Annotated in this window: 48 protein-coding genes and 2 pseudogenes; 29 read left to right on the top strand and 21 right to left on the bottom strand. The window is 57.4% G+C overall.

The window, feature by feature from the left end:
• The 25 genes and pseudogenes from HY011_31385 to HY011_31265 form a co-directional block, all read left to right on the top strand.
• Positions 1–105 (top strand): IS110 family transposase (locus tag HY011_31385; GenBank protein ID MBI3427452.1); only part of this gene is annotated, 105 nt, incomplete at its 5' end.
• Positions 106–143: 38 nt separating this feature from the next.
• A complete protein-coding gene (locus HY011_31380; GenBank protein MBI3427451.1) occupies positions 144–1,193 on the top strand; it encodes an MBL fold metallo-hydrolase in 1,050 nt (349 codons plus the stop codon).
• A 16-nt stretch (positions 1,194–1,209) separates the two neighbouring features.
• Positions 1,210–1,809, top strand: a complete 600-nt coding sequence (locus HY011_31375; GenBank protein MBI3427450.1) for a gluconate 2-dehydrogenase subunit 3 family protein — start codon at positions 1,210–1,212, stop codon at positions 1,807–1,809.
• A gap of 109 nt (positions 1,810–1,918) precedes the next feature.
• Positions 1,919–3,490, top strand: coding sequence for a GMC family oxidoreductase (locus tag HY011_31370; protein ID MBI3427449.1), 1,572 nt, complete (start codon positions 1,919–1,921; stop codon positions 3,488–3,490).
• A 254-nt stretch (positions 3,491–3,744) separates the two neighbouring features.
• On the top strand, positions 3,745–4,227 hold the full coding sequence (locus HY011_31365) for a cytochrome c3 family protein (GenBank protein ID MBI3427448.1): 483 nt from the start codon (positions 3,745–3,747) through the stop codon (positions 4,225–4,227).
• A 143-nt stretch (positions 4,228–4,370) separates the two neighbouring features.
• The gene (locus HY011_31360; GenBank protein MBI3427447.1) at positions 4,371–5,243 is read left to right on the top strand and encodes a sugar phosphate isomerase/epimerase; all 873 of its coding nucleotides are present in this window, start codon (positions 4,371–4,373) and stop codon (positions 5,241–5,243) included.
• A gap of 62 nt (positions 5,244–5,305) precedes the next feature.
• Positions 5,306–5,884: a histidine phosphatase family protein gene (locus HY011_31355; protein MBI3427446.1), complete on the top strand. Its 579-nt coding sequence runs from the start codon at positions 5,306–5,308 to the stop codon at positions 5,882–5,884.
• A gap of 153 nt (positions 5,885–6,037) precedes the next feature.
• Positions 6,038–7,240 (top strand): annotated as a pseudogene (locus HY011_31350) (acetylxylan esterase).
• A gap of 14 nt (positions 7,241–7,254) precedes the next feature.
• Complete coding sequence (locus HY011_31345; GenBank protein MBI3427445.1) at positions 7,255–8,760, top strand: TolB family protein; 1,506 nt, start codon at positions 7,255–7,257, stop codon at positions 8,758–8,760.
• Positions 8,757–9,650, top strand: coding sequence for an esterase family protein (locus HY011_31340; protein MBI3427444.1), 894 nt, complete (start codon positions 8,757–8,759; stop codon positions 9,648–9,650). The genes HY011_31345 and HY011_31340 overlap by 4 nt, the downstream gene beginning before the upstream one ends.
• Before the next feature lie 26 nt (positions 9,651–9,676).
• A complete protein-coding gene (locus HY011_31335; GenBank protein MBI3427443.1) occupies positions 9,677–10,063 on the top strand; it encodes a hypothetical protein in 387 nt (128 codons plus the stop codon).
• Positions 10,064–10,097: 34 nt separating this feature from the next.
• Positions 10,098–11,231 (top strand): esterase, encoded by a 1,134-nt coding sequence (locus tag HY011_31330; protein ID MBI3427442.1) that lies wholly within the window; start codon positions 10,098–10,100, stop codon positions 11,229–11,231.
• A 1-nt stretch (position 11,232) separates the two neighbouring features.
• Positions 11,233–11,991, top strand: a complete 759-nt coding sequence (locus tag HY011_31325; GenBank protein ID MBI3427441.1) for a hypothetical protein — start codon at positions 11,233–11,235, stop codon at positions 11,989–11,991.
• 206 nt (positions 11,992–12,197) lie between these two features.
• Entirely contained in the window at positions 12,198–15,719 is a 3,522-nt protein-coding gene (locus HY011_31320) for a DUF1592 domain-containing protein (GenBank protein ID MBI3427440.1), read from the top strand.
• Positions 15,716–17,062 carry a DUF1552 domain-containing protein gene (locus HY011_31315; GenBank protein ID MBI3427439.1) on the top strand — a complete coding sequence of 449 codons (1,347 nt, stop codon included), beginning with the start codon at positions 15,716–15,718 and terminating at the stop codon, positions 17,060–17,062. Before HY011_31320 ends, HY011_31315 begins: the two co-directional genes overlap by 4 nt.
• A gap of 20 nt (positions 17,063–17,082) precedes the next feature.
• Positions 17,083–17,535: a cupin domain-containing protein gene (locus HY011_31310; GenBank protein ID MBI3427438.1), complete on the top strand. Its 453-nt coding sequence runs from the start codon at positions 17,083–17,085 to the stop codon at positions 17,533–17,535.
• Between the two features lie 39 nt (positions 17,536–17,574).
• Positions 17,575–19,581: a prolyl oligopeptidase family serine peptidase gene (locus HY011_31305; GenBank protein ID MBI3427437.1), complete on the top strand. Its 2,007-nt coding sequence runs from the start codon at positions 17,575–17,577 to the stop codon at positions 19,579–19,581.
• 121 nt (positions 19,582–19,702) lie between these two features.
• Positions 19,703–22,114 carry a DUF1592 domain-containing protein gene (locus HY011_31300; GenBank protein MBI3427436.1) on the top strand — a complete coding sequence of 804 codons (2,412 nt, stop codon included), beginning with the start codon at positions 19,703–19,705 and terminating at the stop codon, positions 22,112–22,114.
• A gap of 5 nt (positions 22,115–22,119) precedes the next feature.
• Positions 22,120–23,454 (top strand): DUF1552 domain-containing protein, encoded by a 1,335-nt coding sequence (locus tag HY011_31295; protein MBI3427435.1) that lies wholly within the window; start codon positions 22,120–22,122, stop codon positions 23,452–23,454.
• Positions 23,455–23,589: 135 nt separating this feature from the next.
• Entirely contained in the window at positions 23,590–24,201 is a 612-nt protein-coding gene (locus tag HY011_31290; GenBank protein ID MBI3427434.1) for a PepSY domain-containing protein, read from the top strand.
• Positions 24,202–24,254: 53 nt separating this feature from the next.
• Complete coding sequence (locus HY011_31285) at positions 24,255–25,601, top strand: ankyrin repeat domain-containing protein (protein ID MBI3427433.1); 1,347 nt, start codon at positions 24,255–24,257, stop codon at positions 25,599–25,601.
• Positions 25,602–25,847: 246 nt separating this feature from the next.
• Positions 25,848–26,924, top strand: a complete 1,077-nt coding sequence (locus tag HY011_31280; protein ID MBI3427432.1) for a c-type cytochrome — start codon at positions 25,848–25,850, stop codon at positions 26,922–26,924.
• Positions 26,925–26,932: 8 nt separating this feature from the next.
• Complete coding sequence (locus tag HY011_31275; protein ID MBI3427431.1) at positions 26,933–27,697, top strand: carboxypeptidase regulatory-like domain-containing protein; 765 nt, start codon at positions 26,933–26,935, stop codon at positions 27,695–27,697.
• A gap of 186 nt (positions 27,698–27,883) precedes the next feature.
• Positions 27,884–28,873, top strand: a complete 990-nt coding sequence (locus HY011_31270) for a beta-propeller fold lactonase family protein (protein ID MBI3427430.1) — start codon at positions 27,884–27,886, stop codon at positions 28,871–28,873.
• A gap of 100 nt (positions 28,874–28,973) precedes the next feature.
• Positions 28,974–30,170: a DUF5009 domain-containing protein gene (locus HY011_31265; GenBank protein MBI3427429.1), complete on the top strand. Its 1,197-nt coding sequence runs from the start codon at positions 28,974–28,976 to the stop codon at positions 30,168–30,170.
• A gap of 33 nt (positions 30,171–30,203) precedes the next feature.
• On the opposite strand, the pseudogene HY011_31260 reads toward HY011_31265, so the two are convergent.
• From HY011_31260 to HY011_31175, 18 genes and pseudogenes are all read right to left on the bottom strand, one after another.
• Positions 30,204–30,296, bottom strand: a pseudogene (locus HY011_31260) (SEC-C domain-containing protein).
• A gap of 886 nt (positions 30,297–31,182) precedes the next feature.
• A complete protein-coding gene (locus HY011_31255; GenBank protein MBI3427428.1) occupies positions 31,183–32,070 on the bottom strand; it encodes a hydroxymethylglutaryl-CoA lyase in 888 nt (295 codons plus the stop codon).
• A 38-nt stretch (positions 32,071–32,108) separates the two neighbouring features.
• Positions 32,109–32,834, bottom strand: a complete 726-nt coding sequence (locus HY011_31250; protein ID MBI3427427.1) for a hypothetical protein — start codon at positions 32,832–32,834, stop codon at positions 32,109–32,111.
• Entirely contained in the window at positions 32,827–34,005 is a 1,179-nt protein-coding gene (locus tag HY011_31245; GenBank protein MBI3427426.1) for an ATP-binding protein, read from the bottom strand. Before HY011_31245 ends, HY011_31250 begins: the two co-directional genes overlap by 8 nt.
• Before the next feature lie 39 nt (positions 34,006–34,044).
• Positions 34,045–35,472, bottom strand: a complete 1,428-nt coding sequence (locus HY011_31240; GenBank protein ID MBI3427425.1) for an ACT domain-containing protein — start codon at positions 35,470–35,472, stop codon at positions 34,045–34,047.
• A gap of 10 nt (positions 35,473–35,482) precedes the next feature.
• Positions 35,483–35,815, bottom strand: a complete 333-nt coding sequence (locus HY011_31235; protein ID MBI3427424.1) for a DUF5615 family PIN-like protein — start codon at positions 35,813–35,815, stop codon at positions 35,483–35,485.
• Positions 35,816–35,830: 15 nt separating this feature from the next.
• On the bottom strand, positions 35,831–36,052 hold the full coding sequence (locus tag HY011_31230; GenBank protein MBI3427423.1) for a DUF433 domain-containing protein: 222 nt from the start codon (positions 36,050–36,052) through the stop codon (positions 35,831–35,833).
• Positions 36,053–36,070: 18 nt separating this feature from the next.
• Positions 36,071–37,282 (bottom strand): CoA transferase, encoded by a 1,212-nt coding sequence (locus HY011_31225; protein ID MBI3427422.1) that lies wholly within the window; start codon positions 37,280–37,282, stop codon positions 36,071–36,073.
• A gap of 13 nt (positions 37,283–37,295) precedes the next feature.
• Positions 37,296–37,805: a GNAT family N-acetyltransferase gene (locus tag HY011_31220; GenBank protein ID MBI3427421.1), complete on the bottom strand. Its 510-nt coding sequence runs from the start codon at positions 37,803–37,805 to the stop codon at positions 37,296–37,298.
• A complete protein-coding gene (locus HY011_31215; GenBank protein ID MBI3427420.1) occupies positions 37,802–38,431 on the bottom strand; it encodes an isochorismatase family protein in 630 nt (209 codons plus the stop codon). The genes HY011_31220 and HY011_31215 overlap by 4 nt, the downstream gene beginning before the upstream one ends.
• Before the next feature lies 1 nt (position 38,432).
• Positions 38,433–39,419 carry a cytosolic protein gene (locus HY011_31210; protein MBI3427419.1) on the bottom strand — a complete coding sequence of 329 codons (987 nt, stop codon included), beginning with the start codon at positions 39,417–39,419 and terminating at the stop codon, positions 38,433–38,435.
• A 77-nt stretch (positions 39,420–39,496) separates the two neighbouring features.
• The gene (locus HY011_31205) at positions 39,497–41,413 is read right to left on the bottom strand and encodes a hydantoinase B/oxoprolinase family protein (protein ID MBI3427418.1); all 1,917 of its coding nucleotides are present in this window, start codon (positions 41,411–41,413) and stop codon (positions 39,497–39,499) included.
• A gap of 223 nt (positions 41,414–41,636) precedes the next feature.
• Complete coding sequence (locus tag HY011_31200; GenBank protein MBI3427417.1) at positions 41,637–42,659, bottom strand: class I SAM-dependent methyltransferase; 1,023 nt, start codon at positions 42,657–42,659, stop codon at positions 41,637–41,639.
• Positions 42,660–42,722: 63 nt separating this feature from the next.
• Positions 42,723–43,109, bottom strand: coding sequence for a 4-amino-4-deoxy-L-arabinose transferase (locus HY011_31195; protein MBI3427416.1), 387 nt, complete (start codon positions 43,107–43,109; stop codon positions 42,723–42,725).
• A 43-nt stretch (positions 43,110–43,152) separates the two neighbouring features.
• Positions 43,153–44,373, bottom strand: a complete 1,221-nt coding sequence (locus HY011_31190) for a glycosyltransferase family 4 protein (protein ID MBI3427415.1) — start codon at positions 44,371–44,373, stop codon at positions 43,153–43,155.
• A 9-nt stretch (positions 44,374–44,382) separates the two neighbouring features.
• Entirely contained in the window at positions 44,383–44,808 is a 426-nt protein-coding gene (locus HY011_31185) for a DUF2304 domain-containing protein (GenBank protein ID MBI3427414.1), read from the bottom strand.
• A gap of 32 nt (positions 44,809–44,840) precedes the next feature.
• Positions 44,841–45,563, bottom strand: a complete 723-nt coding sequence (locus HY011_31180; protein ID MBI3427413.1) for a glycosyltransferase family 2 protein — start codon at positions 45,561–45,563, stop codon at positions 44,841–44,843.
• A gap of 35 nt (positions 45,564–45,598) precedes the next feature.
• Positions 45,599–47,302: a hypothetical protein gene (locus HY011_31175; GenBank protein ID MBI3427412.1), complete on the bottom strand. Its 1,704-nt coding sequence runs from the start codon at positions 47,300–47,302 to the stop codon at positions 45,599–45,601.
• Here HY011_31175 and HY011_31170 point away from each other — a divergent pair.
• The gene (locus HY011_31170) at positions 47,288–47,740 is read left to right on the top strand and encodes a hypothetical protein (protein MBI3427411.1); all 453 of its coding nucleotides are present in this window, start codon (positions 47,288–47,290) and stop codon (positions 47,738–47,740) included. The two genes, HY011_31175 and HY011_31170, sit on opposite strands and share 15 nt — an antisense overlap.
• 71 nt (positions 47,741–47,811) lie before the next feature.
• On the opposite strand, the gene HY011_31165 is transcribed toward HY011_31170, so the two are convergent.
• Genes HY011_31165 through HY011_31155 form a run of 3 tightly spaced genes read right to left on the bottom strand, consistent with a single transcriptional unit; the run spans position 47,812 to position 51,988 of the window.
• The gene (locus HY011_31165) at positions 47,812–48,786 is read right to left on the bottom strand and encodes a WxcM-like domain-containing protein (GenBank protein MBI3427410.1); all 975 of its coding nucleotides are present in this window, start codon (positions 48,784–48,786) and stop codon (positions 47,812–47,814) included.
• Positions 48,787–48,811: 25 nt separating this feature from the next.
• Entirely contained in the window at positions 48,812–49,780 is a 969-nt protein-coding gene (locus tag HY011_31160; protein MBI3427409.1) for a DUF4351 domain-containing protein, read from the bottom strand.
• A gap of 30 nt (positions 49,781–49,810) precedes the next feature.
• The gene (locus HY011_31155; protein MBI3427408.1) at positions 49,811–51,988 is read right to left on the bottom strand and encodes a hydantoinase/oxoprolinase family protein; all 2,178 of its coding nucleotides are present in this window, start codon (positions 51,986–51,988) and stop codon (positions 49,811–49,813) included.
• A 636-nt stretch (positions 51,989–52,624) separates the two neighbouring features.
• On the opposite strand from HY011_31155, the gene HY011_31150 reads away from it, so the two are divergent.
• The 3 genes from HY011_31150 to HY011_31140 all read left to right on the top strand — a co-directional run bounded on the left by HY011_31150 (position 52,625) and on the right by HY011_31140 (position 55,342).
• Positions 52,625–54,064, top strand: a complete 1,440-nt coding sequence (locus HY011_31150; GenBank protein ID MBI3427407.1) for an FAD-dependent oxidoreductase — start codon at positions 52,625–52,627, stop codon at positions 54,062–54,064.
• 12 nt (positions 54,065–54,076) lie between these two features.
• Positions 54,077–54,742 carry a class I SAM-dependent methyltransferase gene (locus HY011_31145; GenBank protein ID MBI3427406.1) on the top strand — a complete coding sequence of 222 codons (666 nt, stop codon included), beginning with the start codon at positions 54,077–54,079 and terminating at the stop codon, positions 54,740–54,742.
• A 105-nt stretch (positions 54,743–54,847) separates the two neighbouring features.
• Complete coding sequence (locus HY011_31140; GenBank protein MBI3427405.1) at positions 54,848–55,342, top strand: hypothetical protein; 495 nt, start codon at positions 54,848–54,850, stop codon at positions 55,340–55,342.
• Positions 55,343–55,499 lie beyond the last annotated feature (157 nt).

The following is a 55,499-nucleotide window of genomic DNA, read 5'->3' as shown; positions in this document are numbered from 1 at the left end:
GCGATTATCGCGACGGCGCGCAAGTTCCTGGGGGTGATCTACCGGACGCTGAAGAACAAATGGGTGTTCGCAGACTTCCCCCATTTCGTCCTCGCCGAGGGCTAACAACCACCTCGGAGTAGACAACTCATCATAGGAGAGTTATGCGTGTTGTTATCAGAGTTAATGGTCGGGGTAATGCTTGGCCGCTTGAGCTTGGAGCAAATGGTACACGTCACCGGTTACATCGCTGCTCAGCTTTTGAGTATGCAAATACGTCGTTGTCCATCGTGGGCTACGCTTCCAAAGATGATGTCGAGCCTGAGTGGGAAGTGTTGTTTGACGTCGGCCAGGGCGTGGTGCCATTTTTGATCCAAACTAGCAATCGCCTTCCAGACGCCGTACTCATCAGCCATCCGCATTACGATCACGTTGCAGGTTTGGACTGGTTGGGGGCGAGCAATCGTCGGAATAGACAGGATAAAGCCAAACTTCCTATCTTTGCTACGACGCCTTGTTGGGCGGAGATTGCGGGCCGATTCCCGTGGCTCAATGCGGATTTTGCATTGAATGAGTTAGGGCTTCGCCAAAAAATAAGTATTGCAGCCGCTCCAGGGCTTTCTGTAACTGCTTTTCCAGTATTCCACGGGGCTTTTGCGCCCGGAGCCTGCTTGATGCTTCTTGAATACGAGGAGGGGGACAGTCACGCCAAAGCAATACTTAGTGGAGACCTGCTTACCCCACTTATTGCACCACACGACTATGATCTTCTGAGCGGAGCAGCAATCGCATATGTGGATACAAATACCCGGTTCCCATGGCCGAAAACTGGTCATTGGAGCCTTACTGACAAGGCGTCCAAAGGCGCGTTAGACACAAACCCACTGAAGACGTGGTTTGGTACGCAGGATGTTGACCGCCTTCTTGCGCCACACAAAGAAGCACAAGGATTTGAGGCGTTCTGCGAATCGTTCAAGAGTTCTATCAACTCGCTTCACGAGCTTTGTTGGTCAATAGATACTTTTGTTAAGTGGACAGCACCGCAATCAGTAGCGCTAGTTCATTACAGCGGTTACGAAGACGCAAAGGAACATAACGAACCCATCCTAACAGATACAGAACTCCTTGATTGGGTCAGTAGTGAGGCTTGTTCGAAAACGGTTTGGCGTGTGCCGCGTGTGGCTGACGAATTTGTGCTTCACAATGATGATTAATACGGTGACTCTAATTATGAAACGACGATGCTTTATTCAAACCCTTGCTGCCACGCCTGCCATGGCGTTACCCATCACTGCTGAACTACACGCGCAACAAGGCGCACCCGCACGTCCGGCGCCCACGACAGAGGACGCGCCGAAGCTGGAAATTGCTGCGCTGGATGTGGGCGGAGAAACGGTGCCGCGCTTTTTCAGCGCGCCGCAATTCGCTGCGTTGCGCAAACTGAGCGACATCCTGATGCCGCCGCTCAATGGCTTGCCGGGCGCGCTGGAGGCCGAGGCGCCGGAGTTCCTCGACTTCCTGATCGGCAAATCGCCCGCTGACCGGCAGCAGCTTTACAAGGCCGGGCTGGATGCCTTGAACGCGCAGGCGCTGCGGCAATTCAAGCAAGCCTTTGCCGAGGTGGACGAGGCGCAGGCTGCTACGTTGCTCGCGCCGTTGCGCCAGCCGTGGACGTATGAGCCGCCCGCTGATCCCTTCGCCCGTTTCTTGCGTGAGGCGAAACAGGATGTGCGCACGGCGACGCAGAATTCGCGCGCGTATGTGGCGGCGGGTGCCACGGGCGGACGGCGTGGCGGCGGGATGGGGCAGTATTGGTATCCGTTGGATTAACTCAGCCAGTAGTCAGTAGTCGGTAGTCAGTAGGAATTCTTCAAAGCGCGAAGAGGGCTGATCAACCGACTACCGACTACTGACTACTGACTACTCTCTTGGTGATTTAATGGCTGAAAAAGAATACGACGTACTCATCATCGGCTCTGGCGCTTCAGGCGGCATGGCGGCGTATGCGTTGACGCAAAAAGGCGTGAAGTGCCTGGTGCTCGACGCCGGGCCGTTGGTTGATTTCAATCGCCAACGCGGCCTCAAACCGGTTTACGAACTGCCTTATCGCGGCTTGGGCAAGCCGGGCAAGCTGCCGCACATTTATCAAGCCACCGAATTCAACGCTAATCAGTGGGTAGATCACGAGCAAGTGCCATACACCTACAGCACGAAAGTGCCGTACAGTTGGGGCCGCATTCGCATGATCGGCGGTAAGTCGAATTTCTGGGGGCGCATGTCGTATCGGCTGAGCGATTACGAATTCAAGGCCAAAGACCACGATGGTTACGGCGACAACTGGCCGATTAGTTATGCCGAGTTGGCGCCGTATTACGACCGCGTCGAACCGATCTTGCGCGTGTCGGGGCGTAAGGAAGCCTTGCCGCAATTGCCCGACGGCGTGTTTGAGGAAGACAAAACGCCCGATGGCGCGGTGATCGAGCGCCTGAACAAAACGGGGGCGGCGCGCGGGATGCGCATCACGAAAATCCGGCGCGCGCTGGGCGATGGGCAGTTGGCGAGTTCGGCGAATTTGTTATTGCCGGCGGCGCAGGCGACGGGGAATCTGACCATCGTGTCGAACGCCGTCGTGCGCGCCGTCACGATGGACAAGCAAACGGGCAAGGCGAATGGCGTGAGCTTTTTTGACCGGCAATCGGGGCGCGAGTTGCACGCCAAAGCCAAAGTCGTGGTGTTGGGCGCATCGTCGCTGGAAAGCACGCGCATCCTGCTGAATTCGGGCATTGCCAATTCCAGCGGGGTGTTGGGGCATTATTGGCACGATCAGTTTTACATCCCTGGCGGCGTGATCGGCGTCATCCCCGAAGCCAAAAACGGCAAAGCGCCGCGCGGTTTGATTGGCGGTTCGGGCGTGATCGTGCGGTTCCGTAATTTGAAAACGCGGGAGAAAGACTTCCTGCGCGGTTACGCCTGCGATGTGAATCCGGGCCAGACGCCTGACCCCAAGTTCTTTCCGGCCTGGGGCGCGGAACTCGAGGCGCAAGTTGCCAGCCATCGCGGCGCGGGCATCGGCACGACGATTATGGGCGAAACGCTGCCGCGCTTTGAGAACCACGTCAAACTCGATCCGAAAGTGACTGATGCCTGGGGCATTCCCGTCTTAAATTTCAACTGCCGTTATTCGGACAACGAACACAACATGGCGCGGGATGCGGTGGACACGATCAGCCAGTTGTTCACCGACAGCGGGTTTGAAGTGTTGCACCGCAATCCGGTGATGAACAACCCCGGTCGCAGCATGCATGAACTCGGCACCTGCCGCATGGGCGACAATCCGAAAACCAGCGTGTTGAACCGTTGGAATCAAAGCCATGACATCAAGAACCTCTTCGTCGTTGACGGCAGCAGCTTTGTCACGGGGGGCGCCCAAAACCCGACACTGACGATCATGGCGCTGGCCTGGCGCGCGTCAGAGCACCTGGCCGAACAGATGCGTAAAGGAGAGTTGTGAGGCGGTTGCGGATAGCATTTGGTGGCAGCCCTGCAAGGGCACAATTCAATAGCCGAGGGCAGCGCCCTCGGAAGGATGCAAATGATTGTGGCAGCCCTGAAAAGGCGAAATTTGATTTTCGCTTCCGCCCTTTCAGGGCTGGGTATGATTTTCGTGCTGACCGGGGGCGGCGCTTCGCTGTGCCCCCGGCTATTGAATTACGCCCTTCCAGGGCTTCACACAGCAACAAGATTGGGAAGCCCTGGTTGTTGGTGATGTTCATTGCAATGACACTTTGGACGGTTGCCGCACAGCCTCAGCAACAGCCGTTACCCGGCCCCGTGCAACCCATCGCGTTCAGCCACAAGCTGCACGCGGGCGCGCAGGGCCTGAAATGCGCGACGTGTCATAAGAATCCTGACCCCGGCGAAAGGATGGGCCTGGCGACGGCGGCGCTGTGCATGCAATGTCACGAAGACGTCAAAGCCGACAGCCCGGAGATTCAAAAGCTGGCGGCGTATGCCAAAGAAAAACGCGAACTCAAATGGCGGCGCGTTTATGAAATTCCGTCTTACGTTTATTTCAGCCATCGCGCGCATTTGAACGCGGGCGGCACCTGCGCCGAATGTCACGGCGAAGTCAAAGAGTTGGAACAGATGTACAAAGTCAAAGCAATCAACATGGCGAGTTGCGTCAATTGCCATCAGGCCAAAGGCGCGAGCTTTGATTGCACGTTCTGCCACGAAAAGATGAATTGAAATTCCTGGGTACACACCGCTTCCAGCGTGCAGACCTGGCGAAGGACGGATACAGGCCAGCGGGTTTCCCTTCGGCAGCGTTCCGTTTACTGCCAAGCCTGCACGCTGGAAGCGCTGCGTACCCAGGTATAACCGGAGGACAAATGAAATCACTTGAGACAATTTCCCGTCGCCCGTTTCTGGCACTAGCTGGCGCGGCTTCTGCTGCGGCAGCGTTTGGGACGCTCCCGGCGTTCGCCGCCAAAAAATTGCCCGTCGGCATCGAACTCTATGCCGTGCGCGATGAGTTGCAAAAGGACTTGATGGCGACGGTGCGCGCCGTCGCCAAGCTGGGCTATGAAGTCGTCGAGTTCTATGCGCCCTATTCGCTTTGGACGCCGGAATACGCCAAAGAAGTGCGCAAGCTGCTGGATGAACTCAAAATCAAATGCCTCTCGACGCACAATGGCGCGAATGTCTTCACGCCAGAGAATCTGCCGAAAGCGATTGAACTGAATCAGATCATCGGCTCGCAAACGCTAGTGATGGCGAGTGCCGGGCGCGTGGAAGGTTTGGACGGCTGGAAGGGCGTCGCCGATAAACTGACGCTGGCACAGGAGAAACTCAAACCGCTGGGCATGCGCGCCGGTTTCCACAATCACAAAATGGAATTTATGGCTATCGAGGGCAAACGCCCGATGGACGTGCTGGCCGCGAATACGCCGAAAGAGGTCACGCTGCAATTCGATGTCGGCACCTGTGTCGAAGCGGGCCAAGACCCCATCGCCTGGATCAACGCCAATCCGGGCCGCATCCGTTCGTTGCACCTAAAGGATTGGGCGGCGGGTTCTGAAAAAGACGAAAAAGGCTACCGCGTGCTGTTTGGCGAAGGCGCAGCGCCGTGGCAGAAAATCTTTGCCGCCGCCGAAGCCAAAGGCGGCGCGGAGTATTACCTGATCGAACAGGAAGGCAGCCGCTTCGGTTCGCTGGAAACAGCGGAAAAGTGTTTGGCGACCTATAAGAAACTGCATGCATAAGTCGCTGAAGCAATGCGGCAAGCAGCATCGCTGGCCGCATTGCTTCGGTTGGTTGTGATGATATGAAAATCTCTCGCGCTATCTTCAAACTGTCCGCGGTGCTGGGCGCTGTGTTGTTGCTGGCTTTTGGCAAGGCCGCGCCCGCAACAAGCGCTACAGAGAGCACCGCAGATTTCAACGTAACGACGGTTTACCTGGTTCGTCATGCCGAGAAAGCTGCGACACCGCCCGCCGATCCACCACTTACGGAAGCCGGTCAGGCGCGCGCCAAAAGTTTGTTACGCATCCTCGGCAAGGCGGGCATCAAGACGATTTACACCTCGCAATACGCGCGCACCAAACAAACCGCCGAGCCGCTGGCGCAAGCGTTGGGCATTGCGGCCACCGTCGTCCCGGTCAGTATGGACACGATGAATGCCAAAGAAATTGCCCCGCAATATCTCAAAGATATGGTCGAGCGTATTTATGCCCAGGCCGGGCAGAGCGTCTTGATCGTTGGACACAGCAACACCGTGCCCGCGCTGATCAAAGCCTTGGGCGGCGACATCGTGCCGACGATTGAAGACAGCGATTACGACAACCTGTATGTCGTGACTGTCGTTGCCAAAGGCCGTGCCAAAGTTGCGAATCTAAGGCAGTAGCTCCGCTTTGCTGGGCGCTGCCATTCAATAAAAATTGAAACGCATGGAGGTTGTGCGATGCGACCGAATTGGAAATTCAATTGGCTGGCGTTGGCGGCACTGGGTTGTGCGTGCGCGGTCGGCGGTCAAACGCAAAATGCACCACGCGCCGAAGTCGCCGGGATTCCCGTCAACTACGACGAAGCCAAAGTCGGTACGTACACGCTGCCCGATCCGCTGATGCTCACCAACGGCAAACCCGTGCGGGATGCTAAGACCTGGCAGCAAAAACGCCGCCCGGAAATCGTGCGCTTGTTCGAGGAAAATCAATTTGGCCGCAGCCCTGGGCGTCCGGCTGGAATGAGCTTTGAGGTGTTTGACAAAGGCACCCCCGCTTTTGACGGCAAAGCCATTCGCCGCCAAGTCATAATCTATTTTTCGCCCAAGAAAGATGGGCCGAAGATGGATTTGCTGGTTTACCTGCCGGCCAGTGCGACCAAACCCGTGCCGCTGCTGCTCAATCTAAGCTTCACCGCCAATTCCAATGCCGTCGCCGACCCCGGCATCAAGCCCGGCGAAATCTGGAACCGCGAGAAGCAACGCGTGCCTGCGCCGAAGGATGGCCGCTTCGGCAGTTTGAAAGTGCTGCCGTTTCTTGAAGCGGGCTTTGGCGTAGCCACGTTTTATTACGGCGATGTTGACCCGGACTTCCTGGGCGGCGTTCCCAACGGCGTGCGCGCGTTGTATCTCAAGCCGGGGCAAACCGAACCCGCGCCGAATGAGTGGGGCGCAATTGCGGCGTGGGCCTGGGGCGCCAGCCGGGCGCTGGATTACCTGGAAACCGACAAGGGCGTGGACGCCAAGCGCGTCGCCATCACCGGCGTGTCGCGCCTCGGCAAAACAGTGCTGTGGGCGGGCGCGCACGATCCGCGCTTTGCGCTGGTGATCGCCAGTTGTTCCGGCGAAGGCGGCGCGGCCATCAGCCGCCGCAATTACGGTGAGACGATCAAACATCTGACCGAGCCAACGCGCTACCCCTATCAATTCGCCGCGAATTACGGTAAGTACGGCGACCGTGTGAACGAATTTCCTGTGGATGCGCACCTGCTGGTGTCGTTGATTGCGCCGCGTCCGGTGTTGCTGCAAACGGGCGATACGGACGTTTGGTCTGATCCGAAAGGCGAATTCCTGGCGGCGGTCGCGGCGGAGCCGGTGTTCAAGTTGTTGGGCAAAGAGGGGCTCGGCACTACGCAAATGCCTGCCGCCGGACAGCCGATTTTTCACACACTCGGTTACGTGATGCACGCGGGCGGCCACGGGACGATCCCGTTGGATTGGGATTTGTTTTTGAAATTTATGCAGATGCACCTGCGATGAACTGAGGCGAATTCATGACTCTTCGATCAGCGGTGTTGGCAATTTTCGCGAGCTTGGCGCTGTTCAACATCAGCTTTGCTCAACAAAAACCTGTCGGCCAATTCGAGCACCACCAGGATGTGGGCGCGGTCGCGACGCCTGGCTCGGTCGTGTATGACGCTGAGAAGCTGACCTATACGATCACAGCCTCTGGCACGAATATGTGGGCGGCCAAGGATGAATTTCACTACGCGTGGAAGCGGATGAAGGGCAATTTCATCCTGCGCGCGCGCACGGAATTCATCGGCAAGGGCACAGACCCGCATCGCAAAATCGGCTGGATCATCCGCCCAAATCTGGACACCGAAGGGCCGCACGTCAACGCCAGTTTGCACGGCGATGGTCTGACGTCATTTCAATTTCGCCGCACCAAAGGCGCGCTCACTGAGCGCGTAGATTTCACCGAGAAAGGCTACGACGTGGTGCAACTCGAACGTGCGGGCAACAAATACATGATGTCCGTGGCACGGTTTGGCGAGACGTTCGTGACGAAAGAAATTGCGGATGTCTCACTCGGCGATGAGGTGTATGTTGGCTTGTATGTCTGCTCGCACAACAACGCGGTCACCGAAACCGCTGTCTTTCGGGATGTCGAAATCGTGATTCCGGCGCGCGAGAACTTCGTGCCTTATCGTGAATACATCGGCAGCAATTTGGAAGTCATGGATTTGGCGACGAACACGCGCAAGGTTTTGTATCGCGTCAAAGATTCACTGCAAGCGCCGAACTGGACGCGCGATGGCAAGGCGTTGATCTACAACCACAACAACCTGCTCTATCGCTTTGATCTGGCGACAAATACGCCGACGTTATTTGATACAGGTGACGTGAAGCGTAACAACAACGATCACGTGCTTACGTTCGATGGCAAGCTGCTGGGCATCAGCAGCACGAGCGCGGAAGACGGCAATGTCTCGATGATTTACACGCTACCCGGTAAAGGCGGCAAGCCGACCAAAGTGACGCGCAAAGGCCCATCGTATTTGCACGGCTGGTCGCCGGATAAAAAGTGGCTGGTCTTTGCGGGCCGCCGCAACGACGAATTCGATGTCTATAAAATCCCGGCCAACGGCGGCGAAGAGATTCAACTGACCACCACCAAAGGCGTAGACGACGGGCCGGAATTCACGCCCGATGGCAAATATATCTACTTCAATTCGTTTCGCACCGGTCTGATGCAAATCTGGCGCATGAAGCCGGATGGCAGCGAGCAGACGCAAATCACCAACGACGAATTCAATAACTGGTTTCCGCACATCTCGCCCGATGGCAAATGGATCGTGATGATCTCGTTCCCGAAAGACATCGCGCCTGGCGATCACCCGTTTTACAAGCGCGTGTATTTGCGCCTCATGCCGGTTGGGGGCGGGCAACCGAAAGTCATTGCGTATCTGTACGGCGGGCAAGGCACGATCAACGTGCCGTCGTGGTCGCCGGATAGTAAAAAGCTCGCCTTCGTCAGCAATACCGAAATCAAATGAGCAAGCTACACCTCCGGCACGTTCTGAGCGTTATTTTCTTTTGCTTGTTGTCCATTCCCGCTGTCTGGGCGCAAGAGAGCAAAGTCTTCGATGATCTTTTGCTTACGAGCCGGATACTTAAAAAGGAGATGAAATACGCCCTGTATTTACCTGCGGGATATGAAACTTCGCGCAGGCAATATCCGGTGTTGTATTTGCTGCACGGTGGCGGCGGTAATCACAGCGATTGGATTCAGCTTGGCAATATGCAAGCGATTGTGGATACGAGCGTGCGCGCAGGCCAATCCGATCCGATGATTATCGTCATGCCTGACGCGGAGATGACGTTCTATCTGAACAACATTCGCGGTGAATATCAGTACGAAGATTACTTCATCAAAGAACTGCTGCCCCATATCGAGAAAACCTATCGTTGCCGTGCGGGCAAGGCGTTTCGCTCTATCGCGGGCTTGTCTATGGGCGGTTTCGGCAGTTTGTTGTATGCATTGCATCACCCAGACTTGTTCCAATCTTGCTATGCGATGAGTGCGGCGGTACGCACGGACGAACAGATTAACCAGATGCCGCTGCCGGAATTTCAGCGCCGATATAGAAGCGCGCTCGGCGAGATCAAGGAAGGTGATCAGCGCATCACGGATTTCTGGAATCAGAACAGCATTCTGTCTCTCGTGAAAAACATGCCCGAAAAACAAAAAGCCGCAGTGCGTTTCTTTCTCGATTGCGGCGATGACGACACGTCGCTTTATACGGGAAATGGATTGCTGCACAACTTGATGCGCGACCTGAAAATCCCGCACGAATATCGCGTCAGAGACGGCGGGCATACGTGGGAGTATTGGCGGACGGGCTTGCCGGAAGCGTTGCGGTTTATCTCGCTCGGCATGCGTTGAGCGCAGAGGAAAGAAAGGCAGCGCGGATGAGGCGACAATATCACTCTCGTCAGGTTGATGGCCAGAGATTGATCTGGGATGTGCATCGCCTGATTGAACTGAGCCGTAACCTTCCAGTTCAGCAAATTGCGCTATCAGAAATTGCCGAACTGGACGAGCCGTTCTGGTTTGAGGAAGAGGCAAAACCCCTTTGTCGAGAAATTGCGCTGCACGCGAAACTGATCATGGAAACTGATTTGGCATACCCCATTATTCGTTCGTCCAATGGCAGAGTCATGGATGGTATGCACCGGGTCTGTAAAGCGTGGTTGGAAGACCGGCCAACCATTGCCGCAGTTCAATTCCAGCACGACCCTGCGCCCGACTATGTTGATGCCGATCTTGATGAATTGCCTTATGACGAACTGTGGTAACGAGGCCGATAAACACACTTTGAGGTTATACGTTATGAAAAAACGCTTGATGCTTTTGCTTGCCGCAATGCTCATCACGACCTATAGCTTTGCGCAAACGCCGCCGCCCGATGGCCTCGTCTCGCCCGAAGTGCATGCTGACGGCAAGGTCACGTTTCGCATTCGCGCCGCCAAAGCCGCCGAAGTCACGCTCTTTGGCGACTGGATGCCGGTTGGTTCCAAACAGCCGATGACCAAGGATGCCGAGGGCGTGTGGAGCACGACCATTGGCGGGATCGAGCCGACAATTCATCTGTATTCGTTCACGGTGGACGGCGTCACGCTGGCCGACCCGGTCAATCCGCGCGTCAAGCTGCGGCAGCGCACTTCGGCCAGCCTGGTCGAAATTCCCGCCAAAGGCGCGCCCTGGGAAATGCGCGATGTGCCGCACGGCAGCGTGGAGTCAAACTGGCTGCGCAGCGCTGTCATCAATGGCGAGACGCGGCAGGTGTTTGTGTATACGCCGCCCGGTTATGAAAAGAATCCGAAGCAGCGCTATCCCGTCTTGTATTTGCTGCACGGCAGCGGCGACACCGCCGAAAGCTGGACGCAGGTCGGCGCGACGAATTTGATTCTTGATAATCTGATCGCGGAGAAAAAAGCGAAGCCGATGATCATCGTGATGCCGCTTGGCCACGCCGTTCCGTTTGGTTCGCCGCGTGAAGTACAGGCGAAGAATGTGCCGCTGATGGAAGAGTACATGCTCAAGGATTTGATACCGTGGGCTGAGGCCAAATATCGCATTGCACCGGGACGTCAGAATCGTGCGCTGGCCGGGCTTTCGATGGGCGGCGGGCAGACGTTCGCCATCGGCTTTGGCCATTTGGATTTGTTCAGCGCGCTGGGTGTGTTCAGTTCCGCGCCGGGGCCGGATTTCGCTACGAAATTCAAAGCGTTGCTCAATGATCCGAAAGGCACGAACGCGAAGTTGAATGTGTTCTGGTATGGCAATGGTGACAAAGACCCTGTGTTCACACGGGCGAAGGAAGCTTCTGACTTGCTCAACAAATATCAAATCCGGCACACGTTCCGCGTCATCGAAGGCGGTATGCATACGTGGCCGGTGTGGCGCCGCTGTTTGAGCGAATTTGCGCCGCTGCTGTTTCAAGGCAATAAGACTGGAGCCTGAGATGACAGTTTTACCTTATGGCGAGTTATTAGCGATTTGTAGCTGGAGGGAGGTGGATTTAAGAGTAAAACTCTTTCAGCGTAGTGTGTGGTTGTTGGTGTTGTTGGCATTATTGCTTGTTCCCGAAAGTGCCAATGCTCAAGCCACGGAAAATCGTTTCGAGAAGAACGTACAAACCTACGAAGCCGCTGACAAAGCCGCGCCGCCACCCAAAGGCGCAATTTTGCTGGTCGGCGATTCGCAATTCTTTCGCTGGAAAACGCTGTCCGAAGATTTGCCTGATTACACCATCATCAATCGGGGCATTGATTCGTTTCAGTTTTCCGACATTCTCTCTTTCTTTGACCGCCTCGTGCTGCCTTACAAAGCGCGGATGATCGTGTTGCACGTCGGCGGCAACGACGTGCACAACGGCAAAACCGCCGAACAAGTGTTGGCGGACTTCAAAACGTTCGTGGCCAAGGTGCGTGCCACGCAGCCCCAAGTTCCCATCGCCTTTTCGAGCCTCACGCCGGGGCCGGGACGCTGGGACGAGGCCGACAAACGCAAACTCACGAACAGGCTTCTTAAAGACTACGTTGCGACGCAAAAGAATCTGCATTTCATTGATCTGTGGGAGGCGATGCTGACGCCGGACGGCAAACCGCGCGAAGATTTATGGGTGGCGGATCGCATTCATCCCAATCACGACGGTTATCTGATACGCGTCAAAATTATGCGCCCGCTGCTGGGCAAGCCGGATAAGCCGCTGGCGAAATGAAGCGGCGTGGCGTTGACTGACGGCTGGCGGTGTTCTTCCAAACCAAAAAAAATGGCGGTACGGAAGGCGCTAGGTTCATGGTTTAGATGAAGTTGGTATAGACTGTGCCCCAGTTGGTCAGACCGATTATTTAACCGATTGGTTAGAAGTTGCTGGAATCAAATCTACCCACTGCCAAGCACCATTAAACGAGGTTCGATGACGTCATGAGAGTTCTGGGGAACTGTGAGTTTTCGCGAAGCGTCCGTTACGGGAAAGCCTCGCTCGTCTTACTGACCGGCCTGCTGATCGGCAGCATGCTGGCCAACCCGAAAACCATTCGAAAAGTAGAAGCCACCTCGGCCCTTGCACAAGCCGCGACCCAGACGCTGCTGCAAGAGTTCTGCGTGCAATGCCACAGCGGTACGGCACCCAAGGCGGGCGTGAATATCGAACGGCTCATTTCGCACGACTCGATTGGCGAAGGCTTCCAACAGTGGGAAAAGCTGGCGGACGCGCTCGAACAAAAAGCCATGCCGCCCAAAGCCATGCCGCAACCCAGCGCTGAGCAGCGCGCGCAAGCCGTCCACTGGATTCGCACCAGCCTGGCCGCCTACGCGAAAAAGCACGACGGTGATCCGGGGCCGGTGACGGTCAGGCGGTTGACGAGCGGCGAATATGCTTACGCCCTCAAAGACCTGACCGGGCTTGAGCTGAATGTCGGGATTGATTCGTCCAGTGATGCGGTTGGCGGCGAAGGCTTCACCAATTTTGGCGACGTGCAATTCATGCAGGATGCCAATCTGGAGCGCTATCTCAACGCCGCCAAACTCGTGGCCGAGCATGCGGTGATTGGCGCGGGCCCGCTTGAATTCTTTACCGATCCGGGCAAGACAGGGTTTGAATTTGCGGCTGTCACCCGCATCAAGGAGATTTATGCCGCCAATGGCATTCGCACCGTTTCAGGCGAAGGTGGCAGGCCGTTCGGCTTGGAAAAATACGGGAAGGTTATGTTTGTCGCGTGGCAATACAAACATCGCGCGGCGCTCGGTGAAGCGACCGTGACCTTGCCAACGCTGGCCGCGCGTGAAGGTATCGCGCCGCGCTTTGCCCAGCACATCTGGCAAGTGATGAATAAGCCGGTGCTGGGTTATCCCTCGTCAGAAATCGTGGCGCGCTGGCGCAAATTGCCCATGCCTCCCGCGGATAAAAACCTAACTGCCATCCGTGCGGGTTGCGAGGACATTCAAAAATTCATGGTCACTTGGCCGAGCTGGCTCTTTGCGCGCGGCGACGTCGCTGCCGGTGGCGCGGGCGATGAAAGCCCGCTCGAATTCAGTGACCGCACCTTGGACGTGAAATCGCCGCATCGCTTCACCTATGTGCGCGGCGGTGGCAGGCCGGGCGCGGTGCAACCAGGCCCGGCGAAAATTTATTTCAATGTCGCCCCGGTAAATCCGGCGCTGGGCGACAAACCGGTCGTGATTTGGCGCAACCTGACGATTGGCTTTCGCCCGATTGTCCAGCGCGCGCAGGTCAAAGCCGGTGAATCCGTCGTCGTGCTGGCCGCCGATGCCGAAGCCGCCGCCAATTTGCGGCGCGGCATTTTGCCGCCGGGTGAGCGGCATACGTTGCGGTCGCTGGTCAGCGCTGAGACGGCGCAACGGCTGAATTTCGGCCACAGCCCTGACGGTACGCCCATCGGCCCGGACGATTTTGCTTCGGCAGGCTCGGTGATGTTTGAGGTGCCGCTGCCTGAAACGCCAATGTTGCTCAATTTGCAAGTGGATGCCGAGTTGGGCCAGGACCGCGCTCAAGTGTTGCGCATCGTGATTTCTGATCGCGCTGATGGCGGCACCAGAGGTCAGCCGACACGCGCCTTGGTGGGCGATATGAATAGCGCCGGTTACAAAGCCTTTCGCGCGGGCGTGACGGAATACGCCACGCTGCTGCCGCCCAACACGCACGGCGAACCGACGCCCGCCGACAAAGACCCGGTGCCTGATCCGTTCGACAACACCTACAACGTGCCGGAACACGATGAATTCGTGGTGAAGGTGAAATACATCCGCGACGATAAATTCGTAGTCGAAAACCTGCTCGACACCACGACGCGCAAACGGCTCGATCAAGCCTGGAACGATCTCTATGCGTCGTTTGAATACCACGACAACTATTTGCGGCTGCTGGCGAAGCATTTCAAGTACGACCTGCAAGGCAAAGGCATCGCGCAAATGGACAAGGCAACTACCGAATCCTTGCCCGCTGAGATGCGCAAATACGTCACCCCGCTGCGGCGCGAATACGACGCCGTGCTGGCGGCGCAAGCAGCAGCGCGCCCACATCACCTCACCGATTGCCTCGAATTCGCCAGCCGCGCCTGGCGGCATCCGTTGACGGAAACGGAAAAACTGAGCTTGCGCGCCTTTTACGAAAAAGCTTTCAGCGCCGAAGGCGATCACCGCAAAGCCATTCGCGCCGTGCTGACGCGCATCCTGGTCGCGCCGCAATTTCTCTATCGCGTCGAAGCGGTCAGGAATGCGGAAGTCGGAATACAGAAGTCGGAAAGCCATACACCAAGCGTCCAGCCACTGAAATCCTCTTTCAATCCGCAATCCACAATCCGCAATTCGCAATCCGAATTTCTGCCTCTTTCAAACTGGGAGATGGCGAGCCGTCTGAGTTTCTTTCTTTGGGCCTCGATTCCCGATGCCGAATTGCGCCGCGCCGCCGCCGCCGGTGAACTCACCGAGGCGCCTGGCATTCAGCGCCAGGTTAAACGCATGTTGGCCGACCCGAAGGCGCGGCGGCTGGCGACGGAATTCTTTGGGCAATGGCTCGGCTTTTATCATTTCGACCAGTTCAAAGGCGTAGACACGACGCGCTTCACCGAATTCACCGACGACGTGAAAGAGGCGATGTATGACGAAGCCGTTTCGTTTTTCGAATATGTGATTCGCCAAGACCGCCCCGTCCGTGAAATTCTCACGGCGGATTACACCTTCCTCAACCAAGACCTGGCCAAGTTTTACGGCGTGACGAAAGAGGTCAAGGCGACCGAGGCGCCCGAACTGGTCGAAGGCGCAAATGCTTTTCATCGCGGCGGCCTCTTGCGGTTGGGCGCAGTGTTGACGGCGACTTCCGCGCCGTTACGTACCAGTCCGGTCAAACGCGGCGATTGGATTTTGCGGCGCATTCTGGGCACGCCCGTGCCGCCGCCACCCGCCGACGCGGGTTCGTTGCCTGCCGATGACAAGATGTTCGGCGGTCTGTCGCTGAAACAGAAACTCGAACAGCACAAACGCAATGCAACCTGCGCCAATTGCCATTACCGCATTGATCCGCTGGGCTTCTCGCTCGAACGCTATGATTCGACCGGACGCTGGCGTGAGAAATACGCCGACGGCAACGCCATCGAAGATTCCGCCGCACTGCCCGACAAGTCAGAAATCGCGGGCGTGGACGGCTTGCTGAAATACCTGCAAACGAAAGACACCCAAGTGCGCAAAACGCTTTCATTCAAGCTGGTCGGTTACGCGCTGGGCCGCACGGTGCTGGCGTCGGATCAGTTGTTGATTGAACGCATGGCACAGGCGGGCGGCGACGCGACGTTTGCGCAGTTGGCGACAGAGATTGCGTTGAGCAAACAGTTCCGCAATCGCACGGGAAGCGAGGCAAATGCACCGCTGACTTCAACAAACAAGATCGCGCTCAAGACCGCAGCGAAACCACAAGGAGTTGGACAATGAACCAGGCCCATCAACCATCCCGCCGCAATTTCCTGCGCGGCGCGGGCGTCGCACTCACCTTACCCTGGCTCGAATCGCTACCTGTCTTCGCGCAAGACGGCAAGGCCAGCAACAAACCGCCGCTGCGCTTCGCGCACCTCTACTTTTCCAACGGCGTCGAACCGATTCACTGGTGGGCCAAAGGCACGGGCGGTGCGCTGGAATTCGGGCAGGCGGCCAAACCGCTCGCGCCGATTTGCAATGACATCGTTTTCTTGCGCGGTTTGTATCACCAGAAAGCCTTTGTCTCGACCAGCCCGCATCTGGGCCGCATGAACCTGCTGTCGGGCGCGCCGGTCAGCCTCGATCCCAAAGAGATTCGCGTCGGCACCTCGTTCGATCAAATCCTGGCGCAACGCATCGGCCATCAGACCGCGGTGCCGAGCATGGCGCTGGGCATCGAGCCGAACGAATTGCGGCTGGAAGACGGTCTTTCGATGATTTATGGCTCGAATGTTTCGTGGGTCTCGCCAACGAAACCAGCGACCAAAGAGATTTATCCGGCGCGCGTTTTCGATCAGCTTTTCGACGATGGCAAGGGTCGCCAGCTTGACCGCAGCATTCTTGACCTCGTACTGGCCGATGCCAAAGCGCTGCAACCGAAAATCAGCGGCAATGATCGCAAGAAACTCGACGAGTATCTGGAATCCATCCGCGACATCGAGAAGCGCATTGATCACGCGGCGAAAGAAGAGCGGCTGGAAGGTTGGAAGCCTACGCTCAAGCAACCCAACCTGCCGCGCCCCGGCGAACAGTTGCCGCAAAACATTCCCGAACACATGAAGCTGATGCTTGATTTGACGGTATTGGCCTTTCAGATGGACAAGACGCGGCTGGTTACGCTGATGCTCAACAACGATCTGTCGCAAATGAATTTCCGCTTTATCGAAGGCGTGCGCGGCGCGTTGCATCTCGATCTGACCCACAACGGCAAAGCGCCCGAACTGGAAGCGATGTATCTGAAGACCAATCAATTCCACATCCAGCAATTCACCTACCTGGTCGAAAAGCTGAAAGCGATTGACGAAGGCGGCACGTCGCTGCTCGACAATTCGCTGCTGATGCTGGCATCGAGTCTGTTTGACGGCGATGCGCACGGCGCCGACCAATTGCCCATCGTGCTGGCGGGCAAAGCGGGTGGACAGTTAAAGACGGGCCGCATTCTCGATTACCTCGACAAAGGCAATGACAAACGCAAAGCGTGCAGCCTGTTCCTGTCGGTGATGGACATGATGGGCGTACAGCTTGAGCGGTTTGGTGATGCAGACAGGCGGCTGACTGGGTTGTTGGCGAACGTGTCATAGCATCGAACAGGAGAAAACGCATGACTTCTCGAACGGCAGCGCAAAGGGTTTTGCTCGTATGTTTGTATCTGCTTGCTACCGCATCTTTGGCCGAGGAGCGGGTAATCCCTCGGCTCTTTGCGGATGAGGCCGCCGCAGCGGTTCAAAGCCCCAAAGTCACTCCGTTGATAACCAAAGACTTGACCGGGGTTGCGGGCAAGGAAGCAATGATGCTGACCGTCGAATATGCGCCGGGCGCTTCGTCCAGCAAGCATCGGCATAACGCGCATACCTTTGTCTATGTACTGGAAGGTTCCATCGTGATGCAGGTCGCAAGCGGGAAAGAGATGACCTTAGGGCCGGGGCAGACGTTTTATGAATCGCCTGACGATGTCCACGTTGTTTCCAAGAATGCGAGTAACTCCCAGCCCGCCAAGTTTCTGGTCTTTTTTGTAAAGGACAAAGGTGCTCCGGCCTCTACCCCGGTGCAATAAGGTAACTGGCCTTGCGCTTTGTGGATGGCAGAAAATCGTATGACCAAAAGCCTGATCTTCATCTTGGCATTCGTTGTCACTGCGCTGGCGCAGCAACCTGTGACGCCTGGGCAACCTGGAAATCAGGCCGCACGACAACAGCCCGCGATGCGCCCCATCCCACCCGTTGGCGTGGAAGTGCCTGCACCAGATCGCACCGAACTCGAAAACGGCTTGAAGCGCTTAAAAGTCGCAATGGACAAGCTCAACCAGCATCCACTCTGGCCCGACGTCGCGATTTATCACGAAGCGGTGCGCTACGCGCTGCAATACAACGAATTTTTTAAGCTGGAAGAAGTCTTCAAAGCCAAACTACTGTTGCAACACGGCGAAGAGCGTGCCCGGCAACTGTCCGAAGGCAAAGCACCCTGGACAACAGCGACCGGTTTGGTCGTGCGTGGTTATGTTTCTAAAATTGACAAAAGCGTGCAACCCTATGGCCTGGTGATTCCGGCTTCGTTTACGCCAAATGCGCCGCAACGTTGGCGGCTGGATACCTGGTTTCACGGACGCGGCGAAACGCTCAGCGAAGTCAATTTTCTAAGCGAACGCGAAACAAGGATGGGCGAGTTCACGCCGCGCGACACCTTCGTCGTGCATCTTTACGGGCGCTTTTGCAACGCCAACAAATTCGCGGGCGAAGTGGATTTGTTCGAGACGCTCGATAAGGTCAAGCAGCAATACCGCATTGACGAAAACCGCATCCTCGTGCGCGGGTTCTCGATGGGCGGCGCTTCGACGTGGCAGTTTGGGACGCACTATCCAGGGCTGTGGGCGGCGATTGCACCGGGCGCGGGTTTTAGCGAGTCGGCCCAATTTCTCAAGCTCAAACTCGATGGCCCGGACGCGCCGCCTTGGTGGGAACAGAAGCTCTTTCATCTTTATGACGCGACCGATTATGCGGTGAACCTGTTCAACACGCCGGTGGTTGCCTATAACGGCGAAATAGACGGGCAGAAGCAGGCCGCCGATATGATGGAAAAGGCAATGGACGCCGAAGGCTTGCGGCTGAGGCGTGTCGTCGGGCCTAAGACAGGGCATAGCTATCATCCCGATTCCAAAGTCGAGCTTGACCGCATCTTGGATGCCATCGCCGAACGGGGGCGTGACCCATATCCGCGCAAGCTCCAATTTACGACATGGACGCTGGCTTACAACCAGATGAAATGGGCGACGATTGATGCGCTGGGCCAGCATTGGGAGCGGGCGCGTTTGAACGCCGAACTGGTTGGTGACAACGGCATCAATGTCGAGACCGCCAACGTCGCGGCCTTCACGTTTGAAATGGGGCCGGGCGGTTGCGCGCTGGATGGCACGCGCAAACCTGTGGTCACAATTGACGGACAAAAGCTCACGGTTGCTGGGCTGATGTCAGACCGTTCGTGGCGCGTGCACTTCCGCAAGACTGGCAATCAATGGGCGGTGGCGGATGCGCCAGTTGTCGCAGGATTGCACAAAGTCCACGGCTTGCAGGGGCCGGTTGATGACGCCTTTCTGGATAGCTTTGTGTTTGTCACGCCGACGGCGCCGCCGCTTGCGCCCGGTGTGGCGAAGTGGGTCGAGCGCGAACAGCAACGCGCGATCACCGAATGGCGGCGGCATTTTCGGGGCGATGCGCAAGTCCGCAAAGATGCTGAAATCACTGACGCCGACATCGCCGCCAGCAATCTGATTCTCTGGGGTGATCCGGGCAGCAATAAGATTCTGGCGCGCATTGCCGATAAGCTGCCGCTCAAGTGGACGGCGGAAAGCATCGTGGTCGGAAGTAATCGCTACGCCGCCAGTACGCACGCGCCAATTTTGATTTTCCCGAATCCGCTGAATCCGAAAAAGTACATTGTGTTGAACAGCGGTTTTACCTTTCGCGAATTCGATTATCTGAACAATGCGCGGCAAATCCCAAAGCTGCCGGATTTCGCGGTGGTGGATACGACGACACCGCCCGATTGGCGTTATCCGGGCAAGCTTGTGCTGGCTGGGTTTTTCAAAGAGGATTGGACCCTTTAAGGTTGTACAGCAGGCTGCCAGCCTGCTGTGACTTAGGCGAGTGGCGGAGTGACAGTGACTGCGCCTTGCACCAGAACTTCAGCAGGCTAGCAGCCCGCTGTACAAATTTCGTAAGAGCAAGATGAAGAAGAAGCATTTGCAACTGGGAATCGTGATCTTGTTTGGCGTTGGCTTAACGGTGCTGTTTGGCAACGTGGTCTCGCAAGCTCAACGGGCGGGCATGACAGATTTGGCGGCGCAAAAGGCCCAAAAAGAGCTGGTCGAAGATTACTGTGTGAGCTGCCACAATCAGAAAAGCAAGGCGGCGAGCCTCGTGTTGGAAGGCCTGGATTTCGACCGTGTCGCCAGCAATGCCGAAGTCTGGGAAAAGGTTTTGCGCAAAGTCCGCACCGGCCAGATGCCGCCCGCCAAAGCACCCAAACCCGATGCGCACGAATCCGCCGCGTTCGTCAGTTGGCTGGAAGGCGCGTTGGATCGGGCCGCGCGCGTTAATCCGAATCCAGGACGTCCGGCAATGCATCGCTTGAATCGTTCGGAATACAGCAATGCGATTCGTGATTTGCTGGCCGTGGACATCAAGCCGGGTCAGGCCTTGCCTGTGGATGATTCCGGCTATGGCTTTGACAACATTGGCGAAGTGCTCACGCTCTCGCCCGCGCTGCTCGAAAAATATCTGTCGGTGGCGCGTCGTGTCAGCCGTTTAGCTGTCGGCGACAGTAAGTTAAAGCCGACCGAAGAGCGCTACTATCCGCGCCGCAACAGCCGCAACGAAAAGGTCAGCGATGAGCTGCCGTTTTTCACGCGCGGCGGCTTGGCGTTTCAGCATTACTTCCCGCTGGATGGCGAATACCTGATCCGCGTCAAAACGCCGTCGAATGGCGAGACGGGCGAACCGGCGCGCTACTTTGAGCATCGCCTGACGGTGAAAGCGGGCTTGCGCAACGTCGGCGCGGCGTATCCGCGTGAGAGCGCCAAGGCCGAACCGGCGATTCCGGGGCCGCGCCGTTTTGGTGGCCCGCCGCCCGCAACTGGCGGCGCGGTGCCGACCCAGCCGCTGGATTTGCGCTTGGACGGCGTGCGCATCAAACGCTTCGACATTCCCGAAACGACGACCGTCGAGATGGTCATCATCAATGGCCCTTACAATGTTGCCGGTCGAGGCGAGACCGCCAGCCGCGCCAAGATTTTTGTTTGTCAGCCTGCTTCGCCAAACGAAGAGACCGCCTGCGCGAAAAAGATTCTGGCAAACCTCACGCGCCGCGCTTTCCGGCGTCCGGTGACCGAGGGCGATGTGACGCCCTTGCTGGCGTTTTATGAACGTGGCCGCAAGGACGGCGATTTTGAAGACGGCATCCAGCGTGCGCTCGAAGCTATGCTGGTCGCGCCCGATTTCCTGTTGCGCGTCGAAAGCGATCCGCGCGGCAGTGGCGCAGTGGGCGCGGTCTATCGGCTGAACGACATCGAACTTGCCTCGCGCCTTTCCTTCTTTTTGTGGAGCAGCATTCCCGACGACGAACTGTTGGCGCTGGCCGAGCAGGGCAAGCTGAAAACACCGTTGGTCTTGCAACAACAGGTGCGTCGGTTGCTTGATGATCCCCGCTCGCAGGCGTTCGTCAGCAACTTCGGCGGGCAATGGCTGCAATTGCGCAACCTCGACACGATCACGCCTGACCCCGAAGTCTATCCAAATTTTGACGACAGTTTGCGCCAGGGCTTCCGCCGCGAGACCGAGTTGTTTTTTGAAAGCGTGTTGCGCGAAAACCGCAGCGTATTTGAGTTGCTCGATGCCGATTACACCTATCTGAATCAGCGGCTGGCAGAGCATTACGGCATCCGGGGTGTCTATGGCCCACAATTCCGCCGCGTGGCGTTGAATGAAACACAGCGCGCCAATCGCGGCGGCCTGTTGGGGCAGGGCAGTCTTTTGACCGTAACCTCATACCCCAACCGCACGTCAGTCGTACAGCGGGGCAAATGGATTTTGGAAAACCTGTTGGGTGCACCGCCGCCCGCGCCGCCCGCCAACGTGCCTGATTTGAAAGCGAAGGGGAAAGATGGGCGCTTGTTGAATGCGCGCGAGCAGTTGGATTTGCACCGTGCCGATCCGATTTGCGCTTCGTGTCACGCGCGCATGGATCCCATCGGCTTCGCACTCGAAAATTACGACGGCATTGGCAAATGGCGAATGAAAGACGCCGGCCAACCGATTGACGCTTCGGGCAAGTTGCCGGACGGGACGACCTTCAACGGCCCGGCGGAATTGAAACAGATTTTGTTGAAGAGCCACCGCGATGAATTCGTTTCGACAGTGATCGAAAAGATGCTGACGTATGGTTTGGGGCGCGGCCTGGAAGCTTACGATGCGCCGACCGTGCGCGCGATCATGCGCGAGACGGCCAAAGACAATTACCGGTTGCCCGCGCTGATTAGCGCGATCATTACTAGCAAACCGTTCCAGATGCGTAGCCAGTTGGCGAGTCAACCAAAAGAGGCAAGTCAGATTGGTCAATTAAGCCGGACAGAGAGGAAATAAACTTCATGATCATCACGAAAAAAGCTTTGCCGCGCCGCACGTTTCTGCGCGGGATGGGTGTGACGCTGGCGTTGCCCTTGTTGGACGCGATGACGCCCGCAATGTCGGCCAGTGCGAAACCAACGGTGCGCTTGGGATTCGTTTACGTACCCAACGGCATCATCATGGACAAGTGGACGCCGCTGACCGAAGGTGCCGATTTCAAATTCATGCCGACGATGAAGCCGCTGGAAAAATTCCGCGAACACGTGCTGGTCTTCAGCGGTTTGGCGCAAGTCCAGGGCCGCGCGCTCGGCGATGGCGCGGGCGACCACGCGCGCGCAGGGGCGACGTGGCTGACCGGCGCGCATCCCAAAAAATCCGAGATCAGCTTGTATGCCGGCATTTCCGCCGATCAGGTGGCGGCGCAGGCCCTGAGCCAGTACACGCAATTCGGCTCGCTTGAACTCGGCATCGAATCGAATCAACTCGCGGGCAATTGCGACAGCGGTTATAGCTGCGCCTATACCAACACCATTGCCTGGCGCAGCCCGACGACGCCGCTGCCCATCGAGAACAATCCGCGCGCGATCTTCGAGCGCATGTTCGGCGAAGGCGACAGCACCGACGCCGCATCGCGGTTGGCCCTGCTCGAATCGCAACGCTCGATCCTCGATTACGTCAACAGCGGCATCCAACGGCTCAGCGGCAAAGTCGGCGCGAGCGACCGCACCAAACTGAGCGAATACACCGACGCCATCCGCGACATCGAGCGCCGCATTCAAAAAGCCGAACAGCAGAACGCCACGATGAAGCTGCCGGTGATGGAACGACCCACCGCCGTGCCCGACGAATTTGAAGACCACGTGCGGCTGGTGATGGATTTGCAAGTGCTCGCCTGGCAGAGCGATCTGACCCGCGTCATCACCCTGATGATGGCGCGCGAAGGCAGCAATCGCCCCTACCGCAACATCGGCATTGCCGACGGCCATCACAACATCACGCATCATCAAAACGACGCCGAAAAGATCGCCAAGATCACCAAGATCAACGAAGTCCACGTCAAACTATTCGGCTACCTCTTGGACAAACTGAAAGCGACGCCCGATGGCAGCAGCAACCTGCTCGAAAATTCGCTGCTCGTCTATGGCAGCAGCATCAGCGACGGCAATCTGCACACGCACCACGACCTGCCCATCGTCTTGGCGGGCGGCGGCGGCGGTCAGGTCAAAGGCAATCGTCACGTGATGTATCCGAAAGAAACGCCGCTGAACAACCTGTTGCTGAGCATGCTGGATAAAGCAGGCGTGCAAGCGGATAAGCTTGGTGATAGCACGGGCAAGTTGGATTGCTTGGCTTGAGTTTTACCCTGGGTACGCACCGCTTCCAGCGTGCAGACGTGGCAAAAGACGCAATTAAAACCGAAGTACGAACTGCCAAGACTGCACGCTGGAAGCGGTGCGTACCCAGGTCGGGTCCAATCTTTCCAGTGTTTCATGACCATTCGCAAAACGCATCGAGTGCTGGGGCTGGTGATGTTGCTGCCATTATTTGGCTGGGCTATCACCGGCCTCGTGTTCTTTCTGAAACCCGGTTACGAAGGCGCGTATGAGTTATTGCAACTCAAGACGTATCCGCTGGAACAGCCGGTTGCAGTAACCCCGAACCCGTCGTGGCAAGAGTTTCGATACACAAAAACGATTCTGGGAAATCACCTGCTCGTGCGTACAGCGCAAGGCTGGCAGCAGCTTGATCCAGCTACGTTAGTGTCGCGCGCGAAACCTAGCGAGGAAGATGTCCGCAGGTTGTTGCAAGACGCTTTTACGGCGAATCCAAACCGTTACGGAGCGGTGGCCGCCATCAACGGCGCAACGATCACGACCAGCACGAACGTCAAAATCACCTTTGACTGGAATCGGATGAGCGTGCAGCAACGCGGGCCGGATACGGATCGAATAGATCGGCTTTACAAAATCCATTATCTGCAATGGACGGGCGTAAAGTGGCTGGATAAGTTGCTCGGGCTGGCAGGTCTGGCGTTGTTGGTTGTGCTGAGTGTCTTGGGTTTGATGCTGGCCTTCAATTTCAGAGTCACAAGGGCAAAGTAATTGCTCAGACGGCGCTTTAGCTGAATTGAGCTACGATGAAGCGAGAGAATCCAATGAACATAAAGTTCTGGTTGCAAAGTAGCGGCGCGTTGTTGCTGGCTGCGGCACTCTGTTTTGCCAACGGTATTGCCAGCCTGCTGGATGCCGTCAAACGCCGCGATCACAAGGCGCTAACCGCGCTGCTCAAAGCCAAAGCCGACGTGAACGCCGCGCAACCCGATGGGGCGACGGCGCTGGCCTGGGCGATTTACCTGGATGATCAGGTGGCGGCGGATCTGTTATTGGCGGCTGGCGCGAAGGTCAACACGGCGGATGAATACGGCGAAACGCCGCTCACGCTGGCTTGCAACAATGGCAATCTGGTACTGATCAAAAAGCTGGTCGCCGCAGGTGCGGATGTCAAAGCGGCGCGTTGGGACGGCAGCACGGCCTTGATGCTAGCAGCGAATTCGGGCAATGCCGAAGCGGTCAGCTTGCTCATCGAAAAGGGCGCAGAGGTCAACGCCGCTGAAAATAAGAAAGGCCAGACGGCGCTGATGTGGGCTGCCTCCGAGGGCCATTCAGACGCCGTGCGCGTGTTGATCGAACACGGCGCGAACATCAAGGCTGTTTCCAAAACCGGCTACACGGCGCTGGCCTTTGCGGTAAGCAAAGACGATGCGGTTGCGGTCAAGGCGTTGCTGGCCGCCGGGGCCGATGCGAATGGGAAGCTACCGGATGGTTCGTCCATGCTGATTGCGGCAGCGGCCTTTCGCAGCGTGGCGGCGGCCGGCGTGCTGATTGATGGTGGCGCAGATGTCAAAGTCGCTGATCGGCGCGGCAATACGCCGTTGCATACGGCGGCGCAATTGGGCGATCTGGAACTCGTGAAAAAATTATTGGCCAAAGGTGCTGATCCGAACGCCCGCAATGCCAAGACTCCGGCGGGACAGCAGATGCGCGGGCCTTTCCGTTTGCCGCCCGGCGAAGTTACGCCGTTGCATGTGGCCGCCAAAGCGAATCAATTGGACATCGTCAAAGCCTTGCTCGCGGCGGGCACCGATCCGAAAATCAATGCCGAAGACGGCACGACGCTGCTGATGCAAGCGGCGGGCAGCACCAATGTCGAACTCGTCAAGCTGGCGTTTGAATTGGGGGCTGATCCCAAGGCGATGACCGACAGCAAGAATTCGGTGATGCACGCGACGGTGACGGGTGTTGGGCCAACTGCCGACCAAAAGGAAATCTGCAAGGTGATCCGCTATCTGGCGGAAAAGGGCGCGCCGCTTGATGAACGCAACGCGACGGGCCGGACGCCGATTGATGTGGCCGACTTCCTGCCGCTCGATCAGGCCGTAGAACTGCTCACGGAACTCATCATCAAATCCGGCGCGAAACCCAAGACGCCAAGCAAACGCTGAGACCTGTGGCAGCCAGCATTCTCCATTCTGCCTTCTGCATTCATAGGTAGGTGAGCAGTGTTTCTATCTTTGCCTACGAATGGAGAAGGCAGAATGGAGAATATAGCGAGCGTAAGGCCGTACTTGTTGCGGTATGCTTGCTCAGTTGATCCGACCCGCGTAAGCTTCCCTTCAATCCGACCGCTCACAACAGAAACAATCGCAAATCTCGGCAGCAAGGTTTTGCTGACCGATCTTGGTGTGGAAATGACTGGTTCAGTTTGGAAGTTTGTTGGTTTGATTTGCGCCGTCGCGGGCGCGCTGGCTTGCCAGGTGTCGCCGCGTGAAGATGTCGCTGCGGCTGTCGCGCAACCAATCGGCGCGCCGGTTGAAATCAACGCGCCGCGCGGCTTGCCGCCGCTGCCCGCTGAGCAACGTCCGACAGCAGACGCCGTCGCGTTGGGCCGCCGTCTCTTTCACGATCCGCAACTTTCCGGCGATAACACGGTCTCGTGTGCCAGTTGCCACCGGCCCGACCTGCATTTCACCGATGGCTTGTCGGTGGCGGCAGGTGTCGGCAAGCAACGCGGGCCGCGCAATACGCCGACGGTGTTGAATGCGGCGTATCAACCGGCGCAATTTTGGGATGGACGCGCGGCGAGTTTGGAAGAACAAGCTGGCGGGCCGATTGCCAACCCCAAAGAGATGAACATGCCGCACGCCGATTGTGTGACCAAGCTCAATGCCAGCGCGGACTATCGCGCCGAATTCGCCAAAGTGTTTGGCCCGGGCGCCATCACGATGCCCAAGCTGAAGCTGGCGCTTGCCAGCTACGAACGCACGCTGCTCAGCGGCAATTCACCATTTGATCGCTATCAGTATGGCAGCGATAAAACGGCGCTCAATGCCTCTGCTGTGCGTGGTCTGGCGGTATTTTCAGACAAGCAGCGCGGCAATTGCGCGGCTTGTCATTTGATTGGCGAGCAGTCGGCCTTGTTCACGGACGGCAAATTTCACAATCTGGGCACGGGGATGAATGCGCAAGGGGAACTCAGCGATCAAGGCCGTTTTGCGCACACGCACGTTGAAGCCGAACGAGGTGCATTTCGCACACCGAGTTTACGCAACGTCGCGAAAACCGCGCCTTACATGCACGACGGCAGTTTGAAGACGCTCAAAGACGTGCTGGATTTTTACATCGGCGGCGGCAGTTCAAACCCGCAACTCGACCCGCAGATCAAACCGCTCACGCTGACCGCGCAGGAACGCAGCGATCTGCTGGCCTTTTTGGAAGCGTTGACTGGCGAGGCTCCCACGAATGCGGGGCCGCCGGGTAAGGAATGATGATGACAATGAAAACTCGACTCTGGCTGGTCTGTCTTTGCGCCGTTTTGTTGGCGGCCTGCTCCAGCAAGCCACAGCCCGCAAACCAAGCCAGCCCAACACCCGCCGCGCCCGTCTGGTTCAAAGTGGATGCCGCGACGGCGGGCACGATCACCGGCAAAGTTGTTTACACGGGTAAGAAGCCGCTCGCCAAACCGGTGAAGATGGACAATGCGCCGGAATGCGCGCTGCTGCACGATACGCCAGTGCTCGATGAAAAGATCGCGGCCAGCAAAGAGGGCGCGCTCGCCAACGCGTTTGTGTATATCAAGCAGGGGCTGGAGGGGAAACAGTTCGAACCGCCTGCCGCGCCCGCCGTCATTGATCAAAAGGGCTGTTGGTTCGGCCCGCACGTGCTCGGCCTTCAGGTTGGGCAAACGCTGAAGGTGACGAATTCCGATCCGCTGACGCACAACATTCACCCGCTGCCGGAACACAACCGCGACTGGAACCAGAGCCAGCCGCCCAATGCCGAACCCTTTGAACGCCGCTTCACGCAACCCGAAGTCATGATTCGTGTGAAGTGCAACATTCACGGTTGGATGTATGCCTGGATCGGCGTCGTCGCACATCCTTATTTCGCGGTGACGGGCGCGGACGGCGCGTTTGTATTGCGCAACGTGCCGCCGGGCAACTACACGCTCGAAGTCTGGCAGGAAGAATTGGGGCGGCAGGAACAACCAATCACGCTGGCGGCGTCTGGCAAAAGCGAAGTCGCCTTTAACTTGAAATAAGCTTGGCAGCCGCAATTCGGGCTGAAGAAAGAGTGCATGAAAATGAAAAACGCAGGTTGTCTCGTGGTGACTTGTCTTGCGCTGATGGCGGCGGGGTGTTCATCCAATGATTCGAAGACGGCAGTGAACACACAAACCTCCGGGCAGTCGGTGACCCAAACATCGGGTCAAGCGGCTACGCATTCGATGGCAACGAACAAACCGCTGCCCGAATGGAAAAGCGGCTTTCGTGTTTTCGTGACCAACGAAACTTCGGGCGATCTCAGCATCATTGATGGCATGACGCTTGAAGTGTTGGCGCACGTGCCGTTGGGCAAACGCCCGCGCGGCATTCACGCCAGCCCGGATGGCAAGACGATTTATGTGGCGCTGAGCGGTTCGCCTATCGCGCCGCCGGGCGTGGATGAGAGCAAACTGCCGCCACCGGACAAGAGCGCCGACGGCATCGGCGTGTTTGATGTCGCGCAAAACAAATTGGTGCGCATGTTGCCGGGCGGTTCCGATCCTGAGAATTTCGACCTCAGCCGTGACGGCAAGACGATCTATGTTTCCAACGAAGACGCCGCCGGGGTCAGCTTCATTGATGTGCTGAGCGGAAAATTGCTGCAAACGGTTCACACGGGCGAAGAGCCGGAGGGCGTGACGCTTGCGCCCAACGGCAAGCTGGTCTATTCGACTTCGGAAGCCGACAGCGCCGTCGCCGTGATTGATGTCGCCACGCGCAAGCTGCTCAAGAGCATCAAGGTGGGCCGCCGCCCGCGCAATGTCGTCTTTCTGCCCGATGGCAAACACGCGTATGTGAACGCCGAAAATGACGGCACGCTGGCGTTGCTCGACACGGTCAAGAACGTCAAGCTGCAAGACATCCCACTCGGCAAAGCGGGCGAGGTTAAACCGATGGGCCTGGCGCTGGCGCCCGATGCCAAACAGCTTTTTGTCAGCACGGGCCGGGGACGCAAAGTCTTCGTGATAGACACCGCCACCAATCAACCGACCGCTTCGTTTGAGGTGGGACAGCGCCCCTGGGGCATCGCCATCGCGCCCGATGGCAAAACGCTTTTCACGGCGAATGGCCCTTCCAACGATGTGTCGGTGGTTGATGTCGCCACACAATCCGTGCTCAAAAAGATCAAAACGACGGGCAGCTCGTGGGGCGTGCTGATCCTTGGACGCTAGGCCAAGGCAGCCTCTCAAGCATTTCGTGTTGCGCTGTCGAGCCGCGATTTTCCTTTTGTTGTAATACTGAAAAACAACCTGCACGACTGGAGAATGCCCCATGCTCAAACTCACTGACGAATCACCCGACACGTCCGCTTCACCAGCAGCCTCTCTTGCCGACGCCAATCCCTTGGCGGGCCGCATGCTTTCCCTGGATGTCTTTCGCGGCCTGACTATCGCCGCGATGGTGCTGGTTAATAACGGAGGCGATGGGCATCACACCTATTGGCCGCTCGAACACGCACCCTGGGATGGCTGGACGCCGACCGATCTGATCTTCCCCTTCTTCGTCTTCATCGTCGGCGTAGCCATTCCGCTGGCCTTTGAAAGACGCGTTGAAGCTGTCTCTTTGCAAGGAAGCAGCCAACGCGACCTTTACATCAAGATCATTCGCCGCAGCCTGCTGATCTTTTTCATCAGCCTGATCCTGCTGCACGGCTTCCCCTACACGCTCGAAAAGTTCCGCCACATCCGCATCCCCGGCGTGTTGCAACGCATCGCGATTTGTTACCTGTTCGCCTCGTTGATCTATCTGAAAGTCCGCTGGCGCGGCCAAGCCTTGATCGCCGCCGCCTTGCTGCTGGGTTATTGGCTGGTGATGAAAACGATCCCCGCCCCCGGCTTCGTGCCCGGTGATCTAACGATGGCAGGCAGCCTGGCTTCCTGGGTGGACCGCACGCTGCTGGCTGGGCACATCTATAGACCGCTTTACGATCCCGAAGGCATCTTGAGCACGATTCCCGCCATTGCAACCTGTCTGTCCGGCGTACTGGCCGGGACGTGGCTGCAACAAAAACGCGAACCACTGGACAAGGCCGCCGGACTCTTCGGTTTTGGCGCGTTGTGTGTGGTCATCGGCTGGTGTTGGAATCTGGCTTTCCCCATCAACAAGGCGCTTTGGACAAGCTCGTATGTGATGTTCACGACGGGCCTGGCGCTGAGCTTGCTGGCGCTGTGTTACTGGTCAATTGACATCAAAGGAATCAAAGGCTGGACGAAGCCATTTGTCGTCTTCGGCGTGAATGCGCTGGCGCTCTATGTCTTTTCAGGCCTGCTGGCGCGCATCTTCAGTGTCATCCCGACGATCAAACTGGACGGCACGCCGGGCGATTTGAAGACGTGGTTGTATGAACACGTCTTTCTGTCGTGGCTCGCGCCGGTGAACGCTTCGTTGGGATATGCGTTGGCCTATGTGCTGTTGTGGTTGGGGCTGATGACGATTCTGTATCAGCGGCGCATTTTCATTAAGGTCTAAAGGCGAAGGGAGCGCGACACGCTCCCTTTTTTATTATGCGCCGCAGCATTTCTTGTACTTCTTGCCGGAGCCGCAGGGGCACGGGTCGTTGCGGCCCACCTTGGCTTCTTCGCGCACAACGGTGCCTTCGTGAGTGGGAAGGTAGCCTTTGGGCGCGACAGGTTCGTCGTTCATATCCCAACCGAGCCGATGCGCGATTTCCTGCGATGCCTGTTGCTTCTCGCGGCGTTCCGCAGCCTCCTTCGCGTTGGCCCAGCGGCGTTGCCGAGCCGCCATCTTTTCCGGCTCGTAAAACTCCAGCAAATTCTGGGTGTATTCCCAATACCGCTCTTTCTCGAAGGTGGCGAACCACTCCAACGTGCCTTCGTAATCACCGCCGATCGTTTCATCAATCATTCTACGAGCAAAGGCTGAGCGCAAGGGTTCCTGCGCGCGTTCAAAATCGAGCGTGAGTGCATCGCCAACAATCAAGCCGAGAAAGGCTTCATCAGTTTCGGCCAAGTCGCTAAAACGGGAAATGACGAATTCAGCGACGCGGGGCCGTTCTGCCGGCTGTTCGATGGCAATGCGTGTGAGTGCCGTCACTAAACGCGCGCGGTAAAAGGGCCCGAAAGGATTTTGTGTGGCCTTGCGCATTCGATTGATGTTCTCGATCAACGGCGCAATCGCTGCCGGCCCAAAACGAGCAAGAGCCGCCGGGCTGACCTCTTGAATCCACTCGTTATCTTCTATGTAAGCATATTTGAAGGCCTCCAGCACGTCGTTCAACAATTCCGGCTGGCCCTTCAAACTCAAGATCGTAAAGGCGTGATAGAGCGCCCACCACTCACCGTGTTCCGCCTCCATCCAGCGGTCATCATCCGCCAGCCACGCGCGCAACAGCTCAATCGCATCCGGGCGCGCGGCCAGCTCATGGATGTGCGCCAGCGTGACGCGGTCTTCTTCTGCAACCAGCAACTCAAGCAGTTCCGGCGTCGTTTTCTCGGCGTAGTTGATGTTTGTGTCTGCCATGTTATGCGCTCGCCTCAATCGCTAAGGGAGCGATCAACCCTTTGGCCCACTGGCCCACTTCCACAATGCGGTCGTGCCGGATGCCGGTTTCAATACCCATGCCATTTAGCAGATAAACCAATTGTTCAGTCGAAACGTTGCCCGTCGCGCCTTTGGCGAATTGGCAGCCGCCCAGATTGCCAACGGCGCAATCAAAGACATCCGCGCCCGCTTGCATGGCGGCGAAAATGTTCGTCAGGGCCATCTTGTAAGTGTCGTGAAAGTGCCCAGCCAGCGGGTTGCCGGGCCAGCGGTCTTTCACAGCGGCGAAGACTGCGTAAACATCATTCGGCATCGCACGGCCAATCGTGTCGGCAATCGCCACCTCATCCGCGCCCGCGTTGAAGTATTCGTCAGCCAATGCCACGACGCGCGCACGCGGCACCTTGCCTTCGTAAGGGCAGACGAACGAGACGCCGATTGTCCCGCGAATACGCACGCCATCGGCCTTGGCGCGTGCGGCGATGGCGGCGAACTGACGCATCGAATCAGCCACACTCATATTCACGTTCTTAACGTTTAGCGCCTCGGTCGCGGCGACGACGAAGCCCGCCGCTTTGAGCAAGCCCGTTGCATGCGCGCGGTCGTAGCCTTTTTCATTCGGCAACAGCACTTCAAAGGTCACGTCGGGATGCGCAGGCGCGACGGCCTGTAACAGCGCCTCGGCATCGGCCATCTGCGGCACCCACTTCGGTGAAACGAAGGAAGTCGCCTCGATCTTGCGCACCCCGGCGGCGATGAGCCGTTCGATCAGCGCGATCTTCTTTTCGGTCGGGACGAAGATGGGTTCGGATTGGAGGCCGTCGCGGGGGCTGACGTCCATGAGGATGACGCGGTTGGGTAGTTTCATTGCTCAGCTTTTCGATAGGTAAATGATGGATCAAGAAGCTACAGCAAATGGGTTTCTACCTCATCCAGATAATCAGTCAACAAGGTTTCTTTCCCACGCTGCCGAAGAGTTTCAAGCGAAACCTCAAGCCAGCATTGCTCTTCACGTTCGTAACGTTTCTTGCCCGAAGCGTGATCTTGCAGCAAAGCATCCAAGATATGCTTGGAATCATCTGTAGTCAGATGATGAAGATTTTCCGCATTCAGCCGGGGATCAAACCCTAGCTTTTGGCATAGGTCAGCCAGCAATTCCTCCTCGCGTTTATGCGACGGCTCAAAACCATTCAAAATCCACGCCTCGCGTTTCCATTTGGCGGTAGCCAAGACGACGAGAATCTGCTTCTCAACTTCTTTTCTTGCTTGCCGCATTCCCGCGCGTCTTTCTGGCTGATTGTCTAAATCTTTGAAGAGAATCAAGGCGTCAATCTGCTGAGTTCTTTGAAGTTTCTCGACCAATGCGATGACTTTGCGGCTTTCCGCATAAGCGATGCCTTGCGGTTCGTCATTCGTGCGGCGGCGGAAGCGCGGCAGCTTTTGCTTAGCATCGGTCTTGATCTCGCGCCAAGTTGTGCTGGTTGTACCAGCTTCAAAACCACGCCAGAGGCGAAAGTTGTCAACAGTCGTCGCGTCAATCCAATCCACTCGCTCGGCAAAGACACGGTCAGCCAAGGTACAAATATGCCGGGCATCTGAATTGTTTTCCACCACCACCACGAACTCAAGCATGCGCCGGCTCCATCGTTTCAGTTTCACCCGTTACCCATTGCTCGCCTTCTGCGTCCCAGAGTTCACCAGTGGTCAGAACTTCTAAAGCGTGTTTTGAATCGGGGTGGTCGCTGAGGCGTTTGCAATGGCTGATGCCTTCCTGGTCTTTTGACATCACCCAAACGTCTTTTGCGTCCAGAACATCAAGGACATAAGGCGAATGAGTCGTGAAAAGTATTTGTTTATTTTGCTTTTCTGCCAGCTTTGCCAGCATCTGGATGAGCCGACGTTGAGCAATCGGGTGTAACCCGTGTTCAATATCATCAATTAATATAATTGATTGATCCACTTTATATTGGAACAAGGTCAGTATTCCCAAGGCTAACAAAGTGCCATCACCCATCGAGGATGCAGGGATTGCCTTACTCGCTGTAGTGTCAAAGATCAGTTCGTTGCCTGTTAGCTCAATACCTTCGTTATAAGAAAATTGTTTTCCGTCAATTGATAGGCTTCGCTCTCGCTCTTTTTTAACCTTCGCAGGTCTTACCCGAATGCCTTTTACTTCTGGCACAATTTCCTGAAGCTGTTGAAGAACTTCATTATGCCGCTCATAGGCAGCCCCAATAATAAAAGTGATAACAGAGGCAAGATTGCTACCATCAATGGCGATTTGAGGTTGAAGCTCCTCAGAGTAGGAAGGTTGTGCAAGTTGTCTGTAATCGGCTTTGAAATAAGCGATGTTTTTCAGAGCGATGGCTTGTACGCTATCAAGAATTGTTGCCAAGGGTTTATCAGGTTGCACGGTTGTGCCGTCGGCAAAAACTCGGTCTTCAGGCTTGAAGCTAATTAAATCCCAGTATTCTGGTGAATTGCCAGCCGAATGAACGATAACGTCGTTTGGGTTAAATCCCACGGCCACATACCAATTGAGATAGGATGAAGCGAATTTGTATTTGCCTTGAAGCGAAATGTGCGAATGTCCGGCACTAGACCTGGTAAATGATATGGGATTGACCTGTCCACTCCTAAGCTCGCTCCAAGGCTTATCAACAAGTTGCGATAGCAAATAGATTGCTTGCAAAACTGAAGTCTTGCCGCAACCATTCGGCCCCACCAACGCCGTGACTCTCCCCAGTTCAATCTCGGTGTGAGCATGGCTCTTAAAATTATCGAGGGTTATCTTTTCGATCATAGCCGTATGTTGCCAGCCTCCACACTGGCCGGGCAAGCCTCAACCATCGAGGTTTGTCCGTTCGCGCCGCGCTACGCCAGAACGCCGCGCAGCTTCTTCGACTGCTGCCGCCACCGCCGGGGTGACGCGCCGGTTGAAGACCGAGGGGATGATGTAATCGGGATCGAGTTCGGCGTCGGCGATGATGTTGGCGATGGCGTAGGCCGCCGCCAGCTTCATCTCTTCGTTGATCTCGGAGGCGCGGCAATCGAGCGCGCCACGGAAAATGCCGGGGAAGCAGAGCACGTTGTTGATCTGGTTGGGATAGTCCGAACGTCCCGAGGCAATCACTTTTGCAAACGGCGCGGCTTCTTCGGGCGCGATTTCGGGGTTGGGGTTGGCGAGCGCGAAGATTACGGGATCGCGCGCCATGCTTTGCACCATTTCGACCGAGAGGATGCCACCGGTCGAAACGCCGAGGAAGAGGTCTGCGCCCGCAATCACGTCTTTTAATTCGCCGCGCAAATTGTCGGGGTTGGTCTCTTCGGCCCACCAGCGCAAGCCTTCGTTCATCCCTTCGGAACGTTCGTGATAGATCACGCCGTGCAAATCGCAGCCGATCAGGTTGCGCACACCGGCGTGCCTCAGCATCTTCGCGCAGGCCGTGCCCGCCGCGCCGGTGCCGGTGACGACGACTTTGATCTCGTCCATCTTCTTGCCGACGATCTTCAGGGCGTTGATCGCGGCGGCGAGGACGACGACGGCGGTGCCGTGCTGGTCATCGTGAAAGACGGGGATGTCCAGTTCTTTGCGCAAGCGTTGCTCGACTTCAAAACAGCGCGGAGCGGCGATGTCTTCGAGGTTGATACCGCCGAAGCCGGGTGCGATGGCTTTGACGGTGCGGACGATCTCGTCTACGTCTTTGGTGTCGAGGCAAATGGGGAAGGCGTCAATCCCCGCGAATTCTTTGAAGAGCATGGCCTTGCCTTCCATCACGGGCAGCGCGGCGGCGGGGCCGATGTCGCCCAGGCCGAGCACGGCGGTGCCATCGGTGACGACGGCGACGGTGTTGCGTTTGATCGTCAGGTTGAAAACTTTGCTGGGGTCTTCGGCAATCGCCGTGCAGACGCGGGCCACGCCGGGCGTATAGGCGCGCGACAAATCAGCGCGCGTCTGAATCGGGATTTTGCTTTTGACTTCGATCTTGCCGCCGATGTGCAAGAGGAAGACGCGGTCAGAGACATTGATGACCGTGACATCCGGGAGCGCGTTGACGGCGGCGGCGATCTCTTGGGCGTGATGGTCATTGCCCGCCGCGACGGTGATGTCGCGCACCAGTTGATTGGAACCGGCTTCGACGATGTCAATGGCGCCGATGTTGCCGCCCGCCATGCCGATGGCGGAGGTGACTTTGCCAAGCGTGCCGGGTTTGTTGGCAAGCCGTAAACGCAGGGTGATGCTGTAGCCTTCAGTTGGTCTTGGGGTCATAGCGGTTTACTCAATGCAATTCCAGGCAAGCCACCAAATCATCGGCGGCGAATGCGTATAACAGTTCGTGGTTTTCGATCAGCAGGCGCAGGATATTGGCAGAGGCTGTATTTCCGCAACGCAACCAGATTACTTTGGGCGGGAAGCCATACAGTTGTGAGAGCAATTCAAAGTCGGCGTCTTGGGTGACCACCACAAAATCATTGTCTTTGGCAAACTGCCAAATCGCCCGATCCGCTTCTTCAGCCATTCCAAGCAAACGAATATGCGCCGAGGCTGGATAATAAGGTTCAAGCTGTTTCAGCAATTTGTACGAGAGATTCTGATCCAGCAGCAATTTCATCGCCATCACGACTGGCTAAGCGTAAACCGTTTGGCGTTCGCGTTGCGCCGCAAATTGCAGGCAAGCCCGAATATCCCGCTCGGTCAGTTCGGGAAAGTCATCAAGAATCTGAACTGGCGTCATTCCTGAAGCGAGCCAGCCCAGCACATCGGCAACGGTAATGCGCATCCCGCGAATACAAGGTTTGCCGCCCCGTTTACCGGGTTCGATGGTAATAATGCGTTCTAGATTGAGCATCGTTGTTACTCCTCGCCCTTAGATTACACCATCAGCTTGCAACTGCGCGATCTCATCAGCGCTCATCCCCAACAGCTTGCCATACACTTCCTGATTATGCGCGCCCAACGCTGGCCCGACCCACGACGTACCGCCCGGCGTCTCGCTCAGCTTCGGCACAAAGGTCGGCAGCTTGACCGTCTCGCCTTCGCCGATGTCGCAATCCTCGAACATGCCGCGCGCTTGATAATGCGGGTCGCCCACGATGTCGGCGGCGTTATAGATCGGCCCGCTCGGCACGTCGGCCGCTTCGAGCGCCGCGATCAATTCGTCGTAGCTGTGGCTGCGCGTCCATTCTTCAATTGCCGCGTCAATCAGGGCTTCGTGTGTGACACGGCCTTCGTTGTGCGCGAGGCGCGGGTCATTTGCCAAGTCTGTGCGTCCGGCGGCGGTCATCAGGCGTTTGTAAATCGAATCGCCATTGCCGCCGATGATGATGTATTTGCCGTCTTTGGTCGGATAGGTCGCGGTTGGCACGATGCCGGAAATTTTGGAGCCTTGCCGCTCGCGGATTTCACCGAGCTTGTCGTATTCGGGGATCACCGATTCCATCATGTTGAAACAGGCTTCATAAATCGCCACGTCCACCATTTGCCCTTGGCCGGTCTGTTTCGTATCACGATGATAAAGCGCCATCAGAATGCCGAGCGCCGCGTGCAAGCCGGCGAGCGTATCGCCCATGCTCAGATTCGGGCGCGCGGGCGGACGATCAGGGTAGCCCGTGACGTAACGCATCCCGCTGAAACCTTCCGCCACGTTGGCGTAACCAGGTTTGGATGCTAACGGCCCCGTCTGCCCGTAACCCGACACGCGCGCCATAATCAATTTCGGATTGATGGCTTTCAATACTTCATACCCCAAGCCCCATTTTTCCAGCGTGCCGGGTTTGAAATTTTCGAGCACGACATCCACTTTGCCGACGAGTTGCTTGACGATTACGTGGCCGCGCGGTTCGCGCAGGTTGAGCGTGACGCATTTTTTGTTGCGCCCCAAGATGTACCACCAGAGCGCCGTGCCTTTGTGCAGCTTGCGCCATTTGCGCAGCGGATCGCCCGTGCCCGGCGGTTCGATCTTGATGACTTCCGCGCCAAACCAGGCCAGCAAGACGCTGGCGAATGGCCCAGCCAGCAACTGGCCCATTTCCAAAACGCGCACGCCTTCCAATGGCCGCGGCGGAATGCTCTCTTGCATAGCGTTGTTCTCGTTATTGCAAAACTGCGGCGTAAACAAAATGATCGAAGCCGCGCCAGAAGACTTTCTTTTCGATCTGCAACCCATTGCGTTCAGCCACGCGGCGCGACGGCAGATTTTCGGGCCGGATCATCGAGATGATGCGCTCACGGTTTAACTGGTCACGCGCAAAATCCATGCACCCGCGCGCCGCTTCGGTCGCATAGCCGTGGCCCCAAAACTGCTTGTTGAATTGATAGCCGACTTCGAGTTCCGCCACGCCTTCGACATCTTGCACGACTAGGCCGCAATCGCCGACGAATTGCTGATCGGCCTTGCGCAGCACGGCATAAAGGCCGCGACCATACTCTTCATAGCGTTTCAGGTTGCGCTCAATCCAGGCGCGCATCGCTGCTTCGTCAAGTGTGTTCGGATAGAACCGCAAGGTCTCGGCATCCGACCAGATGGCGAACAGGTCGGCGAAATCAGCGTGTGTGATCGTGCGCAACCACAATCGTTCAGTTTCAATCAGAGCTTGCGTCATGCCGCCACCGTTTTTAGATAGGCCAGCGTTTCTGCCAGTGTAATCACATCGCCATACTTCGCATTGATGTCGAACAGGTTGGCCAGGTGCGGCCCTTGTGCCCGGTCGCCCACGCACTCCTCAATCACGATTGTGCGGAAGCCGTGCTGGCAGCCATCCACTGCCGAAGCGCGCACACACCCCGAAGTCGTGCAGCCCGCGAGCAACAGCGTATCTACGCCCGCAGCCGTCAGCGTCGAAGCCAGCGCGGTACCGAAAAAGGCGCTGGCGTATTTCTTGACCAGCACGTGTTCGTTGGCGCGCGGCTTCAAACGGTCATCCACTTCGACCCAAGTGGAGCCTTTCTTGAGCACGGCCAGCGACGGGACTTTTTTGATGAACACGCCCGCATCACGAAAGCCCGCGTCGTATTCGACCGTCGTAAACGCAATCGGCAATTTCAGTTTGCGCGCGGCATTGAGGGCTTTTTTCGTCGCGGCAATCTCTTTGTCCAGGTTGGAAGCGAGTGGCGAGGCGAGGTCGGTGAAGCCCTTGATGAAATCAACGATGAGCAGCGCCGGACGCGCGCCGAAACCCACTCGCTGGGCCAAGCCGCGGCTTTTGTAAAAATCCAGGGTGTCGGTCATGTCAGTTGTTGGCGGTCGTGGTTGGCAGATGGCGCAAGAATTCTTCCAGCGTCGGCGCCGCGAGGGCCGCATCCAGTAACGGATTGAGTTGTGGCAAACTCAGTTCGCCCAACCGCGCAGCCAGACTCCCAGGCAGTGCGCCAAAGCGCAGCACGAGCATCTGCCGCAACGCTTTCAGGACACTGGTACGGCCTTCTTCACGGCCCCTCATCAATCCTTTTTCAATCCCTTTTTCAATCCCTTTTTCAATCCCGATTTCTTCAACGCTTGTTACGTAAGGCATACGTTGTTTCTCCTCAAAAGCCTGAAATTCCTGCCACCAAGCTTGCCCCAACTCTTTGGGCAGGCGCATCAGCCAGTCAATTACGTGAAAGAGTTTGCGCACGTCAACGGCAGCGACGCCGCGTTCATATAGCATGCGCAGCAGGCACATTTTCCAAGTGTAACGGCCTTGATTATCGCTGCGCGTTTCTTGCGTTTTCAAATGCGCCATCACGACGACGGCGAAGAGATTATCACTGGCTTCCAACTCTTCCCAACGCGCCGTGAAATCCAGCAGCTTGATGCTGGGGAAGTCGAAGCGCACACGACTGCCCCACAAGTCATACCCAAAGGCGTTGGGCCGCCAGTGGGGATTTTCGTCACTCAGCACGGCAAAGCTCGCCACGCGTTGTTGAAACAAGTCGAAGATCCGATAATTGCATGCGAACATGCGTGCCGCGAAATCGGCTTCCCATTGACCTTGCACTTCGATGTGAATGAGCACCCAGGCTTCCGCGCCGTCGCGCCGGTATACGCGCACGAGTTTGTCCACTGCGCGTCGCCCGCTTTCGGCTTCGCGCGTGATCTGGCGCAATTCCTGTTCGAGAAACTCAAAGCCGCGCGACCATTCAATCTCGCGCGCGGCGGCGGGAAAGAGCAATTCGAGAAATTCGCGGAAATAACTTTCCAGCGCTTCTTTCCACGGGCTGTCGTAATCGTCGTTCATGGCTGACTCCGCGCATAAGATAAAACCCAAAGCAGGCCGGCTGAAAAACGGCTGCGTTTCGGCCGGCCCGTTGGCGGTTAATCCGCCGCCGCTCCTTGTGCTTTTGGCTGCTGCGCGGAATGCGCTTTCATTACGCCAATCGCTTCCGGCGGCGGGCCGAGCGTGAAGGTTTCAATCGGCGGACGATGAGCGCGAATTGCCGCGCGTTGGCGTTCAGTTGCAGCTTCATCCACCTGTTGCGTCGCGCGGTCAACGATCACGCCGTAATCGCGCGCGGCTTTTTCATACGAGACCAGTCCGCGAATGACATCCAGACGCACGGTCTCAATCGGGCGTTCCAGCGCGTCTTTCCAACCGCCGCCGCCCGCCGTGTGATACACCAGCACGTCGCCTTTTTTGACCGGCACCTGCGAAATCTTCGAGGGCAATTGCGCGCGCGTGCCATCGGCGCGAATCAATTCCTTCGTCGAGAACGCGCCCGGCCAGCCGCCCAGAATGCCCCAGGGTTGCGAACGGTCGCGGTCGTCGTGAATGGCGATCTCGCCGTCCACATCGAAACGATAGACCTTGCGTACCGCGTTGCCGCCACGATGAAAACCCGCGCCGCCGCTGTCTATCAACGAGCCGTATTCCAGCACCGTCAGCGGGTAATAACTTTCCAGATACTCGGTCGGGATGTTCTCGAACAGCGGCCACCATGAATGCGCGTCCATGCCGTCGCCAATCGGGCGGCCCGGAATGCCGCCGTAGGTGATTTCCATCAGATGGAAGAACTCGCCGTTCTCGTCGTAGCCGTTGTAAAGCAGGTACGGCGATGTCCCATACCCCGCCGCCGTACTCAACTCAGGAGCATTCACACCCAGGCATCCACCGAGCACGTCAAACAGCCGCGTCAGCGCATGCGTGCGGCAACCGAGCGCCGCCGGGAAGTTCGGTTGAATGAGCGTGCCCTTCGGCATCGTGATGTGCAGCAGCGGATAGAAGCCATCGTTAAACAGAATCTGCGGATCGAAGACCATGATCAGATAGACGCCGATGAACATCTTGAACATCTCTTCGTTGAGGTAAAAGTTGATCGGCCCCGGCGCTTGCGGGTCGGTGCCCGTCCAGTCGAAATGGGCGTGGTCGCCTTCGCGCCACATCGTCAGCTTCATTTTGTACGGGCCATTGCCGCGCCCGTCGTCGTCAATGTAATCCTCAAACGAGACCGGCTGTTCGGGCAGACACATTTTGATCAACTCGCGCATGGCCTTGTTGGTGCGGTCGAGCAGCGCTTCGTAAGCATCCAGCAGCACGTCTTTGCCGAAGCGGTCGCACATCTCGACGACGCGCTTTTCGGCCGTGCGGCAGGCCGCGACGATGGCCATCAGATCGAAGTAATTCATCGTCGGCATGCGCGAGTTATTCAGAATCGTGTCGAGCAGGTCTTCGTTCAGCTTGCCTTCGGCAAACAGCTTGACCGGCGGGATGCGCGTGCCTTCGCCAAAAACCGTCGTGGCGTCGGTGGGCAAGCTGCCCGACACCGGCCCGCCCATATCAATCGTGTGGCCGAATTGCGAACCCCAGCCGACCAACTCGCCTCTGTAGAAAATCGGCAACAGCACCAGCCAGTCGTTGATGTGCGAGATCGAGCCGCCGCACTTGTACGGATCGCTGATCAAAAACACATCGCCCGGATTGATGCCACGCTTCCAGTTGCTGATGAACCCAGCGATGTACGCGCCGAACTGGCCCACGACCATGCGGCCATCGGGCGTGGTGATCATCGGGAAGCCGTCGTGCTGTTCGCGTATGACGGGCGACATGGCCGAACGGAAGAGCACGGCGTCCATCTCGAAGCGCGCATTGCGTAGCGCGTTCTCGATGATGTCGAGCGTGATCTTGTCAAAGTTTTTCGGCACCGGGCGTTGGTAGTTGATGATGTAATCAATAATGTCGCCCTTTGCTTTCGCCTTCGGTGCGGCTTTGCCTTTTGCGATAGCGGTCTTTGCCATGTCGTTCTCCTTTGCAGGTTGCGCTGAATTGAAAGCGTGTCTGTCTAAATTCCTAGATCGGTTTGCAATTATGTTTACGAGAGCGGGTTGTGCCGGGACGGTACCGCGCGCGTGAGCAAGCGGCGCGTCAAGCTTACGCCATTGGCTGAACGGCCCAGGCGCCGCTTGCTCACGCGCGCGGTACCGTCCTGCTACGCGACTTTTCCCACATACCGCTATGAACCTAGCGAGCGGCTTTGCGAAACGTCATCGTGACCGTTTCGCTTTGACTGGTCAGTAGCGTGGACAGTGCCGAGATCGGGAAACTCAGTAAGCCGACGACGCTGCCCAGCAGCAAAAAGAGCAGTTTCCGGTGCAGCGGCGCCTGGCGAAAATCCGTCACGAAGTAATGATCGCCTTGACGCGGGCCGAGCACCTGCGACCACTCCATCAAGGTGATGAACACGAGCGCAAAATCCACGAGATGGAAATTCTGGCGATAGACGGGTGTGAAGCCCGCGCGCTGCAACAATTTTTGCAAGGTGTCGGGCGTATAGTGTTGCAAATGGCGCGGAATATCCAGCAACCACCAGCGTTCGCGGCACAGCTTAAACGTGGGCGATCCGATGTTCGGCACTTCGATTACCAGCAAGCCATCATCGCGCAAAACACGCCGGACTTCGGTAACTTCGGCTAGCGGGTCGGCCAGATGCTCCATCACGTGCCAGATCGTCACGACATCAAAATGACCGTCCGTGAAGTTGGCTCCCTTTAGTTCACCTTGATGTACCTGCACGCCTTTGGCCCGCGCCAGTTTGCAACCCGCCGCCGAAAACTCGACGCCGTGCACTTCCCAACCGCGCGGTCGCAGATGCGCTACGAAATCACCATCGCCGCAACCGACATCCAGCACACGCCCCGGAGCCCGGTTGAGCAAGGCTTTGCGCCGATGCCGCAGCACGGATTGATGGAGCAGAAGCCGGATGGAATCCCAACTGAGCAATTTCGGCTTGACGCTCTCGCCGTAAAACTCGCTGCTATAAAGCGCGTGCAACTCCGCCGCGGTCGGCAGCGGGCGTGTGTAAAGCAGGTCGCACTGGCGGCAACGCAGCACCAAGTATTGCTCACCCGATGAATTGTATTTGTCAGTGCGCACCTCTACGGAAGTCTCAGTTGCCGCGCATAGCGGACACGGGCGCAGAGGTGCGGGCGCTGTTGTCGTGGTTGTTGTCGTCGTGGTCGCAGTCTGTGCAAGTTGCGTTGCCATACAGATTCTCAGCCCCACAAAGTACGGGCAGTTTCAGCAGTCCGCCGCAGCGGCTTGAACGTGTTACTTGGAATTCGAGATCAAAGCCAGCGCGAGAATGAGCAGCAGTGCGCCTGCCCAACGTTGTCCGGTGACTCGTTCGCCCAAAACAAAGGTCGAGGCGAGTAAAATCAGCACGTAATAAATCCCGCTCAACACCGGCACCGCGAAACTCAATTCCAAGCGCGAGAGCGCGACCAGCCACATCAGCGTGCTCAGCGCCGAAATGCACAGGCCGCCGATCAATTTCGGCGTCGTCAAAATCAGGCGGATCAAATTGAACGCCTGCGGCCAACTCGTCACGGTCAGTGCGCCCACCTGGGTCAGCCCTTGCTTCAGCAAAAGCTGCGCAATTAACAAACTGAATGCCATCGCAAAGAGCAGGGCTGTTTGCGATAAAAACTTTGCCAACGGTTCTCCTCGGAAAAATACCTTGTAGCAACAAGGTGCGGTTTCAAGCGCGCTCACGAACGCGCGTGGTGCTGAGCACCTGTTCAAAACGTTTGGTGACGCCTGCCCAGTCTTCGCGGCGTTGCAGAAATTCCCGGCAGGTCGCCCCTAATCGGCGCGCTACTTGCCGTGGCGATGGGGTTGCCTGAAGCAATTCTTCCAGGCGGTCGAACGCGTCTTCTGGACGCTCAATGTAAAGAAGGCCGGGCAGGTCGTCGAACTCTGCTTCGAGACCGGGCAGGCGCGTCGCCAGCACAGGCCGTCCTATTTCCATATATTCAATCACCTTGGCGGGCACGATGTGTTCCATCGTCGTGTTTCTGTGTGCGGGCAGCAGACACAGATCAGAGGCCGCGATATAACCGCGCATCTCTTGCATGGGCCGCCGTCCGGTCAGGATTAAGTGCTGTTCCAGGCCGTGCGTCTGGCGCAGGCGTTGTAGCTCTGGCAGCAGGTCGCCATCGCCCACCACCAGCAATTTCAACTGAGGCCAGGCGGCTTTGCGCCGCGCCAGTTCCACGGTCAGTTCGCGCAGTCCCGAAAAATCATAGAGCCAGCCCATAAAGAGCATCACGAAATCCTGCGGGCTGATCTGCAGCCCGGCGCGGACGGCTTCGATTTCGTCCGCTGGCATTTCCGATGTGATGTTGGTTCCCATCGGGATGACGGTGACGCGTTGGGCGGCGGCGCCCATCTGCACCGCGTATTCGCGCAGCTTGTTGTTGATGACCACGACGTGATCGGCGCGCTGCAGCACGGCGCGTTCGACAGCACACGCGATGGGCTGTTGCCAATATGACTCTGCCAAGGTGTGCAGCGCGTCCATCAAATGATAGACAAACGGCACCCCATGCCGCCGCGCGAAACGTTGCGCCAGATAGGCGTTCGAGATGCCATACGCCACGATCACATCGGGCCGTCCGTCCGCAAAATAGTCTGTCAACGCGCGCCAGTTACCCGCCAGCCACGACAGGCGGCTCAACACCGGCAGCCGCAACATGCCGGGTCGCAGAATGGTGATGGGCGCCTGCTCAAAAAACTTGTGGCAATCTCGGATGACGCGGCGGCCTTGCCAGAGCGGCAACGTGCCTTTTTGCGCCCAGAGGATTTCATAATCAATGACCGTCACGTCCGCGCCCGCCAACGCCAACGCTTCCAACATGCGATGATGCATGATCGGATTGCGAGTGACCCAGTCGGTTTCCTGCAGGACGAGGATGCGCATGCCTTGTTCCTAGCCGTTCCTCAGCTCGGTCGCGTTCTCGTCCATCACACTCGGCTCGCCCGTTTGAGCGAATGATTTGCGCGGCGCGCGACCTTCCCGCTGTTCGACCCGATTGCGCAACAAGGCTAACTCTTGCGTGAGCCGCTTGTTCTGCTCGGCCAGCCGCGACAGCGAGACCGAGTAATGCATCGCCAGCAAAAAGCCGAACACGATCATCGCCAGTAACAAAACGCTGGGCGGATAAGCGATGCCGACCCACTGGGCCACGCGATCGAGCAAGCCGCGCCAGAAAGAAAACACCAGCAAGACCAGCCCGGCGGCAAACCAGAGCAGCGCGTATTCTTCGCGCAAACGGCGCTGGCGGATCAGGTAGAACACCAGATACATCATCAACAAACTGCCGGTGATGGCGATCAATTGAATCTCACTGTTCATGCTTTGTTCTCACAAGCTCAACTGGTCTCAGTTCAACCGGCGGTCTCAGAAGGCTTTTGCAGAGAGCGCCGGGTCGCGCCGACAAAGATCGCCAGCAACACTTTGAACATATAGTAAATCGAACGCCAAAACGTGATTGACGAATGGCCGTTCTGGCGCTCGCGCATACGCACCGGCACTTCCTGCACGCGATAACCCTGGCGGCACAGCGTCACCACCGATTCCGGTTCGGGGTAATCGTAAGGATATTCGCGCGCCAGAAATTGGATGGCGGCGCGGTTGTAGGCGCGAAAGCCGGACGTGTTGTCGGTAATCGTGCGTTGCAGCACGAGCGAATTCACTAGCCGGAAAATGGCGATGCCGATGCGCCGAAACAAGGGCGGATGATAATCGGAGGGCACCAGGAAGCGGGAGCCGATGGCCGCATCACAACCGTCCGCTTGCACTGCCTGTAACAGCCGTTCGACCTGATCGGCGCAATGCTGGCCGTCGCCGTCAAATTGGATGGCAATGTCATAAGCGCCGCGCGCCGCGTAAAGCAGTCCTGTCTGCACCGCGCCGCCAATGCCGAGATTGCAAGGCAGGTCGAGCAAGGTTAGCCCCAAGCTGCGTGTGATCTCGGCGGTATCGTCCGTCGAATTGTCGTTCACCACCGCCAGTTCCGCGTCCGGGTAATAGGCGCGCAAATCGGCTGCCACGGCGGGCAGATTTGCGCGTTCGTTGTAGGCCGGAATGATGAACAGGATGCGGGCCACTGAAAACCTCAAAAGGCGAACCTGATTGCGCCCAGTCAATTTACTGACCGGGCGTTGGCAGCGGCCTGCGGTTGCTCCACCTGCGTGGGGTACTCAAAGATGGAGAACTCATCTGACGGCGACTTGTACAGGAGTTGTAACCGGGCTTCAGCCAATGACTTTTGTGATTCGCCTTGCGCCAAGATATACCGCACCCCCAACGACCTCAACCCCGGATGATTGGGGGAGACTTCGACCTGAAAGGAATCTATGGTCGGGATGAATTTAACCGGAGCCGCTTCACCGCCGTATTTCAGAAACACGTGCGCGTAGCGGTTATAAGCGAATTCCTGTTGCCTGCTTGGGTCGAGCACGCGCCAAAGCTCAAGTTGCGGATAAAACTGCACCCAGGTGAGCGTTCGTCCGCCCAGCATTCCCACCAGAATTCCCGAATAGTTCATGCCGTAACAGGCCCAGAGCGGCGGGCCGCCCGGTGTCTTTTCGTTCAACCGCTTGATCTGTTGCGCAAGATCGTTCGTATAGAGGAAATCCAGTCGAGTGGTTAATGGATTGAAAAAAGCGGCGGTCGTCAGCACCGCCATCAATACCAAAGCACAGAAGCCCTTCCACTGGCCTGCCAGCATCGCATAAGCGCAATAACCGGCCAGCAAGGCAGCAAAGATGGCAAAGCTGATGGGCGGAAAGTTTTTCGCGTTGGCCTGCGTCATTAGCCCGTAAACCAGATAAAGCGCCACCGTGCCCGCGCCCGCCAGCACCGGGATTGCCCGGCGGGGCCAGCCTCCGGCTTTTGCTTCTGCCGCCGGCGCTTGCGCGAGCGTGTAAACGCAAAGAATCACGGCGGCCAGCCCCAGTCCAAGATCGCCTTGCAAGCCGTTGGTAAAACTGAGCAAGCTGAGTTTGGCCAGCCACGCGGGCAGCCCCACCAGCGCATACAGCAGCCAGCCGCCGATGTAGAGCAGCAAGGCCCAGCCCACTGCGCCCAGGCGGCGTGCCCACCAGCGTGAGAGACAGACGGCAGTCATCACAGCGGGGAAAAAATAATAGAAAGAAGCAGCCATACACGGATTGCCGAAAAATTCCGGCAACTCATAAATCGTCCGCAGGTTGTAAATCCCTTTGAACAGCATTCCCAGCGAGTAGTCGCCGCCCTGGTATATCCGCCCGCCCGGATAAACGGTATGGCGCATTGCCTGTAGCGCTGGCCAGCACGTCACCAGGAATGCTGCGCTGAGTGAAGTGGCGAGTACCAGCGCGACGGTCAGGGCCAAAGCCTGTGAAGGCGCGAGTGCCCTGACCTTTTCATACAACCGGTCGCGGATGAACAAACCTATGAAGAGAGCCAGGAAAAGATACCCCAAGACCACTTGCCAGGGCGGGTAGAGAAACATTAACAGGCCTGGGAAGCTTAACCCGGCCAGCACGCCACACAGCAATTGAACTTTCGGCTTGGACGAGTTGAGTACGTGATACAGGGCCAGACAGCCGAGACATGGAAAGAAAGCCGCATACGCGGGCCAAAGTGAGTAACAGACCACGTAGGCCGAGGCGCAAAACCAGAGCGCGCCACAGGCGGCGAGGATTGTGCGTCCGCGCAAGACCACTTCCAGCAAAAGCCAGAGCACCGTAAAGCACGAAAAAGTCTGGAACCACCACGACCAGGCCAAACCGCGCTGTGCTCCGAACAGGAAATAGCCCCAAGTGACTGGCCGCGCCAGCAGGGTGATATGCCAGACGGGCATGTGAAACATCAACAGCATATTCTGGCCCTTGCCAAAGTTGGTATTGATGACCGGAAAGGCTGGGTGATGCGACAACTGGCTCAGAGCGAAGGGAGTATCTACAATGTACTCATCGCTTCTGATGCGCCGCGGAGTAGCCTGCGCCCAATCACGAAACAGCGCGGGGTTGTCCCAAACGTGTTTTTGGATCCGCCAGGGCAAGCTTTCAAACAAATAGCTTTTGTCCTGGTTGTCGGGCGCCCAATTGACTTTGGCGTAAGGAATCGAAGAACCGTGCACGCCACCAGCCACAAGCAGGAAAAAGACGCTCCAAACGCCAAACAGGCCTTTCGTTCGCAGGCTAAGGCTGTGGAAAGCTTTTGTGATTTTTGGCAGGTTGAAGCGGTGCATGAAAGATACCGATACTGTTATGCATTGCGTGCGGCAACCGGGGCTTAACTAAAGTTTGAAAACCATAGAAAGCAGGCCTGCGCCAGTTTGTGGAATGGTCAGCCGGAATCCGCGCTGTGTTATGCCGCGACCAGCCGCTCAAAGTCTTCATAATCGCGGATGTAATCGTGCGGGTCGTATTTGTCTGAAGCGAGCACGAGCAGCAAGGCATCACTCGAAAATTTATATTGAACGCCCCACACTAGAGGCTCGACGTGTACCCCAACCGCCGGACTGTCCAGCACCACCTCTTCGCGCGTCGTGCCATCATCCACGACCAAAGCGCATTCGCCTTTCAAACAAACCAGAAACTGATGCAACGTGCGATGCGCGTGTTCGCCTCGCACTTCGCGGCTCGATACATCAAAGACGACGAAATAGCGCTTCGGTTCAAACGGCAGGTCCTTGCCGAATTCGCCCACGGACAGATTACCGCGCAAATCGGTGATGACCGGCATTCGGTGTAACCAAACGCCGCGCACGCGCGTGCTTTTGCGCGCCTGCACTTCATCATCGCTGTATGGCTCGCTAAACGGTTGGGTTAGCACGGCGACCGGCGGTTTCGGATGCGGCAAATCTACATACCCGACAATGCGCGCCGGGTTGCCGGTAACAATCGCATTGGGCGGCACGTCGTGCGTGACCACGGCGGCGACCTCGACGACGGCTTTGCGGCCAATCGTCACGCCGGGCATTAACAGGGCGTTGGCGCCAATGGTGGCGCCTTCACGAATCACGGTGAAAAGCTGTGCCGCCAGCTTCGGTTTGCGCGCCACGCCGCTGGCGTCACTGAGCAGGAGCGCATTGGGGCCGATAAAAACATCGTCTTCGACGCGTGCGCCCGCGCGCAGTTGCGCGCCGCTTTGAATACGCACGCGGTCGCCGACGCGCACCGCATTTTCAATCAACACTTGCCCGCTGATTTCGCAATCCGCGCCGATGACCGCGCCGGGCAAAAGGTGCGCAAACGCCGCGATCTGCGTGCCCGCGCCAATCTGTTGCGTTTCGACCAACGCGGCGGGATGTTGAAAATGGCCTTGCTGCGGATTGTTCATCATCGTGCTGGAAGCGTCCAGGCGCTCATATCTGCTTGGCGCGCGCGGCTCTGACTACGATGGCTTGGCCGTCTGCCAACCAGGCGCTGAGTTCCGATTTCGTTTCAAACTCGAAGGCCGCCTCAAAAAGTTCGTCGAGTTTTTCCAGCGAGAGCTTGCCAATGCGTTTTTGCGCCGCCTGACTCAACGGGCCAAGCCGCCGCGTCAACAATTTCAGCGTCGCTTCGAGTTTGCCTTCGAGCTTGCCTTCGAGCTTGCCTTCGAGCTTGCCAAGCTCGCGGCCTTTCCGTTCCCAACTGGTAATATATTCCATCACAACCTCTCTTTCTGTCCGTTGCCACTGCGCCAACTCTTGCTTGAATTGTTGTTCCTGGACGGGAGTCAACGGCAAGTAAGCATCAATGAATTCCATGATGACCCGAAATTTTTCCCGCTTTACCCGCAAGCGTCCGATCATACGCAAACAGGCGCTGCGCACCTTGGCGAAGTCTGACGGCGCGACGCCCATTTTCGCCATCAACGCGCTGGCCGCCGGATTGTCGCGTTGAAGATAATCCCGCCAATCCAACCGGTTCAACTGAATTACCGCATAGCTGAATTCGAGCACACGGCGATCCGGGAATGCAATCACGTAGCGGCCCGCATCAGCCTGGCGCGGAGTGTCCCACGCCAGCAGCGCGATGGGGTAAAGCGGCAGGTTATGCGCGAAGGTTTCCGCCGCGAAGTATTGAAACATGCGGCGGCCCGACCAATGGCGCCGTTGGGACTGCACCTCAACGTGAATCAGGAAGTAGGTAGGTCGGCCTTTGAAGCGCGCCTTGACCAGCAAATCGCCGCTACGCCGCGCGTGGCGCAGCAATGGGCTGTGCGTTTCTTTGTCTATGAAGCGGATCGAGCCAGAGTCAAGATATTGAAACACTTCAGGCAGAAACAACGCAATGAAGTCCGCAAAGCAGACCCGCAACAATTCTTTGAAGAGCCGGTCATGATCCACTGGGCCTCCTGCCGTTACCCGGGCGCGGCCTTATCGGTGTGCTTTGGCGGTCTTGGCTTTGCCTGACCGGGCGTCTGGTTTGGCTTTGGCCGTGGCCTTGCCGTTCGGTTTGGCTTTGGTCGCTTTGGTCTCATAGCCGTCCGGGAAGATCAGAATGTTCTGGTAGGCATCCACGCGCCCGTAATGCTTTGGCAAAATCAGCGTCGTCGTGTCTTTTTGCGTGATGACCGCCGGGCCGCCGATGTGATTGCCGGGTTTGAGCGCGTAGCGGTCGTAAATCGGTGCGTTCACAAACTTGCCCTTGCAATAAACCTTGTGCGTGCCGAGTACGGCTTTTGAAGCATCTTTTGCATGGGGGGCATTCGGGCCGGTGGCGGGCTTGGCTTTGCTCAATTCCAGCTTGGCGACGATGCCGATGCCGATGGCGCGCAGGTTGACGACTTCGATCAGGTGGTCGGTGCGGAAACCGTAATTCTTTTCGTGTGCGGCCTGGAAGTCATCAAGAATCGTTTGGAAACCTTGCTCGCTGTCGAGCGATTTGAGTTCGATGTCAATCGGGAATTCGTAACCCTGGCGATAATAGCGCAGGTCAATCTGATAGTTGATGCGTTGGTTCTTGGCGGGAATGTTTTCGTGATTGAGCCATTCGCGCGCCTGCTCGCCCAAACCGGTCAGGATGGCGTTGATCTCGCGGCGGTCAATCTTGTCGGTTGTGCGGATGACCGTGCGCGAGAATTCGTTCTTGATGTCCGAATGCAGGAAGCCCAGTGCCGACAGTACGCCTGGCGTCGGCGGAATGATCGAAGGCCAGGTGCCGGACAAGATCGAAAGCGCATTCGCGTGCAACGGCCCCGCGCCGCCCAGCGCGACCAGCGCGAAATTGCGCGGGTCGTAACCGCGTTCGACCGAAACCAGCCGCAACGCACCGAACATATTTTCGTTGACGATGTTGTAAATGCCTTCAGCAGCCTGATGCAGATCAAGCTTCAAGGCATCAGCAATTTTCTGCACGGCCTGTTCCGCCGCCGCCGTGTCGAGCGACATCTCGCCACCCAAGAGCATCGGCGGCAAATAGCCCAGCACTATGTTGGCGTCGGTCACGGTCGGTTCTGTGCCGCCGGTGTTATAAGCCGCCGGGCCGGGCACTGCGCCCGCCGATTGCGGGCCGACGCGCAACGCGCCGGTGACTGCGGGCACGTGGGCGATGGAGCCGCCGCCCGCGCCGACGGTACGCACGTCCACCGAAGGCGCTTTGACCGGATACATGCCGACGCGCGTGTCGCGCAGCACATTCGGTTTGGCGTCCAGCGCAATCGCCACATCCGTCGAAGTGCCCCCCATATCGAACGAGAGCACGTTGCGATAGCCAGTCAATTCGCCGATGTACGCCGCCGCGACCGCGCCGCCTGAAGGGCCGGAAAGCAGTGTGTTTACAGGCCGTTCCTGCGCCGCGTCCAGCGACATCACACCACCGTCCGAACGCACGATGTTCATCGGCGAGGTGATCTGCGCCGCGGCCAGCTTCTCTTTCATGCCGTTCAGGTACACGCGCATTTTAGGCTGCACGTAACTGTTCATTACCGTCGTCAGACAGCGTTCGTACTCGCGAAATTCGGGCAGGATGTCGGTCGAGATGGTCACGGGCAGGTCGGGATATAGCTCCTGCGCGATGACCTTGATCGCTTGCTCGTGCGCGGCATTGGCGAATGAATTGATGAGCGCGACGGTCAGCGCCTCGATGCCCGCGTGGTGGAGGTCTTTGATGTGCTGGCGAACTTCGGCTTCATCCAACGGTGACATTTCCGCGCCCTTCGCACTCATACGTGAGCTGACGCCGCGCGTGTATTCCAATGGAGCCATTGGGTCGGGCTTGATCATGATGATCCAACCGGCCAGCGGCCCTGGCGTTTGCGAACGCGCGACGTGCAGGATTTGCTCAAAGCCTTTGGTCGTGAGCAAGCCGACTTTGGCGCCTTTGCCTTCGAGCACGGCGTTGGTGGCGACGGTTGTGCCGTGCAGGATCAATTGAATGTCGTTCGGCGCAATGCCCGCGAGTCCGGCGATTTTATGGATGCCATTGATGACGCCGATGGATTGATCCTGCGGGGTGGAAGCGACTTTGGTCAGTGTGAGTGCGCCTGATTTTTCATTGAACAAGAGCAAATCGGTGAAGGTGCCACCAACGTCAATGCCGAGTCTGTAGCTCATAGTCGTCCTTAGCAGCACGCTGAAGAACAGGCGCCAAAGCCATCCTTCATTTCAGCGTGCTGAACTGCCTGTCTTGCGAAAAATGTGATTGTTTGAATGCGAATGCGTGCGAGCGGCAACTCAAATTGTCTTGAATCAGTAACCTCTCGCATACTAAGTTTGGCCTTTTGGCTTGTCAAGCAAGGCCTCCGCGCCGCCTTTTACCGATCAGGGCTTTGGCAAAGTCCTCGAATCACACGCTAAAAACGCCCCGCTGATTCCTGATTCCTGATTCCTGATTCCTGATAACTTAATAATCAGCCGACATTTTCAAGTTATCAGGAATCAGGAATCAGGAATCAGGAATCAGCCAAATCGTTCAAGTGCTCGCGCTAGCGACTTTATCAAAGCTCTGTTTCGCCCGCCTTTCGCCAAACTGTCGTCAGTAGCAGGACATTGCTTGACGCTGCTTGGAGCCGATGTTAGTTTCCAGGGCGGGGTTTTCATCAATTCACCCCCCTTCAGCAAGCAATTGGATCCCGGTCTTGATGTTGGTTTTGCAGGACTCCTGCCCCTCACCCAGCTTGGTTCATTACGCGGCGTTATCCGGCACAGACGGTGTCACTGAAATCCTTGATTGAGAGGCCCCATTTAAGAATGCAGGCGGCAAGCGAGCTATGGGACATCATTATTGTTGGCGCAGGTTCGGCGGGCTTGCCTTGCGCACTGACGGCGGCAGCGCACGGCGCTCGCGTCCTCGTGGTTGAAAAGGCGGCTGAAATCGGCGGTACGTTGCATTGGTCAGGCGGCCATTTGAGCGCGGGCGGCACGCGGCGGCAACGTGAACGCGGCATTGCCGACAATCCTGACCTGCATTTCGCCGAGGTGATGCGTATTGCCCAGCAAGCGGCTGATCCCGCACTGGTGCGGTTGGCGGTAGACGAAGCGCCGCACGTGATTGATTGGCTCGATGCTTTGGGGTTGCCGTGGGATCCCATCACGCCGCGCCTCGTTTACGGCCACGAACCCTACAAGATTGCGCGCACCTACTACGGCGTGGACGGCGGCAGGTCCATTTTGGAAACGTTGCGGCCCAGTTGGGATGAGCACGTTGCCGCCCGGCAGATCACGGTCTTGTTTGAGCACACCTTGACCGCGTTGCTGGTTGAAGGCGGCGTTGTCAGCGGCATTCGCGCACAAAACGCGTCAGGGACAGTCGAATTGCGCGGACGCCGGGTCGTGCTGACATCCGGTGGCTATGCGGCCAATCACAAGCTGTTTGCTGAAGTGACGCCCACGGTGAATGGCATTGTGCCAAAACTGGTCAGCACGGCGCGGCCCACTTCAACGGGCGACGGCATCATTGCGGCGCGGCAGCACGGCGCACAGTTGCGCAACGCCGACAAATACCTCGCCAGTTTGGGCGGCCTCGAATTGGAACCGGGTTCGGGTTGGGCCGATTATCAAACGGCTTGGGCAATGGTCTTCACGACCAGCTATCGTCCGCCGCGCGAAATTTATGTCAACACGCGCGGCGAGCGCTTTATGGCCGAAGATGAGCCGAGCCCTGACCGGCGCGAACGGCTCATTTTGCAGCAGCCTGAGCACAAGTTTTGGTGTGTTTTCGATGAACGCGGCCTGACGGACGGTGCGCCCTTGGTCAAACAATGGAACGAGGCTGAGTTGCGCCGCCACGCCGCCGCCGGGAAATGTATGTGGCAGGCAGAGACGTTGGCGGAACTCGCGCACAAGACCGGGATTGATAAGGCCGGCTTGCTGGCGACGGTAGAAAAATTCAATTTGGCGGCGCAAATGGGCGAAGACGCTTGGGGCCGCCGGGATTTGCAATATACAATCACGCAACCGCCGTACTATGCGCTGCTCACCCATGCAACATCCTTACTTAGTTTCGGCGGTTTAACGGTAAACGCCAATTTGCAGGTCTTGAATGAAGCCGGCGCGCCCATTCCAAATCTGTATGCGGCAGGCGAAATTCTGGGTGCGGCAGCCTTGATGGGCCAATCGTTTTGTGGCGGGATGTCGCTTACTCCCTGTTTAAGTTTTGGACGAATCCTGGGGCGGCGTTTGGCCGCCTGAACACACACAACTATGTCAAATGATTTTTTGGTCTTGACCGAGTCGTTGTATGCCTGGTTGCAGGCCAATTCGTTGCGCGAACCGGACGTTTTGCGGCGGCTGCGCGAAGAGACGCTGGCGACCAATCCAATGGCGATCATGGCGATTTCGCCGGTGCAAGGGCAGTTTCTGATGCTCCTGCTCAAACTCATCCGCGCCGTGCGCACCATCGAAATCGGCGTGTTCACCGGTTACAGCTCGCTTTGCACGGCGCTGAGCTTGCCGGACAACGGGCAGATCATCGCTTGCGATGTGAGCGCAGAGTGGACTTCAGTGGCCCGGCGTTATTGGGCCGAAGCTGGCGTAGCCGACAAGATTTCGCTGCGGCTGGCCCCGGCGACCGAGACGTTGGATGCCTTGTTGGCAGATGGGCAGGCGGGCACGTTTGATTTCGCGTTTATTGATGCCGACAAGGCGAATTACGACCAGTATTATGAACGCGCGTTGCAGTTGGTGCGGCCCGGCGGCTTGCTCGTCTTCGACAATATGCTCTGGTACGGGAAGGTGGCTGATGCGAGCGAGCAGGATGCCGACACGGTGGCGTTGCGTGCGCTCAGCGCCAAGCTGCATCACGATGAACGCGTGTTTGTCAGCCTGATTCCGGTGGGCGACGGCATCACGCTGGCGCTCAAACAGTAGGGGGCAGACCTGTGTGTTTGCCCCGGTCGTTATTGCGGCCTTCGATTCCGTCTGACGCCACCGGGGCAGACACACAGGTTGCCCCTAAGCTGAACCGTTCAAGCTATGACTGACTTGCTGCCCGATCTGCTGCTGCTGTTTCACCTGCTTTGTGTGATCGTTTGGTTGGGCTGCGACTTCGTCGTCTTTTTTCTGAGTTTGAGCCTCATCAATCGCCAATTGCCCGCTGTCGTGCGGGCCGACCGGGCGCACGTGGCCGAAGTGATTGATCGTTACGTACTCTATTCGTATCTGCTGACGATGCCGGTGGGCTTGGGTCTGGCGTATTGGCGTGGCTGGTGGCCGATTTGGGCGATGCCGTGGCTGATGCTGAAACTGGTCGTCTTCGGCGTCATCATCCTCTTGGCGATTGTGCTGGTGACGGGCGCGGCGGGCGCGGGGCTGACCTTGAAGCAGATTGCCGCAGGCGCAGGCGACATCGAGGCGCTCGAAGCCAAGTTGCGCAAAGGCGTGATCGGGTTGGCCCCGTGGGCGGCGGCGATTCACCTGGCAATTTTGGTCGCCGTGTTTATCGCCATCACGCCGCGCGGGAAGTGGTAGGCCGAAGTGGGACAAGCTGGCAGCCTTGTCATTACCCACATTTTTCCAGTTTCCTGGTCTTTGATTTCAGGGACGGCTCCTGCTCTTCGCCCCAGCGGGGCGGGATGTTTATCGCATTCAGGCCAAAATCACCCCCAAGCTCCAGCGGAGCGACATC

This window comes from Acidobacteriota bacterium (assembly GCA_016196035.1).
GTDB lineage: Bacteria > Acidobacteriota > Blastocatellia > RBC074 > RBC074 > JACPYM01.
Note: the sequence above shows the minus strand (reverse complement) of the source record. Positions and strands in the feature narration are given on the sequence as shown.

What these genes read in the sequence shown, in the direction of transcription:
- HY011_31380 (MBI3427451.1), top strand. Translation starts at nt 144, where the DNA reads ATGCGTGTTGTTATCAGAGTTAATGGTCGGGGTAATGCTTGGCCGCTT.
- HY011_31375 (MBI3427450.1), top strand. Translation starts at nt 1,210, where the DNA reads ATGAAACGACGATGCTTTATTCAAACCCTTGCTGCCACGCCTGCCATG.
- HY011_31370 (MBI3427449.1), top strand. Translation starts at nt 1,919, where the DNA reads ATGGCTGAAAAAGAATACGACGTACTCATCATCGGCTCTGGCGCTTCA.
- HY011_31365 (MBI3427448.1), top strand. Translation starts at nt 3,745, where the DNA reads ATGTTCATTGCAATGACACTTTGGACGGTTGCCGCACAGCCTCAGCAA.
- HY011_31360 (MBI3427447.1), top strand. Translation starts at nt 4,371, where the DNA reads ATGAAATCACTTGAGACAATTTCCCGTCGCCCGTTTCTGGCACTAGCT.
- HY011_31355 (MBI3427446.1), top strand. Translation starts at nt 5,306, where the DNA reads ATGAAAATCTCTCGCGCTATCTTCAAACTGTCCGCGGTGCTGGGCGCT.
- HY011_31345 (MBI3427445.1), top strand. Translation starts at nt 7,255, where the DNA reads ATGACTCTTCGATCAGCGGTGTTGGCAATTTTCGCGAGCTTGGCGCTG.
- HY011_31340 (MBI3427444.1), top strand. Translation starts at nt 8,757, where the DNA reads ATGAGCAAGCTACACCTCCGGCACGTTCTGAGCGTTATTTTCTTTTGC.
- HY011_31335 (MBI3427443.1), top strand. Translation starts at nt 9,677, where the DNA reads ATGAGGCGACAATATCACTCTCGTCAGGTTGATGGCCAGAGATTGATC.
- HY011_31330 (MBI3427442.1), top strand. Translation starts at nt 10,098, where the DNA reads ATGAAAAAACGCTTGATGCTTTTGCTTGCCGCAATGCTCATCACGACC.
- HY011_31325 (MBI3427441.1), top strand. Translation starts at nt 11,233, where the DNA reads ATGACAGTTTTACCTTATGGCGAGTTATTAGCGATTTGTAGCTGGAGG.
- HY011_31320 (MBI3427440.1), top strand. Translation starts at nt 12,198, where the DNA reads ATGAGAGTTCTGGGGAACTGTGAGTTTTCGCGAAGCGTCCGTTACGGG.
- HY011_31315 (MBI3427439.1), top strand. Translation starts at nt 15,716, where the DNA reads ATGAACCAGGCCCATCAACCATCCCGCCGCAATTTCCTGCGCGGCGCG.
- HY011_31310 (MBI3427438.1), top strand. Translation starts at nt 17,083, where the DNA reads ATGACTTCTCGAACGGCAGCGCAAAGGGTTTTGCTCGTATGTTTGTAT.
- HY011_31305 (MBI3427437.1), top strand. Translation starts at nt 17,575, where the DNA reads ATGACCAAAAGCCTGATCTTCATCTTGGCATTCGTTGTCACTGCGCTG.
- HY011_31300 (MBI3427436.1), top strand. Translation starts at nt 19,703, where the DNA reads ATGAAGAAGAAGCATTTGCAACTGGGAATCGTGATCTTGTTTGGCGTT.
- HY011_31295 (MBI3427435.1), top strand. Translation starts at nt 22,120, where the DNA reads ATGATCATCACGAAAAAAGCTTTGCCGCGCCGCACGTTTCTGCGCGGG.
- HY011_31290 (MBI3427434.1), top strand. Translation starts at nt 23,590, where the DNA reads ATGACCATTCGCAAAACGCATCGAGTGCTGGGGCTGGTGATGTTGCTG.
- HY011_31285 (MBI3427433.1), top strand. Translation starts at nt 24,255, where the DNA reads ATGAACATAAAGTTCTGGTTGCAAAGTAGCGGCGCGTTGTTGCTGGCT.
- HY011_31280 (MBI3427432.1), top strand. Translation starts at nt 25,848, where the DNA reads ATGACTGGTTCAGTTTGGAAGTTTGTTGGTTTGATTTGCGCCGTCGCG.
- HY011_31275 (MBI3427431.1), top strand. Translation starts at nt 26,933, where the DNA reads ATGAAAACTCGACTCTGGCTGGTCTGTCTTTGCGCCGTTTTGTTGGCG.
- HY011_31270 (MBI3427430.1), top strand. Translation starts at nt 27,884, where the DNA reads ATGGCAACGAACAAACCGCTGCCCGAATGGAAAAGCGGCTTTCGTGTT.
- HY011_31265 (MBI3427429.1), top strand. Translation starts at nt 28,974, where the DNA reads ATGCTCAAACTCACTGACGAATCACCCGACACGTCCGCTTCACCAGCA.
- HY011_31255 (MBI3427428.1), bottom strand. Translation starts at nt 32,070, where the DNA reads ATGAAACTACCCAACCGCGTCATCCTCATGGACGTCAGCCCCCGCGAC.
- HY011_31250 (MBI3427427.1), bottom strand. Translation starts at nt 32,834, where the DNA reads ATGCTTGAGTTCGTGGTGGTGGTGGAAAACAATTCAGATGCCCGGCAT.
- HY011_31245 (MBI3427426.1), bottom strand. Translation starts at nt 34,005, where the DNA reads ATGATCGAAAAGATAACCCTCGATAATTTTAAGAGCCATGCTCACACC.
- HY011_31240 (MBI3427425.1), bottom strand. Translation starts at nt 35,472, where the DNA reads ATGACCCCAAGACCAACTGAAGGCTACAGCATCACCCTGCGTTTACGG.
- HY011_31235 (MBI3427424.1), bottom strand. Translation starts at nt 35,815, where the DNA reads ATGAAATTGCTGCTGGATCAGAATCTCTCGTACAAATTGCTGAAACAG.
- HY011_31230 (MBI3427423.1), bottom strand. Translation starts at nt 36,052, where the DNA reads ATGCTCAATCTAGAACGCATTATTACCATCGAACCCGGTAAACGGGGC.
- HY011_31225 (MBI3427422.1), bottom strand. Translation starts at nt 37,282, where the DNA reads ATGCAAGAGAGCATTCCGCCGCGGCCATTGGAAGGCGTGCGCGTTTTG.
- HY011_31220 (MBI3427421.1), bottom strand. Translation starts at nt 37,805, where the DNA reads ATGACGCAAGCTCTGATTGAAACTGAACGATTGTGGTTGCGCACGATC.
- HY011_31215 (MBI3427420.1), bottom strand. Translation starts at nt 38,431, where the DNA reads ATGACCGACACCCTGGATTTTTACAAAAGCCGCGGCTTGGCCCAGCGA.
- HY011_31210 (MBI3427419.1), bottom strand. Translation starts at nt 39,419, where the DNA reads ATGAACGACGATTACGACAGCCCGTGGAAAGAAGCGCTGGAAAGTTAT.
- HY011_31205 (MBI3427418.1), bottom strand. Translation starts at nt 41,413, where the DNA reads ATGGCAAAGACCGCTATCGCAAAAGGCAAAGCCGCACCGAAGGCGAAA.
- HY011_31200 (MBI3427417.1), bottom strand. Translation starts at nt 42,659, where the DNA reads ATGGCAACGCAACTTGCACAGACTGCGACCACGACGACAACAACCACG.
- HY011_31190 (MBI3427415.1), bottom strand. Translation starts at nt 44,373, where the DNA reads ATGCGCATCCTCGTCCTGCAGGAAACCGACTGGGTCACTCGCAATCCG.
- HY011_31185 (MBI3427414.1), bottom strand. Translation starts at nt 44,808, where the DNA reads ATGAACAGTGAGATTCAATTGATCGCCATCACCGGCAGTTTGTTGATG.
- HY011_31170 (MBI3427411.1), top strand. Translation starts at nt 47,288, where the DNA reads ATGCCAGACGGGCATGTGAAACATCAACAGCATATTCTGGCCCTTGCC.
- HY011_31175 (MBI3427412.1), bottom strand. Translation starts at nt 47,302, where the DNA reads ATGCCCGTCTGGCATATCACCCTGCTGGCGCGGCCAGTCACTTGGGGC.
- HY011_31165 (MBI3427410.1), bottom strand. Translation starts at nt 48,786, where the DNA reads ATGAACAATCCGCAGCAAGGCCATTTTCAACATCCCGCCGCGTTGGTC.
- HY011_31155 (MBI3427408.1), bottom strand. Translation starts at nt 51,988, where the DNA reads ATGAGCTACAGACTCGGCATTGACGTTGGTGGCACCTTCACCGATTTG.
- HY011_31150 (MBI3427407.1), top strand. Translation starts at nt 52,625, where the DNA reads ATGCAGGCGGCAAGCGAGCTATGGGACATCATTATTGTTGGCGCAGGT.
- HY011_31145 (MBI3427406.1), top strand. Translation starts at nt 54,077, where the DNA reads ATGTCAAATGATTTTTTGGTCTTGACCGAGTCGTTGTATGCCTGGTTG.
- HY011_31140 (MBI3427405.1), top strand. Translation starts at nt 54,848, where the DNA reads ATGACTGACTTGCTGCCCGATCTGCTGCTGCTGTTTCACCTGCTTTGT.